This is a genomic window from Amycolatopsis sp. NPDC047767, from assembly GCF_040704195.1.
Taxonomy (GTDB): domain Bacteria; phylum Actinomycetota; class Actinomycetes; order Mycobacteriales; family Pseudonocardiaceae; genus Amycolatopsis.
Map to the genome: position 1 here is coordinate 1 of NZ_JBEYSJ010000041.1, position 57671 is coordinate 57671.

The 57671-nt window shown below is 70.0% G+C and carries 51 protein-coding genes (1 of these 51 running past the window's edge); 30 read left to right on the forward strand and 21 right to left on the reverse strand.

Annotated elements, in window-relative coordinates:
* Nucleotides 1–109 precede the first annotated feature (109 nt).
* From AB0878_RS42610 to AB0878_RS42625, 4 genes are all read right to left on the reverse strand, one after another.
* Nucleotides 110–1561, reverse strand: coding sequence for an SdrD B-like domain-containing protein (locus tag AB0878_RS42610; protein WP_366587679.1), 1452 nt, complete (start codon nt 1559–1561; stop codon nt 110–112).
* Between the two features lie 55 nt (nt 1562–1616).
* Complete coding sequence (locus tag AB0878_RS42615) at nt 1617–3716, reverse strand: PhoX family phosphatase (RefSeq protein ID WP_366587681.1); 2100 nt, start codon at nt 3714–3716, stop codon at nt 1617–1619.
* 92 nt (nt 3717–3808) lie between these two features.
* Nucleotides 3809–5029 (reverse strand): MFS transporter, encoded by a 1221-nt coding sequence (locus AB0878_RS42620; RefSeq protein ID WP_366587683.1) that lies wholly within the window; start codon nt 5027–5029, stop codon nt 3809–3811.
* Nucleotides 5019–5495, reverse strand: a complete 477-nt coding sequence (locus AB0878_RS42625; protein WP_366587685.1) for a MarR family transcriptional regulator — start codon at nt 5493–5495, stop codon at nt 5019–5021. Before AB0878_RS42625 ends, AB0878_RS42620 begins: the two co-directional genes overlap by 11 nt.
* Nucleotides 5496–5560: 65 nt before the next feature.
* Between AB0878_RS42625 and AB0878_RS42630 the strand changes: the two genes are divergently transcribed.
* Entirely contained in the window at nt 5561–6202 is a 642-nt protein-coding gene (locus AB0878_RS42630; RefSeq protein ID WP_366587687.1) for an HAD family phosphatase, read from the forward strand.
* 58 nt (nt 6203–6260) lie between these two features.
* Here the strand turns inward: AB0878_RS42630 and AB0878_RS42635 are convergent, their stop codons facing one another.
* Both AB0878_RS42635 and AB0878_RS42640 read right to left on the reverse strand, forming a co-directional pair.
* Nucleotides 6261–7349 (reverse strand): inositol-3-phosphate synthase, encoded by a 1089-nt coding sequence (locus AB0878_RS42635; protein WP_285971412.1) that lies wholly within the window; start codon nt 7347–7349, stop codon nt 6261–6263.
* A 72-nt stretch (nt 7350–7421) separates the two neighbouring features.
* Nucleotides 7422–7967 carry a PadR family transcriptional regulator gene (locus AB0878_RS42640; RefSeq protein ID WP_366587689.1) on the reverse strand — a complete coding sequence of 182 codons (546 nt, stop codon included), beginning with the start codon at nt 7965–7967 and terminating at the stop codon, nt 7422–7424.
* A 257-nt stretch (nt 7968–8224) separates the two neighbouring features.
* On the opposite strand from AB0878_RS42640, the gene AB0878_RS42645 reads away from it, so the two are divergent.
* The 3 genes from AB0878_RS42645 (at nt 8225) to AB0878_RS42655 (ending at nt 14675) form a co-directional block, all read left to right on the forward strand.
* The gene (locus tag AB0878_RS42645) at nt 8225–8626 is read left to right on the forward strand and encodes a DUF5318 domain-containing protein (RefSeq protein WP_285971410.1); all 402 of its coding nucleotides are present in this window, start codon (nt 8225–8227) and stop codon (nt 8624–8626) included.
* Nucleotides 8627–8741: 115 nt separating this feature from the next.
* Nucleotides 8742–11756 (forward strand): transglycosylase domain-containing protein, encoded by a 3015-nt coding sequence (locus AB0878_RS42650; RefSeq protein ID WP_366587692.1) that lies wholly within the window; start codon nt 8742–8744, stop codon nt 11754–11756.
* A 276-nt stretch (nt 11757–12032) separates the two neighbouring features.
* Complete coding sequence (locus AB0878_RS42655; protein ID WP_366587695.1) at nt 12033–14675, forward strand: transglycosylase domain-containing protein; 2643 nt, start codon at nt 12033–12035, stop codon at nt 14673–14675.
* Between the two features lie 210 nt (nt 14676–14885).
* Here AB0878_RS42655 and AB0878_RS42660 read toward each other — a convergent pair whose 3' ends face one another.
* Entirely contained in the window at nt 14886–15968 is a 1083-nt protein-coding gene (locus AB0878_RS42660; RefSeq protein ID WP_366587697.1) for a Gfo/Idh/MocA family oxidoreductase, read from the reverse strand.
* A gap of 57 nt (nt 15969–16025) precedes the next feature.
* Here AB0878_RS42660 and AB0878_RS42665 point away from each other — a divergent pair, with 57 nt between their 5' ends.
* Nucleotides 16026–17093, forward strand: a complete 1068-nt coding sequence (locus AB0878_RS42665) for an ROK family transcriptional regulator (RefSeq protein ID WP_366587699.1) — start codon at nt 16026–16028, stop codon at nt 17091–17093.
* 36 nt (nt 17094–17129) lie between these two features.
* Nucleotides 17130–18713, forward strand: coding sequence for a glycosyltransferase 87 family protein (locus AB0878_RS42670; protein WP_366587701.1), 1584 nt, complete (start codon nt 17130–17132; stop codon nt 18711–18713).
* Nucleotides 18714–18900: 187 nt separating this feature from the next.
* On the opposite strand, the gene AB0878_RS42675 is transcribed toward AB0878_RS42670, so the two are convergent.
* Nucleotides 18901–19629 (reverse strand): TetR/AcrR family transcriptional regulator, encoded by a 729-nt coding sequence (locus AB0878_RS42675; protein ID WP_366587703.1) that lies wholly within the window; start codon nt 19627–19629, stop codon nt 18901–18903.
* 88 nt (nt 19630–19717) lie between these two features.
* On the opposite strand from AB0878_RS42675, the gene AB0878_RS42680 reads away from it, so the two are divergent.
* A complete protein-coding gene (locus tag AB0878_RS42680; RefSeq protein ID WP_366587705.1) occupies nt 19718–20578 on the forward strand; it encodes an SDR family oxidoreductase in 861 nt (286 codons plus the stop codon).
* Nucleotides 20579–20675: 97 nt separating this feature from the next.
* Here the strand turns inward: AB0878_RS42680 and AB0878_RS42685 are convergent, their stop codons facing one another.
* The gene (locus tag AB0878_RS42685) at nt 20676–21449 is read right to left on the reverse strand and encodes a deoxyribonuclease IV (RefSeq protein ID WP_366587707.1); all 774 of its coding nucleotides are present in this window, start codon (nt 21447–21449) and stop codon (nt 20676–20678) included.
* Nucleotides 21450–21560: 111 nt separating this feature from the next.
* On the opposite strand from AB0878_RS42685, the gene AB0878_RS42690 reads away from it, so the two are divergent.
* The 13 genes from AB0878_RS42690 to dnaB all read left to right on the forward strand — a co-directional run bounded on the left by AB0878_RS42690 (nt 21561) and on the right by dnaB (nt 32376).
* Nucleotides 21561–22400: a hypothetical protein gene (locus tag AB0878_RS42690; protein WP_366587709.1), complete on the forward strand. Its 840-nt coding sequence runs from the start codon at nt 21561–21563 to the stop codon at nt 22398–22400.
* 143 nt (nt 22401–22543) lie between these two features.
* A complete protein-coding gene (locus AB0878_RS42695) occupies nt 22544–23473 on the forward strand; it encodes a hypothetical protein (protein ID WP_366587711.1) in 930 nt (309 codons plus the stop codon).
* Between the two features lie 85 nt (nt 23474–23558).
* Nucleotides 23559–24461, forward strand: a complete 903-nt coding sequence (locus AB0878_RS42700; protein ID WP_366587715.1) for a hypothetical protein — start codon at nt 23559–23561, stop codon at nt 24459–24461.
* A 92-nt stretch (nt 24462–24553) separates the two neighbouring features.
* Nucleotides 24554–24880 carry a 30S ribosomal protein S6 gene (rpsF, locus tag AB0878_RS42705; protein ID WP_220245346.1) on the forward strand — a complete coding sequence of 109 codons (327 nt, stop codon included), beginning with the start codon at nt 24554–24556 and terminating at the stop codon, nt 24878–24880.
* A gap of 17 nt (nt 24881–24897) precedes the next feature.
* Nucleotides 24898–25413 carry a single-stranded DNA-binding protein gene (locus AB0878_RS42710; protein ID WP_366587717.1) on the forward strand — a complete coding sequence of 172 codons (516 nt, stop codon included), beginning with the start codon at nt 24898–24900 and terminating at the stop codon, nt 25411–25413.
* A gap of 43 nt (nt 25414–25456) precedes the next feature.
* A complete protein-coding gene (gene rpsR / locus AB0878_RS42715; protein WP_003098744.1) occupies nt 25457–25705 on the forward strand; it encodes a 30S ribosomal protein S18 in 249 nt (82 codons plus the stop codon).
* Between the two features lie 11 nt (nt 25706–25716).
* Entirely contained in the window at nt 25717–26178 is a 462-nt protein-coding gene (gene rplI / locus AB0878_RS42720) for a 50S ribosomal protein L9 (protein WP_220245348.1), read from the forward strand.
* 147 nt (nt 26179–26325) lie between these two features.
* Nucleotides 26326–26907, forward strand: a complete 582-nt coding sequence (locus tag AB0878_RS42725; RefSeq protein ID WP_366587720.1) for a DUF3558 domain-containing protein — start codon at nt 26326–26328, stop codon at nt 26905–26907.
* 157 nt (nt 26908–27064) lie between these two features.
* Complete coding sequence (locus tag AB0878_RS42730) at nt 27065–27427, forward strand: hypothetical protein (RefSeq protein ID WP_366587722.1); 363 nt, start codon at nt 27065–27067, stop codon at nt 27425–27427.
* Between the two features lie 7 nt (nt 27428–27434).
* The gene (locus AB0878_RS42735) at nt 27435–28031 is read left to right on the forward strand and encodes a DUF3558 domain-containing protein (protein ID WP_366587724.1); all 597 of its coding nucleotides are present in this window, start codon (nt 27435–27437) and stop codon (nt 28029–28031) included.
* 42 nt (nt 28032–28073) lie between these two features.
* Nucleotides 28074–29456: a hypothetical protein gene (locus AB0878_RS42740; RefSeq protein WP_366587727.1), complete on the forward strand. Its 1383-nt coding sequence runs from the start codon at nt 28074–28076 to the stop codon at nt 29454–29456.
* Nucleotides 29453–30271 carry an ESX secretion-associated protein EspG gene (locus AB0878_RS42745; RefSeq protein WP_366587730.1) on the forward strand — a complete coding sequence of 273 codons (819 nt, stop codon included), beginning with the start codon at nt 29453–29455 and terminating at the stop codon, nt 30269–30271. The genes AB0878_RS42740 and AB0878_RS42745 overlap by 4 nt, the downstream gene beginning before the upstream one ends.
* 701 nt (nt 30272–30972) lie before the next feature.
* Nucleotides 30973–32376, forward strand: coding sequence for a replicative DNA helicase (gene dnaB / locus AB0878_RS42750; RefSeq protein WP_366587732.1), 1404 nt, complete (start codon nt 30973–30975; stop codon nt 32374–32376).
* 87 nt (nt 32377–32463) lie between these two features.
* On the opposite strand, the gene AB0878_RS42755 is transcribed toward dnaB, so the two are convergent.
* Nucleotides 32464–32775, reverse strand: coding sequence for a hypothetical protein (locus AB0878_RS42755; protein ID WP_366587734.1), 312 nt, complete (start codon nt 32773–32775; stop codon nt 32464–32466).
* Nucleotides 32776–33729: 954 nt separating this feature from the next.
* Here AB0878_RS42755 and AB0878_RS42760 point away from each other — a divergent pair.
* Nucleotides 33730–34497 carry a class III extradiol ring-cleavage dioxygenase gene (locus tag AB0878_RS42760; RefSeq protein WP_366587736.1) on the forward strand — a complete coding sequence of 256 codons (768 nt, stop codon included), beginning with the start codon at nt 33730–33732 and terminating at the stop codon, nt 34495–34497.
* 64 nt (nt 34498–34561) lie between these two features.
* Here the strand turns inward: AB0878_RS42760 and AB0878_RS42765 are convergent, their stop codons facing one another.
* Both AB0878_RS42765 and AB0878_RS42770 read right to left on the reverse strand, forming a co-directional pair.
* Nucleotides 34562–37735: a PE-PGRS family protein gene (locus tag AB0878_RS42765; protein WP_366587738.1), complete on the reverse strand. Its 3174-nt coding sequence runs from the start codon at nt 37733–37735 to the stop codon at nt 34562–34564.
* Nucleotides 37736–37955: 220 nt separating this feature from the next.
* Complete coding sequence (locus AB0878_RS42770) at nt 37956–39020, reverse strand: hypothetical protein (RefSeq protein WP_366587740.1); 1065 nt, start codon at nt 39018–39020, stop codon at nt 37956–37958.
* A 338-nt stretch (nt 39021–39358) separates the two neighbouring features.
* Between AB0878_RS42770 and AB0878_RS42775 the strand changes: the two genes are divergently transcribed.
* From AB0878_RS42775 to AB0878_RS42785, 3 genes are read left to right on the forward strand one after another with little or no spacing between them, the layout of a single operon-like run.
* The gene (locus tag AB0878_RS42775) at nt 39359–40570 is read left to right on the forward strand and encodes an AI-2E family transporter (protein ID WP_366587742.1); all 1212 of its coding nucleotides are present in this window, start codon (nt 39359–39361) and stop codon (nt 40568–40570) included.
* On the forward strand, nt 40567–41724 hold the full coding sequence (locus AB0878_RS42780) for a DUF5931 domain-containing protein (protein WP_366587744.1): 1158 nt from the start codon (nt 40567–40569) through the stop codon (nt 41722–41724). Before AB0878_RS42775 ends, AB0878_RS42780 begins: the two co-directional genes overlap by 4 nt.
* Entirely contained in the window at nt 41721–42371 is a 651-nt protein-coding gene (locus AB0878_RS42785; protein ID WP_366587746.1) for a response regulator transcription factor, read from the forward strand. The genes AB0878_RS42780 and AB0878_RS42785 overlap by 4 nt, the downstream gene beginning before the upstream one ends.
* 3 nt (nt 42372–42374) lie before the next feature.
* On the opposite strand, the gene AB0878_RS42790 is transcribed toward AB0878_RS42785, so the two are convergent.
* Nucleotides 42375–43358 (reverse strand): hypothetical protein, encoded by a 984-nt coding sequence (locus AB0878_RS42790; protein ID WP_366587748.1) that lies wholly within the window; start codon nt 43356–43358, stop codon nt 42375–42377.
* A gap of 141 nt (nt 43359–43499) precedes the next feature.
* Between AB0878_RS42790 and AB0878_RS42795 the strand changes: the two genes are divergently transcribed.
* Entirely contained in the window at nt 43500–44153 is a 654-nt protein-coding gene (locus AB0878_RS42795; RefSeq protein WP_366587750.1) for a DUF1707 domain-containing protein, read from the forward strand.
* Between the two features lie 59 nt (nt 44154–44212).
* Here the strand turns inward: AB0878_RS42795 and ptsP are convergent, their stop codons facing one another.
* The 3 genes from ptsP to AB0878_RS42810 form a co-directional block, all read right to left on the reverse strand.
* The gene (gene ptsP, locus AB0878_RS42800) at nt 44213–45859 is read right to left on the reverse strand and encodes a phosphoenolpyruvate--protein phosphotransferase (protein WP_366587752.1); all 1647 of its coding nucleotides are present in this window, start codon (nt 45857–45859) and stop codon (nt 44213–44215) included.
* A gap of 187 nt (nt 45860–46046) precedes the next feature.
* Nucleotides 46047–46919, reverse strand: coding sequence for a ribokinase (locus AB0878_RS42805; protein WP_366587754.1), 873 nt, complete (start codon nt 46917–46919; stop codon nt 46047–46049).
* 261 nt (nt 46920–47180) lie between these two features.
* Nucleotides 47181–48197 (reverse strand): hypothetical protein, encoded by a 1017-nt coding sequence (locus AB0878_RS42810; protein WP_366587757.1) that lies wholly within the window; start codon nt 48195–48197, stop codon nt 47181–47183.
* A gap of 98 nt (nt 48198–48295) precedes the next feature.
* Here AB0878_RS42810 and AB0878_RS42815 point away from each other — a divergent pair, with 98 nt between their 5' ends.
* The 4 genes from AB0878_RS42815 (at nt 48296) to AB0878_RS42830 (ending at nt 51263) form a co-directional block, all read left to right on the forward strand.
* Nucleotides 48296–48706: a hypothetical protein gene (locus AB0878_RS42815; protein ID WP_366587759.1), complete on the forward strand. Its 411-nt coding sequence runs from the start codon at nt 48296–48298 to the stop codon at nt 48704–48706.
* 9 nt (nt 48707–48715) lie between these two features.
* A complete protein-coding gene (locus AB0878_RS42820; RefSeq protein ID WP_366587762.1) occupies nt 48716–49453 on the forward strand; it encodes a TetR/AcrR family transcriptional regulator in 738 nt (245 codons plus the stop codon).
* Between the two features lie 155 nt (nt 49454–49608).
* Nucleotides 49609–50484 (forward strand): ATP-binding cassette domain-containing protein, encoded by an 876-nt coding sequence (locus AB0878_RS42825; protein ID WP_366587764.1) that lies wholly within the window; start codon nt 49609–49611, stop codon nt 50482–50484.
* Nucleotides 50481–51263, forward strand: a complete 783-nt coding sequence (locus AB0878_RS42830) for a hypothetical protein (RefSeq protein ID WP_366587766.1) — start codon at nt 50481–50483, stop codon at nt 51261–51263. The genes AB0878_RS42825 and AB0878_RS42830 overlap by 4 nt, the downstream gene beginning before the upstream one ends.
* Here the strand turns inward: AB0878_RS42830 and AB0878_RS42835 are convergent.
* From AB0878_RS42835 to AB0878_RS42845, 3 genes are all read right to left on the reverse strand, one after another.
* The gene (locus tag AB0878_RS42835) at nt 51260–51886 is read right to left on the reverse strand and encodes a hypothetical protein (RefSeq protein WP_366587768.1); all 627 of its coding nucleotides are present in this window, start codon (nt 51884–51886) and stop codon (nt 51260–51262) included. The two genes, AB0878_RS42830 and AB0878_RS42835, sit on opposite strands and share 4 nt — an antisense overlap.
* Before the next feature lie 76 nt (nt 51887–51962).
* Nucleotides 51963–54851: a leucine--tRNA ligase gene (gene leuS, locus AB0878_RS42840; RefSeq protein WP_366587770.1), complete on the reverse strand. Its 2889-nt coding sequence runs from the start codon at nt 54849–54851 to the stop codon at nt 51963–51965.
* Between the two features lie 261 nt (nt 54852–55112).
* Nucleotides 55113–56285: an esterase-like activity of phytase family protein gene (locus AB0878_RS42845; protein ID WP_366587772.1), complete on the reverse strand. Its 1173-nt coding sequence runs from the start codon at nt 56283–56285 to the stop codon at nt 55113–55115.
* 65 nt (nt 56286–56350) lie between these two features.
* Between AB0878_RS42845 and AB0878_RS42850 the strand changes: the two genes are divergently transcribed.
* On the forward strand, nt 56351–56770 hold the full coding sequence (locus tag AB0878_RS42850) for an SdpI family protein (RefSeq protein ID WP_366587774.1): 420 nt from the start codon (nt 56351–56353) through the stop codon (nt 56768–56770).
* On the opposite strand, the gene AB0878_RS42855 is transcribed toward AB0878_RS42850, so the two are convergent.
* Both AB0878_RS42855 and AB0878_RS42860 read right to left on the reverse strand, forming a co-directional pair.
* Nucleotides 56767–57348: a YqgE/AlgH family protein gene (locus tag AB0878_RS42855; protein WP_285974395.1), complete on the reverse strand. Its 582-nt coding sequence runs from the start codon at nt 57346–57348 to the stop codon at nt 56767–56769. The genes AB0878_RS42850 and AB0878_RS42855 overlap by 4 nt on opposite strands.
* Before the next feature lie 196 nt (nt 57349–57544).
* Nucleotides 57545–57671, reverse strand: the final stretch of a protein-coding gene (locus AB0878_RS42860; RefSeq protein ID WP_366587777.1) for a cyclopropane-fatty-acyl-phospholipid synthase family protein. 1166 nt of this gene lie beyond the right edge of the window; 127 of the gene's 1293 nt are visible here — the last part of the coding sequence; the start codon falls outside the window, past its right edge; the stop codon is at nt 57545–57547.

Here is a 57671-nt window from a genome sequence, read left to right on the forward strand (position 1 = left end):
GATCACCCTCTGCCCCAAACGCATCGGCACCATCGTCCAAGCAGCACTCGTCCTCACCCACCACGAACACCACGGCCGCTACTGAGAAAACCTCATTGGGGTGGTCGGGTCAGGCCGAAGGGGTCGGACTCGCCGAAGGGGGCTGGGTTTCCGTAGGTGCCGGGGTTTGAGAAGGCGGTGGCGGCGGAGCGCTCGACGTCGGGGCGGGCGCCGGAGGCGGCGGGGGTGGCGGGGCCAGGCCCAGGTCCGCGTTCAGGTTCTCGTGCGTCGCCCCGCCGAGGGTGAACGCCGCCGTGCAGCCCGTGGCCGGGTCGACATCGGAGTCGCGCGCCGCGTCGCCGGCCGCCCGCTTCGTCACGGTAAGCCCGTCCGGCAGGTGCGAGACGTCGAAGCAGACCTGGTACGTCCCGTCCTTGCGCTTGTCGAACAGGTACGAGCCGTCGGCCGCGGTTTTCGTGGTGGCGAGGGTGCCTCCCGCGCCGTCCTTGAGTGTCACGGGGATGTCGGCGACGCCGGGCTCGCCGTCGTCCTGCAGGCCGTTGCGGTCGGTGTCGCGCCACACGCGGTCGCCGATCTTGTCGATCAGCGGCAGCGGTGTCACGGTGATCGACGCCGTGGCCGACTGGTCGGTCAGCGCGCCGCTCGGCGAGGTGACGCCGGTGATCCGCATCTTGTTCACGTGGCCGGTGTCGTTCTCGGCCAGGTTCGGGTGGTCGCAGGGCACGGCGTTCGACCCGCCGGGCGCCAGGTCGAACGCGCCCGGCAGCGACGAGCACCACGAGTCCTTCAGCAGCACGCCGGTCAGCGGCTGCGAGCCCGAGTTCGTGACGGTCGTGCGGTAGTGCGCGGTCTCGCCAGCCGGGATCGTGGCCGACGGGCCCCACTCGCCGGTCGCGGGGTTCTGCACCTCCAGCTTCACCGTGTACGCGGCGAGCTGCAGGTTCACGCAGTCCCACATCACCCAGTTGCGGTTGGTGGTCGCGAAGAACACCACCGACGTGGTCCTGTCCGGCGCCGTCTGCGCGGGGAAGTCCTGGCGCGCGAGCTTGCCGTCGGACTGCACGTCGTGCGTGACGTTCTGCGACTTCTCCAGCAGCGTGCGGCCGGCGGAGTCGGTGAAGCGCAGGCCGGTCGACTGGGCGTTGGCGCGGTCGGCCAGCGCCGAGCCGACGGAACCCGTCGCCGCCGAGAGCGTGTAGATGCCGCCGGGCGCGGCGGGCAGGGTCTGGGTGGCGGAGCTGACGCGGCCGTCGGGCGTCTGGATCTGCGCGTTGAGCTTGCCGTCGGACGCGTGCGCGGTGTCGGTGACGAGCTTCGGCACCTTGTCCGGCGGCGTGCTGCGCGGCACGGGCGCGGCGGGCGTGAACACGTAGCCCGCCGGTGGTCCGCCGGGCGAATTCGCCTGCTCGACGCTCGGGTTGGGGGCCATTCCGCCGCACGCCGGGGTGTCGGCTGCCGGAGCGGAACCCGGAAGGACGACGACGAGCGCACCGGCCAGCACCAGGGTGCAGGCCGACGCGCCCGCCGAACGTCCGATCGCGACTTTTCCTGCCCGCCTCACCCACCGAAGCTATTACTCCGCACGGGTTCGGCGCAGCGGAAGCCACTCCAAAGAGTTACCGCACGCCGATGCGGCCGGCGAGCCCGAAGCGGCCCTTGCGCCACACCGAAACGATGGCCGGGCGCGGCTGCGCGGTGCCGCCGTCGGGCCAGTGCGACGACGGGTTCGCCGAGCTCGCCGCGTTCTCACCCGGGTGCTGCACAGCGACGAGCACCAGGTGGTCGGTGACGACCGGCCCGCACGTCTCCGCGCCCACCGGCACGGACAGGAACTGCTTCACGTGCCCGCGCTCCGGACCCGACACGGGCACGGAGAACAGGCCGTCGTTGGCGCCGAGCGTGTTGCCGTCGGTGGAGATCCACAGGTTGCCGTGGGGGTCGAACGCGACGTTGTCCGGGCACGAGATCGGGCTGACCTGGTTCTTCGGGAAGCCGCCGAAGTAGGTGTCGGCCGTGGCCGGGTCGCCGCAGACCAGCAGCAGGCGCCAGGCGAACCGCGTCGACGCCGAGTCGCCGCGCGCTTCTGCCCACTCGAGCACATGACCGTTCTTGTTGCCGTTGCGCGGGTTCGCCTCGTCGACGCCCGCCTTGCCGGCCGCGCCGCGGTCGGTGTTGTTGGTCAGGGCCGCGTAGATCCGGCCGTTGACGGGGTTGGGCTCGATGTCCTCCGGGCGGTCCATCTTGGTGGCGCCCGCCTTGTCGGCGGCCTGGCGCGTGAAGACGTACACCTCCTCGGCGGTGAATCCGTCCACAAAGGACTTGTTGCCACTGGCCAGGGGGATCCACTCGCCGGCGCCGTCGAACTCGCCGTCTTCCGGGAGCTTGCCGGCGCCGTCGATCTCCGCGGCGGGGCTGTCGCCGGTGAACTTCGCGACGTAGAGCGTGCCGTCGTCCAGCAGCGCCGAGTTGTGGCGGCGGGCCAGGGCGGACGTGCCCTTCTTGTACTTGCCCTTCGACACGAACTTGTAGATGTACTCGAAGCGCTCGTCGTCACCGGAGTACACCGCGACGCGGCCGTCGGCGGTGATCTTCACGTTCGCGGCCTCGTGCTTGAAGCGCCCGAGCGCGGTGTGCTTGACCGGCGTGGAGTGCGGGTCGTTCGGGTCGATCTCCACAACCCAGCCGAAGCGGTTGGGCTCGTTGGGCTCGCGCGGCACGTCCCAGCGCTTGTCGAACCGCTCCCACTTGCGCGTGCTCTCTCCGGTGCCGATCACGTACCGCTTGAGCCGTGCGGCCTGCGCCGGATCGGTCACCTGGTCGGCGTTGGCGAAGTACTGGTGGAAGTTCTCCTCGCCGGAAAGCACGGTGCCCCACGGCGTGACGCCACCGGAACAGTTGTTCTGCGTGCCGCGCACGCGCTTGCCCGACGGGTCGGCCGACGTCTTGAGGTACTTCGAACCGGCCGCCGGGCCGCGGACCTCGAAGATCGTGTCGAGCGTGATGCGCCGGTTGAGCGGGCTCGCCACGGTGCGCAGGCCGCCGCCGATCGGGCCGCGCAGCGTCTGGACCACGGACAGGCCGTGGGCCGCCCACGCGATCTTCACCTGCTCCTCGGTCGGGTTGGCCGGGTCGTACTGGTCGGCCGGGAACAGGTGCACCTCGGTGGTGTACTCGTGGTTGACCACGAGCAAATTGCGCAGCCCCAGCGAATCCTGCGGGATCAGGCTGACGAAGTCGTTGTTGTACCCGAACTGCTTGGCTTGCGCGGCCGCGGTCTGCCTGTGGAAGTCGAACTTCGGCGCCCCCGGCACCACGGCGTCGCCCCAGCGGATGACCACGTGCTGGTCGTAGCCCTCGGGGATGCTCACGCGGTCGAGCTTGTTGGGCGCCACGGCGTCGAAGTCGGTGCCGGGCACCGGATGCGGGCGGCCGCCGCCGCTGTGGCCGCCGGGGTGTCCGCCGTGGTGGGCGGGCGAAGCCGCGGCCGAGCCCGACAGGGCGGCGAACCCGCCGGCCGCCGCGGCCATCACGGCGCCGGCCTTGAACACGCCACGCCGGGACACGCCCTTCGCGACGTCGCCGAAGTACTCGTTGCCCGAGGGGTTCGGCGCCTCGTGCGAACAGGCGTTGCCGCAGCGGTATTCGCAGGTCAGGGGAGAACGGCCGCCAGGGTGAGTGGCGAACAGGGGCAGCAGTCGCCCGCGTTCCGTCGACACAGGGCCTCCAGGTCACTTCAGTAAGGGAACAAAGCGACCATATGCGGCAAAATCGGACCTTCAAGTGAACAACAGATGTATTCGGCTCGGCTTCAGAGTTCCTCTTCGCCCACCAGAGCGGCTTCCTTCGGCACGTCGTGCGGGTCGGCCTTCTTCTCGCGCAACGACAGCAGCACGGCGGCGATGAGGCACAACACGGCCGCGATCACGAACGGGCCCTGCTCCCAGCCGAGCCAGTCGGCGACGTGCCCCACGAGCGTGGCCGCGACGGCGCCGCCGAGCCACCGGCAGAAGTTGTAGCCCGCGCTGGCGACCGGGCGCGGGGCGGTGCTGATCGACATCGCGGTGCCGGTGAACAACGTGTTCAGCAGCCCCGAAACCAGGCCCGAGAGCACGATGCCGATCACCACGACCGTCTTGTTCGGCACGGCCAGCACCAGCATCAGCACGGTGTAGCCGAGAACGGCGAGCGCGGCCGCGTGCCGTTCGCCGAACCGCGCGGCGAGCTTCGGCGCCAGCGCGACGCCGGCCACCGCCACGCACAGGCCCCAGCCGCAGAAGATCAGCCCGACGGCGATCGCGCTCCAGCCCAGCACGAACGGCGACCACGCCAGCACCGCGAAGAACGCCGCCGTGTACAGCGCCGATGCGACCGAAGTGCGCAGCAGACCGGGGTGCTTCAACGCGCGGATCGGGTCGAGCAGCTTGATCGGCTCACGAAACTCATGCGAATCGCTCTTCAGGAACACCGAGCACAGCACGAGCGCGCCGGCCATCAGCACCGCCGTGCCCAGGAACGGGCCGCGCCACGAGATCGTGCCGAGCAGCGCGCCCAGCAGCGGGCCGACGGACAGCCCGACACCCAGCGCGGCCTCGTACAGCAGGATCGCGCCGGACTGCCCGCCCGTGGCGGCGCCGACGATCACCGACAGCGCGGTGGCGATGAAGAACGCGTTGCCGAGGCCCCACACCGCACGCAGGCCCACGAGCTGCTCGATCGAACCGGCCGCGGCGCACAACGCGGTCGCGGCGACGATCAGCGTCAGCCCGACCAGCACGGTGCGCTTCGCGCCGAAGCGCGCGGACATCGAACCGGTGAACAGCATCGCGATCACCTGCACGCCGAGGTACGACGTGAACAGCAGCGTGACCTGCGACGGCGACGCGTTCAGGCCCTTGGCGATCGACAGCAGGATTGGGTCGACCAGGCCGATGCCCATGAACGCGATGACCGCGGCGAACGCCGTGATCCACACCTGCTTGGGCTGGCCCTTGACCGCGTCCAGCAGGCTCGAGTGGTGCTCAGCGCTCATCGCTGATCAGTTCCTCCTCACTTTTCTTCCCGGGTACGACGTGGAAATCGCGGATCAGCTTGCCGAGCGCGGGCAGGGCGGCGTCGATCGCGGCGCGCTCCTCGTCGGTCAGCTCCAGCAGCCGATCGCGCATCTGCGCTTCGCGCGCCGCGACGAGCTCGGCGTAGAAGCCCTCGCCCGCCTCGGTGGCTTCGACCAGCACGGCCCGCCCGTCGTCGGGGTCGGGGCGCCGGACCACGAGCCCGAGCCGCTCCAGCCGCCCGACGACGTCGGTCATCGACGGCATGCGCACGCCTTCGAGCTGGGCCAGCCGGCTCATGCGGCTGGGCCCGACGCGCACCAGCTCGGACAGCACCGAGCCCTGAGTGGGCGTCAACGCCTGCGAAGTCTCGCGGCGCACCAGGTAGTAGAGCCGGAACACGACCGGCCACAGGCGGTGCGCGAGATCCACGATTCCGGAAGTCACTTAGCCAGGCTAACAAATTTAGTTAGGGTGGCGAAGTAATTCGCCTCACAGACTAGGCTGCAGGCATGGACGCGGTGATCTTCGACCTCGACGGCGTGCTGGTGGACTCGGAAAAGACGTGGGATGAGGTGCGCCGCGCCGTGGTCGCGGAGCACGGCGGTACCTGGTTACCCGAATCGACCAGGGAACAGCAAGGGATGAGCACGCCCGAGTGGGCGGCCTACCTGGTCAATACGCTCGGCGCACGGCTGACGCCCGACGAGATCGCGCAGACCGTGATCGACCGGATGGCGCAGCGCTACGCATCGGGCCCGCCCGTGATCGACGGCGCGCCCGACGTGGTCCGCGCGGTCGCCCGCCGCTACCCGGTGGCGATCGCGAGCTCGTCACCGCCGGTGCTGATCCAGGCGTTCCTGCAGGCCTGCGACCTCACGTCGCTGGTGCCCGTGGCGGTGTCGAGCGAGGAGGTCGGCGCCGGCAAACCCGCGCCCGACGTCTACCTGCGCGCGGCGAAGCTGCTGAACGTGCCGGCCGCGTCGTGCGCCGCCGTGGAGGACTCCACCAACGGGCTGAAGGCGGCACTGGCTGCGGAAATGGCCGTGTACGCGGTGCCGAACCCGCACTTCCCGCCGGACCCGGCCGTGCTGGAGCAGGCGACCGCCGTGCTGCGCGACATCAACGAGCTCCCGGCCGCGCTGGGCCTGTAAACGCCGAAAAGGGCTCCCCGGGCGAACCGGGGAGCCCTTCTACCGGCGAGGAAACGCGTCAGCGCTCCAGCTCACCGCGGATGAACTTGTCGACCGCGTCGCGCGCGGTGGAGTCGTCGTACTGCTCCGGCGGCGACTTCATGAAGTAGGACGACGCGGAGAGGATCGGGCCGCCGATGCCGCGGTCCTTCGCGATCTTCGCGGCGCGTACCGCGTCGATGATGATGCCCGCCGAGTTGGGGGAGTCCCACACCTCGAGCTTGTACTCCAGGTTCAGCGGCACGTCGCCGAACGCGCGGCCCTCGAGGCGCACGTAGGCCCACTTGCGGTCGTCGAGCCACTGCACGTAGTCCGACGGTCCGATGTGGACGTTGCCCTTGCCGAGCTCGCGGTCGACCTGCGAGGTCACCGACTGGGTCTTCGAGATCTTCTTCGACTCGAGGCGCTCGAGCTCCTTCATGTTCAGGAAGTCCATGTTCCCGCCCACGTTGAGCTGCATCGTGCGGTCGAGCTGCACGCCACGGTCTTCGAAGAGCTTCGCCAGCACGCGGTGCGTGATCGTGGCGCCGACCTGCGACTTGATGTCGTCACCGACGATCGGCACACCGGCGTCTTCGAACTTCTTGGCCCACACCGGGTCCGACGCGATGAACACCGGCAGCGCGTTCACGAACGCCACGTTCGCGTCGATCGCGGCCTGCGCGTAGAACTTGTCCGCCTCTTCCGAACCCACGGGGAGGTAGGAGACGAGCACGTCGACCTTCGCGTCGCGCAGCGCGCCGACGATGTCGACGGGCGCCTCGTCCGACTCCGAGATGGTCTCGCGGTAGAACCGCCCGAGCCCGTCGTAGGTGTGCCCGCGCTGCACCGGCACGCCGAGCGGCGGCACGTCGGCGATCTTGATCGTGTTGTTCTCGCTCGAGAAGATCGCCTCGGACAGGTCGTGGCCGACCTTCTTGGCGTCGACGTCGAACGCGGCGACGAAGTCGATGTCGCTGACGTGGTACTCGCCGAACTGGACGTGCATCAAACCGGGCACGCGCGTGCCGGGATCCGCGTCGCGGTAGTACTGCACACCCTGGACCAGCGAGGAGGCGCAGTTGCCGACGCCCACGATGGCCACCCGAACGCGGCGGTTCTCGCCCATGCCGGTTTCTCCTTCAATCCGTTACTTCATCTGCAGGTCTGGCCGCGACGTTGCGGCCCGAGCGGCGCGCCCTCACTCCTGCGGGTCACGCTGCTCGGCTTGTTCGTGCGCGATCAGCTCGTTGAGCCAGCGCACCTCCCGCTCACTCGACTCGAGTCCCAGCCGGTGCAGCTCGCGGGTGTAGCGGTCGATCCTCTCCTCGGCCCTGGCCAGCGCCTCGCGCAAACCCTCGCGACGCTCTTCCACGCGACGCCGCCGGCCCTCCAGGATTCGCATCCTGACGTCGGCCGGTGTCCGCGAGAAGAACGCCAGGTGGACTCCGAACCCCTCGTCGTCCCAGGTCTGCGGACCCGCGTCACCGAGCAGTTCGGCGAACCGCTCCTTGCCCTCGGCGGTGAGCTTGTAGACGCGGCGGCCGCGCCGGGACCAGGCCCGGTCGTCCGCCTCGTCGAGCTCCTCGACGAGGAATCCCGCCCGCAGCAACCGACGCAGGGTCGGGTACAGCGAGCCGTACGAGAACGCCCGGAACATCCCGAGCGTCTCGTGTAAACGCTTGCGCAGCACGTACCCGTGCATGGGTGCCTCGTGCAGCAACCCGAGGATCGCGAGTTCGAGCACACCGCACCCCCTCACGGGAACAAACCGCAGCGGCCGCCGTTGGCCCAGTGGTCACCGGGCCGGCCGCCTCCACGAACCTACTCGGCAACTATATCGCGCCGATACATCGAAGTGGCGGAAGTAACCCCCGGAAGTGGTCAGACCAGGGCGAACGTCACCAGAGAGTTATCGAATTTCCGGCGTGTCCGACCGGTCGCCCTGGGTGGCCTCCCGCAGGGGGCACTGCGCACACAGGAAGAGCCCGTACTCTGTTCCTCGTGCTTACCCAGCGGCAGGTCGTGGACTACGCCTTGCAGCGCCGTGCGCTGCTGGCCGGCGTCCGCTCCGGACGCGTCGGCGACCATGAGGTGTGCGACGCGAGCCCGTACCTGCTCCGAGCGGCGAAGTTCCACGGCAGGCCGGACGACCGCGCCTGCCCGATGTGCCGCCGGACGCCGTTGACCCTCGTGTCGTGGGTCTACGGCGACGAGCTGAAGCACGTCTCGGGATCGGCGCGGACACCCGACGAACTGGCCCGCATGGCGGGGCTGTTCGGCGAGTTCACCGTCTACGACGTAGAGGTGTGCCGGACGTGCCACTGGAATCACCTGGTCCTGTCCTACGTCCTCGGCACGGGCGAGCCCCAGCCCACCCGGCCGCGGAGGACAGCGGGCCAGTGACGAGTACCAAAACCGCTGCAGAGCACAGGGCTGCACGCTCCGGCTTTTCCCGAACGCCGGTGCCGGCATTGCCGGTACCGGCAGTGCCGGCAGTGCCGCCTTCGGAGGCCCATTCGTGAACGACGATCGCAACCGCTCCTGGCCCGGCCAGGAGCCAGATGCACCTCGCCGTGCCCAATGGCCGGAGGAAGAACCGGGTCCCGCCTGGCCGGGCGAGGACGCCCCTCGCCGCCCGCAGCGGCAGGCCCCACCGCGGCGCAGTCCCAACGGGGCCGCGCCGCGGCAGCCTCGTGGTGCCGCGCCCGCGTGGCCCAGCGGTGACGAGCCGCGTGGTGCGGACCGCCGTGGTCCAGACCCGCGTGGTGGTGCAGACCGCCGTGGTTCGAACCCGCGTGGTGCGGACCCGCGCGGTTCAGACCCTCAGTGGCCGGCTGACGAGCCCCCTCGCCGTCCGCAGCGGCCGCCGCAGCGCCCCCAGCAGTCCCAGCGCGTGCCGAACGCCAACGGCCAGGGCGGCATGCCGCCACGCCGGCAGGCTCCCCCGCCCCCGCCACCGCCCGGTGGCCGTCCACCCGGCCCGAACGGTCCCACCGCGAGCCCGCCGCAGGGATTCCGCCAGCCGGGCCCGCCCGGGCCCGGTGGTCCAGGCCGCACCGCGTCCGGTCCCGTCCGCCGTCCGCCGCAGGGCCGGCCGGAGCCGCCGGCCCCCGCGTACCCCGACCGCGAACCGGACCTGATCACCCACGCCGTCCACAACGGCACGGAGTTCGGCTACGACCCGTACGACGACCGTTACGACGATCGGTACGACAGCTCCGAACACCCCCAGTACTCGGACGAGGACGACTTCGAGGACGAGGGCCCCGAGCTCGACGAGAACGGCAAGCCGATCAAGCCGCCGCTCACGCCGAAGCAACGCAAGAAGCGCCGCTGGAAGATCATCCGGCGCATCGCGTACGCATGCGTGGGTCTGTTCATCGTGGTGCCGGCCGTCGCTTTCGTGATCACGTACTTCCTGGTGAAGGTTCCTTCCCCGCAGGACGTGAAGGCGTTGCAGAGCCAGCCCATCACGTTCTACTACGCCGACAACCAGGTGATGGGCCGCAGCGTCCCGCCGGGTGGCGACCGCGAGCTGCTGCAGCCGAACCAGATTCCCGACGTCGTGAAGCACGCCGTGTACTCGGCCGAGGACAAGACGTTCGAGACCAACTCGGGCTTCGACATCAAGGGCATCCTCGGCGCGGTCTACAACCAGGTCACCGGTGGTACCGGTGGTGGTTCGACCATCTCGCAGCAGTACATCAAGAAGGCCACCGAGAACGAAGCGCCGACGCTGACCCGTAAGTGGACCGAGCTCGCGAAGTCGTTCAAGCTCAACAACGAAGAGTCCAAATCGGACATCATCACGGGTTACCTGAACATCGTGTACTTCGGCCGCGGCGCCAACGGCATCGCGGCGGCCGCGAAGGCCTACTACGGCAAGGACGTGAGCCAGCTTTCCCCGTCGGAGTCGGCGCTGCTCGCCGGTCTGATCCAGCTGCCGAGCCGCTCGGAAGACCCGGCGTACACGCAGAGGCGCTGGAGCTACGTGATGGACCAGATGGTGGCCAACGGCTGGCTGTCGAAGGCCGACCGCGACGCCGCGACGTTCCCCAAGCTCGTGCCCAAGGGCTCGCAGGCGAAGGAGAACGCGGGCACGCTCGACTACTTCATCCAGCAACGGATCCTCGACGAGCTCGAAGCCAAGGGCTACGACCAGGACAAGCTCTACAGCACCGGCGCGAAGATCTACACGACGATCGACCCCGCGGCGCAACAGGCGGCGGTGCAAGCCGTGCAGGACAACATGAAGGGGCAAACCGACCCCGACATCCTGGGAGCTCTGGTCGCCGTCGACCCGAGAACGGGTGGGGTCGTCGCGTACTACGGCGGCCCGAACACGGTGAAGGACGACAGCGGCAAGGACAAGCTCGCCAACGACTGGGCCAACACCCCGCAGAACCCGGGCTCGTCGATGAAGCCGTACGACCTCACCGCGTTCCTCAAGATGGGCAAGGGCCTCGGCGAGACCTTCGACGGCACCAACAACCGCGAGCTCGGCGGCCGCATCGTGCGCAACGCGGGTGAGAGCGCCAGTTGTGGCCCGCAGTGCACGGTCAAGAAGGCCATGGAGGTCTCGGCCAACACCGTGTTCTACGACATGGTGCTGAACGTGACCAAACCCGCGCCCGTCGCCGAAGCCGCGAAGGAAGCCGGGGTCCAGCCGGCGCCGAAGGGCAAGGCCAAGCTCGGCACCAACGACGCCAACATCGCGCTTGGCGGTGGTGAGACGTCGTTGACGCCGGAAGACCAGGCCGCGGGTTACGCGACCTTCGCTTCGGGCGGCATCTACCGCCAGCAGCACTTCGTCTCGAAGCTCACCAACTCCCAGGACGAGGTGGAGTTCGACGAGACGACGCTGCAGGGCAAGCCGGCGTTCGACCCCGACGAGCAGAAGAGCCAGCAGATCGCGGGCAACGTCACCGACGCGCTCCAGCCGGTCATCAAGGAATCGCACCTGAAGTGCCCGACCGGCCACGAGTGCGCCGGCAAGACCGGTACGCAGCAGTTCGACCCGGGCAACCAGAAGAACCTGCCGAAGGGCTACGCGGACCGCAACGCCCAGACGTGGATGGTGGGCTACACCCCGTCGATCTCCGCGGCGGTGTGGATCGGCGGTGACGGCAACAAGCCGTTGCACGACAAGAACAACAAGCCGATCTTCGGTGCCACCATCGCCGGCCCGGCGTGGCAGGACTTCATGGACACCTACCTCAAGGGCAAGCCCACCGAGAAGTTCCCGAAGGTCGACCCGATCGGCAAGGACGCCGACACGGTCACGCCCACGACCCGCACGTCGAGCTCGGTGACCACCACGTCCAGCCCCACCACCACGCAGTCGACCCCGACCACGACGTCGAGTACCACGTCGAGCGAGACGACGACGTCGAGCACCACCACGACCAGCCGTCCCGGCGGCATCTTCGGCGGTGGCCCCGGCAACGGTGGCGGTCCCGGCCGAAACGGCGGTGGCGGCGACGGCGGCGGCGGGGTGGAGGTGACTCCGCCGCCGAGACAGCCAGGCGGATAACACGTGGCGAGGGGCTCCTCTCCGGTCAGGAGGGGAGCCCCTCGTCGTGTCCGGGCCGCCGCGACCCACGCCCGGAGTGCCCCTGCCGGAGTGACCCAGGCGACATCGCCCAGCCGCCACGCTGGGCGTAGTTTTGTCCGGTTCACGCCGCGCCGGGGCCGTTACCCAGAGATACGTCCCGCCGGTCGAGTGAACCGACCCCACCCGCGGTGCGTCCCCTTGTGGAGAGGGGATCTGCGCCCGCAGCACGCCCGCGTCCGAGAAGAGGATCCGCACGTGAACGACGACCGCAACCGCTCCTGGCCCGACCGGGATCCCGATCCGCGGCGTCAACCACCCCCCGCCGGACGGCAGGGGCCGCCGCCGTGGGCCCGCAACCAGCCGCCTGCGGGCGGCGCCCCTCGCACGCCCCCACCCGGCAACCCCGCGCAACCCGGTCAGCCGGGGCAGCCGCCGCGCGCGCCGCAGAACCGCCCCGGCACCCCGCCGCCCGGCTTCCGCCAGCCGCCGCCGGGCGCGCGCCGCCCGACCCCGCCGCCGCGTCGTGAGCCGGAGCTGATGACGCACCACGTGCACAACGGCACCGCCGACGACGGTTACGACGCCCGGTACGACTCCGGGGGACCGCTCGACCCCGACGACGTCTACCCGGACGAGCCGGAGCTCGACAAGAAGGGCCGGCCCGTCCTCACGGCCGCGCAGAAGAAAAAGCGGCGCTGGAAGATCATCCGGCGCAGCATCTACGCGTTCGTCGGCATCTTCATCGTGATCCCGGCGATCGCGTTCGTCATCACGTACTTCAGCGTCGACGTGCCTTCGCCGCAGAGCGTGGCGCAGAACCAGAACCAGGCCGTGACGTACCTGTATGCCGACGGCAGCCCGATGGGCAAAGACGTGCCCGCGGGCGGCAACCGGCAAATCCTCACGGCCGACCAGATCCCCGACATCATGAAGCACGCCGCGATCGCGACCGAGGACTCGTCGTTCGAGACCAACTCGGGCTTCGACGTCACCGGCATCCTGCGCGCCGTGTACAACCAGGTCACCGGCGGCACCGGCGGTGGCTCGACGATTTCCCAGCAGTACATCAAAAAGGCCACCGACAACGACGCGCCCACGCTCACCCGCAAGTGGACCGAGCTGGCGAAGTCGTTCAAGATGAACCAGACGTACTCGAAGCAGGACATCATCACCGCGTACCTGAACATCATCTACTTCGGGCGTGGTGCGTACGGCGTCGGCGCGGCGTCACAGGCCTTCTTCCACAAGGACGTCAAGGACCTCAGCTTCTCCGAAGCCGCGCTGCTCGCCGGGCTCATCCAGCAGCCGGGCCGGTCGGAGAACTCGAAGGTGGCGCACGACCGCTGGAACACCGCGCTCGACCGCATGGTGGAGAACCACTACATCACCGCGGCCGACCGCAAGGCGGCGGTGTTCCCCACGCCGATTCCGCTGTCGGAGGACCAGGACGACTCGACCGCGCCGTACCGCTTCATCTCCGACCAGGTGAAGGCCGAGCTCGCGGCCCACGGCATCTCGGACGACCAGTACTACTCCGGCGGCTACACGATCCAGACGACGATCGACAAGAAGGCGCAGGACCTCGCAATGCAAGCGGGTGCCGACGCGCTGGCGAACCAGTCGGACAAGCGGCTGCTCGACGCGCTCGTGGCCGTCGACCCGAAAACCGGCGGCGTGCTCGCGTACTACGGCGGGCCGACGACCGTCGACGTGAACGGCCAGAAGCAGAAGGCGCGCGACTGGGCCGATACGCCGCAGAACCCCGGTTCGTCGATGAAGCCGTACGACCTCACGGCGTTCCTCAAGATGGGCAAGGGGATCAACTCGACCTTCGACGGTCGCAACAACCGGGAGTTCGACGGGCGCATCGTCCGCAACGCCGGTGACAGCGACAGCTGCTCGGAACAGTGCACCGTGGCCGAGGCCATGAAGATCTCGGCGAACACGGTGTTCTACGACATGGTCCTCAACGTCACCAAGCAGGGCCCGGTCGAGCAGGCCGCCGAGGAAGCCGGCGTGAAGACCAAGGACAACGGCGGCGGCAACTCGCAGATCGACATCTCGAACAACAACATCTCCCTCGGCGGTGGCGACACCAAGATCACGCCGGCCGACCAGGCCTCGGCGTATGCCACCTTCGCGGGCGACGGCCAGCAGCGCGACCGCCACTTCGTGCTGAAGGTGACGAACTCGCAGAACGAGGTGGCCTACGAAGCCCAGGCCCAGCCCGCGAAATCGGCGTTCGCCGACGGCGACTCCGAGCTGAGCAAGCAGATCGCGGGCAACGTGACCAAGGCTCTGCAGCCCGTGATCGGCTTTTCGAAGCTGAAGTGCCCCTCAGGCCACGAATGCGCCGGCAAGACGGGGACGCAGCAGCACACGAAGCGCGCGGGTGAGCCGGCTTCGGCTGCGAACGCCAACGCGCAGACGTGGATGGTCGGCTACACGCCGTCGGTCTCCGTGGCGGTCTGGGTCGGCGGCGACGGCGACCTGGCCCTGCACGGCAAGGGCAACACGCCGATCTTCGGGTCCACCATCGCCGGTCCGCTGTGGCAGAAGTTCATGACGAACTACCTCGCGGGCAAGCCGGCCGAGCGCTTCTCGCAGGTGGACCTGATCGGCGACGCCGCGCCTCCGTCGGACCAGCCGAGCGACACGAACATCCCGCAGGGCGACATCACGCCGACCGACAACCCCAACGACCCGAACAACCCGGGTAACGGCAACGGCGGCAACCCGGTGAACCCCGGCGACCCGAACGGTCCCGGCGGCCCGGTCGGCCCGGGCGGCAACTTCCCGTCGTTCCCGACCCATACGCCGAAACCGCCGAAGAACACGCCCACGGGTGGTCCCACCGATACCGGCGACCCCGGAGGCACCGGCGATCCCAGCCAATAACCAGGGAGTCGCAAGAGAAAGGATCCCCCCATCCGGGTTTCCGGACGGGGGGAGCCTTTTTTCGCGCCCGCAAAGGAAAGCGGGAGGCCGCGAGCTCGGCACTGGGGGTTGCCGAGGTCGCGGCGAGTACTGTGCCGATAATTACCAATCCGACCACAGTCACGGCCGAATGGCTCCGCAGCAACGGTTACCTGCCGCGTGGGGGTCGGCCTACTGTTGGCCGGATTGGTAATCGAGCATGATGACGCGGCCCTCGGTGCCGGAGCGGTGAGCGGCCTCGATCACCCGCAGCGCGGCCACGGAACCGGCCGGGTCCACGGGGAACGCCGCTTCGCCGCGCAACGCGTCGCGCACCTGGGCGTAGAAGTCCTCGTAGCGGCCGACCTCGGTGGGCACGGTTTCGGTGTGGTCCGTGCCGTCGTCGACGCCGAGGGTGCCGGCGTCGGCCTCGGGCTCGACGCCCCAGCCCTCGTCGCCGGGGCGCAGGCCGTCCTTGATCTGGGGTTCCTGCACGTCGAGGCCGTACTTGGTGAAGGCGGCGCGGTCGCCGAGCACGCGGAAGCGCGGGTTGCGCGTGGCCGCCAGGGCGGAGGCCCACAGGTGCGAGCGGACGCCGTTGGCGTGGTGCAGCGCGACGAACACGTCGTCGTCCACCTGCACGCCGGCGCGGCGGCGGTCGACCTCCGCGTAGACCTGCGTGACCGGGCCGAACAGCTGCAGCGCCTGGTCGACAATGTGCGCGCCGAGGTCGTAGAGCAGGCCGCCGGCCTCGGCGGGGTCGCCGAACTCGCGCCAGTTGTCCTTGATCTTCGGCACCCAGCGGTCGTAGCGGGACTCGAAGCGGAACACGTCGCCGAGGCGGCCGGACTCGATCACCTTGCGCACGGTGAGGAAGTCGGAGTCCCAGCGGCGGTTCTGGAAGACGGTGAGGCCGACGCCCTTGGCCTTCGCCGCCGCCACGACCTGCTCGGCCTCGGCCGCGGTCGGCGCGAAGGGCTTGTCCACGACCACGGGCAGGCCGAGCTCGATGGCGCGCAGCGCGAGCGGCACGTGGGTACGGTTCGGAGTGCTCACCACGACGAGGTCGAGGTCACCCGCCCGGGCGAACAACGCGTCGGCGTCGGGCACGATCTCGGCGCCGGGGTACTCCGCACGGGCCTGACCGGCGCGTTCCGGGTTCGCCGTCACGATCGCCGACGGCACCAGGCCCGGCGTCGAAGCCACCAGCGGCGCGTGGAAGACGCGGCCGCCGATGCCGTAACCGAGGATGCCGACTCGCAAGTCATCAGCCATGCCACCCATTAAACAACACTGTTGCGTAACTAGCCAGTTCTTCGGGAGGATCTCCGGATGGCGGAAACCGGGGTCAACCTGCGCGGGCTGCGCCGCTACAACAGAGCGCTGCTCCTCGGTCACATCCTGCGCGCGGGCGGGCTCAGCCGCGTGGAGCTGGCCGAACGCACGGGGCTGACGCAGCAGGCCGTTTCGAAGATCGTCGCCGAGCTGCTCGAGACGCAGCTGCTCGACGTCGAGCGGCAGGCCGCAGCCGGCGTCGGCAAGCCGCGCACGCAGCTGCGGATCCGGCCGTCGGCGAAGTGCGCCCTCGGCGCGCAGCTGGACCGCGACGGGTTTCTCGTGCTGCGCACGGGCCTTTCGGGCGAGGTCGAGGACACCGTCGAAGGTCCGCTGCCGGTCGGGTTCACGCCCGAGCAGGCCGTGACCGCCGTGGTGGACGCGACGCGCAAGCTGCTCGCCGACGTCGATCCGGCGCGGGTGCTGGGCCTCGGCGTCGGCGCGGTGGGACCGCTCGACCGCCGCGAAGGCCGCGTCCGCGACGCCACGAACATGCCGGGCTGGCACGACGTGCCCCTTCGCGACCTGCTCGCCGAGCGCACGGGACTGTCCGTGACGCTCGACAAGAACACCAACTCCGCCGCGGTCGCCCACACGTGGCCCGACACGCCGGAGACCGCCACCGCCGTGGTGCTCGTCGGCACCGGCGTCGGCGTCGGGCTGCTGGTCGACGGGAACGTCTACCGCGGTCCGCGCACCAACGCCGGTGAGTTCGGCCACACCACGATCGCCTACGACGGCCCGCGGTGCGCCTGCGGACGGCGCGGCTGCGTCGAGATCATGCACCGCTCGGCGGCCACGCCCGTCGAGGCCGCGAAGCTGCTGGGGATCGGGCTCGCCGACCTCGTGCAGGTCCTGGACCTGGAGCGGATCGTGTTGTTCGGCCGCACGATCCGCGCGGCGCCCGAGGTCTACCGCGACACGGTCTCGGCGCAGCTGCGCGAGCTGCTGCCGGTGCCGCACTGGCAGCGCATAGACGTGGAGCTGAGCGACCTCGGCGAGGAAGCCGTGGCCCTCGGTGGGGCGTTCGAGGTACTTGCCCGGTTCTACGAAGACCCTAAATGACAGGCGCCTGACCTGGGGGCAGATAGCATCCGCGACGTGCCCGACCAAGCCACCGCCGAAGAGCCGGACGCGGCTCCCCGCACGCTGACGCCAGCGGAGCGGATCGTGCCGAGCTGGAACGACCCGCTCGTCGCCGCGTCGACCAGACCGATCGGCGGGCCGCTGGGCGAACACGCCGCCGTGGGCCGGCACTGGTTCTGGTCCCCGCAGCGCGTAGGACTGGGGCTGGCGATCCTCGCGCTGGTGCTGTGCTGGTTCGGCAAGGCGTCCTGCATCCAGCAGTACCAGGACTCCACCGGCGCCAGCCAGCTCGACTGGCGCGCGGGCCGCCCGTTCGTCGCGATGTGCTACTCGGACATCGTGCCGCTCTACAGCTCCGAGCGGCTCAACGATCCGAAGACCTTCCCGTACGTCTCGTCCTGGCAGGAGGACACGCAAACGGCGGAGAACCAGACCCGCTACATGGAATACCCCGTGCTCACGGGCCTGTTCCAGTGGGTCAACGCGAAGCTCGCGGCGGGCTGGCTCTCGGTCGCGAACTCCGGCTGGCTGCCGAGCGCGCTGCCGGTGGCGATCTACTTCAACATCTCCGCGTTCTGGCTCTCGCTCGCGTGGCTGATCACGGTGTGGGCGACCGGGCGCACGATGAAACGCCGGCCGTGGGACGCGGTGCTGGTGGCGATCTCGCCGCTGGTGCTGGTGCAGGCGTTCACGAACTTCGACGCCATCGCCACGGCTTGCACGGCGGCGGGGATCCTCGCGTGGTCGCGAAAACGGCCGGAGATCGCCGGCGTGCTGCTGGGGCTCGGTGCCGCGGCGAAGCTGTACCCGTTGCTGTTGCTCGGGGTGCTGTTCGTGCTGTGCCTGCGCGCCGGGAAGCTGCGCGCGTGGGGCAGAACGGCGGGGGTCACCGTGCTGACCTGGCTGATCGTGAACGTGCCGTTCATCCTCGTGGCCACGCGCGGGTGGTGGGAGTTCTTCCGGCTCAACACGTTGCGCCCGATGGACCCGGACTCGCTGTACAACGTCATCTCGTACACCACGGGCTGGACGGGCTTCGACGGCGTGCTCCAAAAAGGACAGACGCCGGCGATCCTCAACACCGTGATCGCCGTGCTGTTCCTGCTCTGCTGCGCCGGCATCGCCTACGTCGCCCTCACCGCGCCGCGGCGGCCGCGCTTCGGCCAGCTCGCATTCCTCGTGGTGGCGGCGTTCCTGCTGACCAACAAGGTGTGGAGCCCGCAGTACTCGCTGTGGCTCGTGCCTCTGGCGGTGCTCGCGATCCCGCGCTGGCGGCTGCTTCTGAGCTGGATGGTGATCGACGCGCTGGTGTGGGCGCCGCGGATGTTCTACTACCTCGGCATCGACCACAAGGGACTGCCCGAGGGCTGGTTCCTCGGCACGGTCGTGGTGCGCGATCTCGCCGTGGTGGGCCTCTGCGTGCTGGTGATCCGCGAGATCTACCGGCCGCGCACGGACCTCATCCGGCTCGCCGGCGACGACGACCCGGCCGGCGGCGTGCTGGAACGGGCGCGTGACCGCGTGACGTTCCCCGGCTTCGGGAAGCATCGCCGGCCTTCGCCGACAGCGCCCCCCGTGCCTCCCGTTCCCCAATCCTAGGTGCATTGACCACGGGTGTTGTCAACCGTGGGCGGTGGCGCCGTGGTCAAAGTCGGCGGCGCGTTGTGGACAAGGGCAATGCCGGCCTGAGCCGTGCGGCCGCCCTTGATCCTTCTCGATGGACGCCGCTTCATCGAACGATCTCTCCTCGGGAGGTCTGACCGGCACGAGGGATCCTGACGCGCGATCAGGCGTGCGGAGCGCCACCGTCCGCTGCCAGGCGGGTGAGCCACTCGCGCAGCAGTTGCTGCTCGGCGTCGCTCAAGACATCGGCGTCGTCGGGGAGAGCGGCGCGCAGCGCGCGGGCTGCCGCGGCGGTGCCGGTCTCCGCGGCGGGGACCGTCGGTTCGGCGCGGGTGATGGCGCCGATCATGGCCTCGCGGAGGATGGTCAGCAGCGCCGGATTGCGGCGTTCGGCCGGGGTGGAGTGCCAGGTGGTGACCGCGCCTCGGCCGGTGGCCTGGATGATCTGGGCGGCCAGCTCCTCGTCGACCCGCAGCCACCCGCCGGCCGCCAGGCGGCGCACCCGGCCGTGGAGGATTTCCAGGCCCGCGCGGTGTGCTATGTCCACCCCCCGGCCGGTGGCCCTGCTCATCACCGCGAACAGCTCGGGGCGGGAGATCCCGAACTCCACCACCAGGTCCCAGCCGCAGCGCAGGTCCTCCACCACGTCCTGCGGGTCAGGGTCGAGCTGCGCACGCTTGCTCTCCAGGAACTGCGCGTAGCCGTGCTCGGCGACGGCCTCGAGGAGCCCCTCCTTGTCGCCGAAGAGGCGGTAGATCGCCGGCGGCTGCATCCCGGCCGCGGCGGCGACCGCGCGGGTGCTCACCGCGTCTGGACCGCCGCTCTCCAGGAGCTCGACGGTTGCCTCGACAATGCGGTGACGAGGGCCGGCGGTGGTTTCGCGCGTAGCCATGAACCGATGATATCGAAGATCTGGTTCCAGTGATATTCCAGTGTTACCATCAAAATGATTCCACTGGAAACAGCGTCGGGAGAACCTCATGATCATCGTGACCGGAGCCACGGGAAACCTCGGCCGCCGCGTCGTCGAACGCCTCCTGGAGCGCGTCCCCGCCGACCACGTCGGCGTCAGTGTGCGCGATCCCCGCAAGGCCCAAGACCTCGCTGACCGCGGCGTTCGTGTCCGGCAGGGCAGCTTTGACGACCCGGGCTCGCTCGCGCATGCCTTCGAGGGGGCTGAGCAGCTGCTCCTCGTCTCCCTCGACCGCACGGGCGAGGCGTGCGTCACCGGCCATCGCACCGCTGTCGACGCCGCCGTGAAGGTCGGCGTCGGCCGCATCCTCTACACCAGCCAGATGGGTGCCGCGCACGACTCCCGTTTCCAGGCATGCCGCGACCACGCCCAAACCGAGGACCTGTTGCGCGCCACGGGCCGGCCCTGGACGGCGCTGCGCAACGGCTTCTACGCGGCCAGCGCCTTGCAGTTCCTGGAGTCCGCCCGCCACACCGGCGACGTCGCCCTGCCCGCCGACGGCCCCGTCGCCTGGACCGGCCACGACGACCTCGCCGAGGCCACCGCGGCGATCCTCACCGAGGAGGGCCGCTTCGAGGGGCCCACCCCACCACTCACCGGCTCGGCGGCGCTCGACTTCAGCACCATCGCCGAGATCGCGTCCCAGGCCGGCGGACGGCGCTTCACCCGTACCGTCGTCTTCGACGACGCGTTCCGGGAGCAGTCACTGGCGCACGGCGCCCCGGCACCGATCGCCGACCTGATGCTGAGCATCTTCGCGGCAGCGCGGAACGGCGAGTTCACCGCCGTCGACTCGACGCTGGCCAAGCTCATCGGGCGAGAGCCCGCCACCTTCGACACCCTGCTGGAGCGTGCCTGGGCCGAATAGACCCTGCGGGGCGCGCAGAAGGCGTGGGCCCGCAGGGACGCACCCGGCAACGCGCGGTGATCACCCTGTGAAACACGCGCCCCGCGGGTCACTACACCTAGGCGGTCTGCTTGCGCAGGTAGGCGATGTCGGCCGCCTGGCCCTCGCTCGGCGTCTCCACGACGACGGGGGCGCCGGCCTTGCGGACGACGTCGGCCAGCAGCTCGGGGTCGATCGTCCCGTCGCCGCCGACGACGTTGGCGTGGCGGTCGCGGTTGGAGCCGAACTCGTCGCGCGAGTTGTTGAGGTGCACCAGGTCGATGCGGCCGGTGATGGCCTTGACCTTCTCGACGGCGTCGGCCAGCTCCCAGCCCGCGGCGTAGGCGTGGCAGGTGTCGAGGCAGAACCCGGCGCCGAACTCGCCGACCTCGTCCCACAGGCGCGCGATCACGTCGAGCTCGCGGGTCATCGCGTTCTCGCCGCCCGCGGTGTTCTCGATGAGGATCGGCACGGCGAAGCCGCCCTTGTCCGCTTCGCGCTCGAAGAGCTTGCGCCAGTTGGCCAGGCCCTCGGCCACGTCGTCGCCGGCGCCCACGTGGCCGCCGTGCACGATGAGTCCCTTCGCGCCGATCGCGGCGGCGCCGGTGGCGTGCTGCGCGACGTTCTTGCGCGAGGGGATGCGGATGCGGTTGTTCAGCGACGCGACGTTGATCAGGTACGGCGCGTGGATGAACACCTCGACCGGCGACTCCTTGATCGCGTCCCCGAACGGGTGCGGTTTCGGAGCCTTCCACCCCTGCGGGTCGGACAGGAAGAACTGGACGACGTCGGCTTCTCGCTCGGCGACGGCGGCCAGCGGATCGTCGTCGCGGACATGGGCGCCAATCTGCATGCAAGCACGCTACCCCCGGGTGAATCCGCACCTGACGCCCCAGTTGGTGACGCTCGTGGAGTACCGTGAGCGCGTTCCGTGATCCAGTTCGGGCCGACGGAGGGGTTTTGCATGGGGAAGCACGCCGCCCGGATCGCCACGTTGGGGGTCGCCGTCGCGCTGCCGGTGCTCTCGGCCGCGCTCGCGCTCCCCGCCACGGCTTCCGCGGACCCGAGCCCCACGCTCGACGGCGACTGCTCGGCCACGCTGCAGAACGGCAAGTCCGGCAACGGCCTGTCGCTCGACGCGGGCGCGCCGCTCAACGCCCCCAACCAGCTCACCGTCGGCCTCGATTCGAAGGCGAAGCAGTCGGACGGGAGCAACCCGCTCTTCACGCTCCCGGTGGGTGATGTCGTGCGCGGCCTCGGTGTCGGCGAGGTGCCGGTGGTCGGTGACGCCGCGACGAACGCCGTGTGCCCGCTCGCGCAGAACACGGCCAACGGCGTCGGCAACGCCACGCAGAGCCTGGTCGGTGGCGTGACCGCGCCGATCGTGCCGCCCACCGGCAACCCGCCGGGCGGCAACCCGCCCGGAACTCCTCCCGGCACCCCGCCCGGCGGGCCGGGTGGCCCTGGTGGACCCGGGCAGCCCGGCGCTCCCGGCAGCAGCCTCGACCCGGTGATCACCGGCTCGGGCGACCTGTCCGGCCTCGACTCCATCGCGGGCATCTTCACCAACGCCGCCATGCTGCCGTCCGGGCTCGTGCAGGCGCCGCCGGTGATCACGCAGGTCATCCCAGGCCAGCTGCCCGCGGACCAGGTGCCGACCGTCGACGCGAAGAAGTCGGGCACCGCGCAGGCTCTGCCGGCCGTGACGCCGCCGGCCAAGCTGCCGATGCTCATCGCGGTGCTCGCGCTGGCCATCGTCGCGGCGGCGCTCGTGCGGGCGTGGCTGCGCCGCAAGACCGCCTGACCTCCCGCCTTCTGATTGACACGGGCCGTGACGCCCGCTTCCACCCGAATGCCTGACATCGGTGGCTGAGCGGGCGTCACCCGTTCCCGTTACCGTCGTTGTCCAGGGGAGACAGGTTCGGACCGGACTCGGCGGAGGGCTCGATGGCCAGGCAGCACCGCACACGCAGGGCCACCGCGGTGGGAGCCGCCGCCTTCGTGCTGGCCGGCTCGGCCGCGCTCGCGGCGCCGACGACGGCATCCGCCTCGGAGACGCTGACCACGCCGTGCGGCTCCACGATCACCGCGAAACCGGGTGACAAGGTCAAGGCGACCACGCCGTTGCTGGGGATCCCGCTCGACCTCGGGGTGGTCGGCCAGGTGTCCGGCGTGCTGACCGGGACCGTGAACGCGCTGCTCGGCACCGTCTGCAAGGTCACCGTGAACGTGGTCGACACCGTCGTCGCGCCGGTGCCCGTGGTCGGCGCACCGGCCGCGGGAGCCCTGAACAAGACCGTCTCGGGGACCACGAACACCCTTCAACAGGGCGTCGACTCCACGCAGCGCGCGCTGACGGGCGGGGCGCCCGCGCAGCAGAACCCCGGCAGCCCGCAGCAGCCGCCGGCGACCGGTCCCGGCGCGCCGCAGGGCGGCACACCCGCCGGCCAGACGCCGATCCCGCCGCCGAACAGCCCGTTGCTGCCGCTCTCGGGCGGTGGCGGCGGTCTCGCGTCGCTGTTCCCGGGCTTCGCGAACTTCTCGAACCTGCCGTTCAGCACCGGGTACGCGCCGATGCGCGACTACAGCGACATCCCGATGGCGATGGCCGGGCTGTTCTCGCCGTCGCCCGCGCTGCGCTACGGCAGCCAGATCCCGGGGTACGCGCCGCAGTACGGCCTCTCGAACCCGGGCCAGCCGTCGGCCGGCAACGCGAGCGTCCAGAACGCGGGCGAGGCGCAGGCGTTACCGCCCACCGGGGACAACCACACGAACGGGTTGGACTGGCCCGTACTGGTGGCAGTTCTTGCACTCTCCGGAGTCAGCGCGGGGCTGGTTCGCACCTGGGTGCTCCGCCGAATGGCCGCTGCGAGTTAGGCCGACTCACCAGTATCTTTTCGGGGTCTCCTTCGTTTTATCCGTTGCGATGGTCGACGCCCATAGACCCTGGAGGACTGCGCTCGTGCCGAAGAACCCCACCTGGCTGAGAACCCGGCGTGCACTGAGCGTCACCGCGCTGGCCGCCCTGGTGACCGGCGGCGCGTTCCTCGGTTCGGGCACCGCTTCGGCGGCCACGACCCTGGCCAACCAGTGCACGGGCTCGGTCAGCGGCAGCATGGGCGACACGGTCGCGTTGCCGGGCTCCTCCGTCAGCGCGCTGGCGAAGCAGGCTGCCGCGTCGAAATCCCAGACGCTGCTCGGACTCATCTCGTGGAACGGCGTGAACCCCGATGGCGTGGCCAACGCGCTATCCGCGAAGACACTCACCGTCGGCACCGTGCCCAGCTCGTCGGGCGGCACCATCGACGGTAAGAGCATCGGCAACGCCGTCGGGCAGGCGCTGCAGGGCAACGCCGCACTTGGTTACAGCGCCGACACGAAGAAGCAGGTCCTCGACGCGATCACCACCTCCGTCGCGTCGAACTGCGGCCTGACCACGCTGGCCACGAACTACACGCCGCCGACCTCTTCGTCGACGCCGCCGAGCAGCAGCTCGCCGTCGACCTCGCCCTCGACCTCGCCGGGCTCGGACGGCGGCCCGCTCGCGAACCTGATCCCCGGGTCCACGGGCACCGCCCCGCAGCGCGACTACAACGGCATCCCGACCGCGACGCCCGGCACCGCCATCGCCCCCGGCATCCGCTACCCGGCCAACGGCACGCTGCCCGGCTCGGCCGCGCCCGTGACCGGCGGCCAGGACACGCAGAGCCAGGGCCCGGACGTGCGCAACGCCGGCAACGCCGAAGCTCTGGCGACGTCGGGCGGCGCGTCCGACATCCAGCTGCCGATGCTGCTCGCGGTGATCGTGCTGGCGGGCGTGACGGCCGGGCTGGTGCGCACCTGGGCGCTGCGCCGGGCCTCCTGACGGGACTGTCGGTACCCCCAGGTACTCTTACCTGGACAAACCCTCCTGCCACGGACAGTCCGTGGCCGCGAGCCCATAGGAGGTGAGTGGTTGTGTCACGCCATTACGAGGTAATGGTCATCCTGGACCCCACGCTCGACGAGCGCACGGTCGCCCCCACGCTGGACAACTTCCTCAACGTGATCCGCACTTCGGGCGGAAGCGTCGAGAAGGTCGACGTCTGGGGCCGCCGTCGCCTGGCGTACGAGATCAAGAAGCACGCCGAGGGCATCTACGCGCTGCTCGACCTGAACTCCGACTCCGACGCGGTCAAGGAACTCGACCGTCAGCTGTCGCTGCAGGAGACCGTGCTGCGCACCAAGGTCATGCGCCGCGAGGTCAAGCGCGCCGCGGCCAAGCCCGTCGCCGCCAAGGCCTGAGCCGAAGGGACGTCCCCGTGGCTGGAGACACCGTCATCACGGTGATCGGAAACCTGACCTCCGACCCGGAACTGCGTTTCACCCCGTCCGGCGCGGCGGTCGCGAACTTCACGGTCGCGTCCACCCCGCGCACCCTCGACCGCCAGTCGGGCGAGTGGAAGGACGGCGAGGCGCTGTTCCTGCGCTGCAACATCTGGCGCCAGGCGGCGGAGAACGTCGCCGAGTCGCTCACCCGCGGCGCCCGTGTGGTCGTGCAGGGCCGGCTCAAGCAGCGGTCCTTCGAGACCAAGGAAGGCGAGAAGCGCACCGTCGTCGAGCTCGAGGTCGACGAGATCGGGCCCTCGCTGCGGTACGCCACGGCGAAGGTCAACAAGGTCAGCCGCGGTGGCGGCGGCGGTGACTTCGGCGGCGGCGGTGGCGGTGGCAACCGCGGAGGCGGCGGTGGCGGCGGCATGCCGGCCGACGACCCGTGGGGCTCCGCCCCGCCCGCGGGCGGAGGCGGCGGCGGTTTCGCCGACGAACCCCCGTTCTGATCTCGCACTTTTACACCTCAAGATTTGAATCCAGGAGAACACAGTGGCCAAGCCACCCATCCGTAAGCCCAAGAAGAAGGTCTGCGTTTTCTGCAAGGCCGAGAAGAAGGGCCGCCCGGAACTGATCGACTACAAGGACACCAACCTGCTGCGGAAGTACATCTCCGACCGCGGCAAGATCCGTGCCCGTCGCGTCACCGGCAACTGCAGCCAGCACCAGCGTGACATCGCCATCGCGGTGAAGAACTCGCGCGAGATGGCGCTGCTGCCCTACACCTCGACCGCTCGCTGAGGAGGCTCGTCATGGCGAAGATCATTCTCACCACCGACGTGGCGAACCTCGGTGGCCCCGGCGACATCGTCGAGGTCAAGGACGGTTACGCCCGCAACTACCTGCTGCCCCGCGGCTACGCCATCGTGGCCAGCAAGGGCGCCGAGAAGAACGTGCGCACCATCCAGCGCGCGCAGGAGTCCCGGCGCATCCGCGACCTCGACCACGCCAAGGAAATCAAGGCGACCCTCGAGGGCCTCGGCGCCATCCAGCTGACGGGCAAGGCGGCGGAGGGCTCGAAGAAGCTCTTCGGCTCCATCACCGCCGGCGAGATCGTCGACGCGATCAAGGCCCAGGGCGGCCCGCTCCTCGACAAGCGCGTCCTGGACCTCCGCGACCACATCAAGACGGTCGGCAAGCACTCCGTCAACGCCCGCCTCCACCCCGACGTGAAGGTCGACGTCCGCCTCGAAGTCAAGGCGACTTCGGTCTGACGGTTTGGTTCTGACGAAGCGCCCCTCGGGTCCCAACCCGAGGGGCGCTTCTCTTTTGGGTGACTGACGCTGCGCACCGCGACAGGTTGATCTCTCTGCATTAGCCTCGCCGCTGATCTTGGTCCGTGGCACAGGGGAGATCCACGCATGCCGCACCGCGCCATCCGCGTCGTCGCCGTCGGCGCCGCGCTCAGCCTCCTCACCGCGTGCGGGGCGGAAGCCGCGAAACCCACGCCGCCGCAGAGCTCGAGTCCGCCGAGTACCGCCTCGAGCCCGAAGGTCCCCGCACCCCTGCCGACGACGGACCTGCTCAACGATCCCTGCAACGTCCTCAACGCTGCCGAAACCGCGCAGATCGGCCTCGCCTACCCGGGCCGCACCGTGCAGGAGACGCTGCGCAGCTGCGCATGGACCTCGTCGGGGAGCAAACAGAACTTCGTCCACATCACGGCTCTTCCGCAGAACGATCACGGAATCAGCGACATCTATGACATGAAGGCGCAGCAAGCCTATTTCGAACCGACTTCGATAGAGGGTTACCCAGCGGTATTCGCGGACACTCAGGACGGCCGTTCCTCCGGCACCTGCACGTTGTGGGTCGGCGTCACCAATCAGCTCGCCGCGTCGGTCATCCCGCAGATCGGCACGGGCCGAAACAAGACCAACCCGTGCGGCGTCGCCCAGCAGGTCGCGACGGTGATGATCAAGCACCTCAAAGCGCCGGCGTAACCCGCCTGGAACCGCTGGTCCAGGCCACCACAAGATCGATTTCGACCGGCTCCCGAACTCGCCTGAACCCGAGCGGGAACCAACGGCCGTGCGTTACCATCCAACCTGCTGATCTCGCCGTTTGGGGAGCGAGAGGTAGCCCAAGGGGGTAACGCCGATGTCCGAGATTCCACCGACTCCTCCGATCAAGGTGGGCAGTTACGGGGCTGCCGGCGGATATCAGTTCGACGAGGACGAGATCGACTCGGTCATCAAGCAGTGGCAGGACCTGCACGATCACCTGGGAGACGACCTCGTCGAGGCGCAGAAAATCGCCTACGTCAAGCCTCCGGCCGACGAGTTCGCCAGCCACGACTTCGTCGACAAGGGTGCGAACCCCTCCGGATACACGCTGCTCGACCAGCACCAGCGCATGGTCGACTACGTTGCTGCTTTCATCACCGCGCTGACCGCCGCGAAGAACAAGATCACGGTCCACGAACAGCAACAACGCGACAATCTCGACAAGACTGGAGCCTGAGCCCCGCATGCTGCCCCGCACCATTCGCCTCACCGCTGCAACGATCGTCGCGCTCGGCCTGCTGACCGCTTGCAGCGGGGAAACCAGCGGCTCTGCAGATCCCTCCGCGTCTCCGAGCTCAAGTGGCGCGTCGAGCGGCGGGGCGGGTCCCAAGGTTCCCGCCCCGCTGCCCACCGATGACCTGCTGAACAACCCCTGCAATGTCCTGAACGCGGACGAGGCAGCCAAGGAAGGCTTCATTTATCCGGGGCGAACGGTCAATGAGTCTTCCGTCAGTTGCTCGTTCAAATCCACGGGCAACCCGTTGAACTCCGTCAGCATCGGTGCGCTGCCCCAGAACAAGAACGGGATCAGCGACATCTACGACCAGAAGGCGCAATCCGCGTACTTCGAACCGGTGACAGTGAACGGCTATCCCGGCGTGCTCGCCGATGCTCACGACGGCAGGCCGTCCGGCAACTGCCAGCTTTGGCTCGGTGTCACCGACCAGCTCGCCGTTTCGATCGTCCCGCAGATTTCAGCGGGCCAACACAAGGCCGACCCGTGCGGTTTCGCACAAGAGGTCGCCGGCGTGGTGGTCGACCATCTCAAGGCGGCGGCGTGATCACCACGCCGCCAGTATTTGGCTCGGAAGGAGTGGCTCATCATGGGGAATGACGCCAACACCATGGGCAAGGAAGTCAAGGGGATGGCGATCGGCGCCGGATACGGCGCCGTGATCGGTTCCGTCGTGCCCGGGGTCGGCACAGCCGTCGGTGCCGGCGTCGGGGCGGTCGTCGGTGGCCTGGTCGGCATCTTCAGTGGCGGGCCCGAAGCTCAGCAGCAGTCGGCCAACGTGGGCGGCAGGTCGATCGACGCATACACGATCTACCAGAGGATCCACGCAGGCGACCCGACCTCGCTCAACACCGGTGTCAGTGGCGCTGTAAACCTTCAGAAGATTCACAGCGGCCGAGTCACCGAAATCGACAACCTGAACAACAAGATGGACGCCGCCTGGCAGGGCGGCGGTGCGACGGCCGCTCAAGCCGGAGCGCACCCGCTCGGTCTCTGGTTGCAGGATTCGGTCAACAACCTCGGCAAGAGCCACACATACCTCAACACGCAGGTCGAATGCTTCGGCACCGTCAAGTCGAAGGTGCAGGACATCCCGAAGGACCCACCGTCGGCTGGCTTCCTCGACGGTGTCAACCCATTCAGCGACAAAGACGACGAGATCAACTCGTACAACAACAACGCGAAAGCGAACGTCGACGCGTACAACAGCTACTACAGCGCGTCAGGGGCGAACGCACAGGGCTTGCCGCAGTACAGCGCTTGGCAGGGCAACAACCTGTCGAACCCTGGAGGCCCGAACGTGCCGGGCGGCCCCGGTGGTGGCGGCAAGATCCCGAGCATGAGCGGCGGCCCCGGCGGGGGTGGCACCAGCAGCTTCAACCCCGCGAACATGCCCAAGTTCGACGCGAAGCCGACCGACTTCTCGACCAGCCACAGCGGCATCAACGACCCGAACAACCCCAACAACACCGGCATCCCGACCGGGACCTACAACCCCACGGGCTCGGACAGCACCACGGCACAGGGCTTTACACCGTCGTCGTTCGATTCGAGCGGGTTCGGGCCGGGCGGTGCCGGGGGCGGGTTCGGGCCGGGAGGTGGTTTCGGCGCAGGCGCAGGCGCCGGCGGTGGCAGCGGGTTCGGTGGTGGCGGCGCCGGTTCGGGTGCCGTCGCCGGGTTCGGACCCGGTGCGTTCGGCGGCGGCTTCGGCCCCGGGGGCGCGGCCTCCGGGGCGGCGGCCGGGCTCGGCGCTGGTGAAGGCGCGGCCGGCGCAGGCATGCGTGGCGGTGCCATGGGAGGCGCGGCCGGGAAGGCCGGCGCGTCCGGGATGGGCGGCATGGGTGCGGGCGGCGCCAAGGGCGGCAAGGGCACCGAGGACGAGGAGCACCAGACCAAGTACCTCGTCGAAGAAGATGCCAACGAGCTGTTCGGCACCGACGAGCTGACCGCGCCACCCGTGATCGGTGAATGAGGCCCAACGACGTGATCACCCTTGATCAACCGAACAAGTTCACCCTCCCGACGCTGTTCAACCTGATCAAGCGCCGGGGCGGTGAGCCGCACCAGGTCATCGCGGACATGCCGGTCTTCCTGGACCCGGACGCCGAGCGGACGATCGACCAGGACGTGAACAAGGTCCTGACCGAGATCGGGCTGATGGGTCCGCGAGGGATGGACCGTGACCTGCTGGCGCTCATCGAGTCGATCTGCCACCCGCAGCTCGAGTACTACGGGTGGTTCGACGGGCAGTTCGAAGACGGCAGCCCCTCGAACTACGCCGTGCTCGTCGGGAGCGGGAACGGCGGGGGCTTCGCGCTGCTCCGGGTCATCGGCGATCAGACGGTGACCGTGGTGCGCCAGCGGCCCGATCTGTTGCTCCCGACGTTCCTGGACCTCATGCCGGCCGGCCAGGGCGCGCAGGGGCAGCCGCTGGTGACCAGTAAGTCCGAGTTCGAGAGTGGCCACGCGGCGGGGTCGGAGGACGTGTCGCAGCGTTCGATCATGCAGACGGGGCCCGGGCGGAACGAGGCGCTCGCGCCGCTGAAGGAGATTCAGCGGATTCTCAAGGCGCCGCGGACCGGGGCGGGGTCGTTGTACGTCGCGGCGCGGTCGAGTGGGGGGCGGCGCCGGCGGATTCCGAAGCCGATCAACTTCGTGGACACCGCCGAGGGGCGGTGGCTGATGGAGGAGCGGCCCGGGCGGGACGACTCGCTGGTCGTGTTCACGCCGGGGACGCCGAAGGCGATCGGGGATCGGTTGCGGACCGCACAGAGCGCGTTGGGCTGACCCGTTAGAGCGCTACTCCGGGTGGGGTTTCGAGCGCGGCACGTTCAGGTTGCCGCCAGGTGAACCCCACCCGGTTTTTGTATTGCGGGCGGCCTACCAGCGTGTTCTCACTCAGCGGTTACTCAGAGCACCGAATTCCCGGTACGCGACCGGTGTGGCCACTCGTTCAGCCCACCGGGTCACGCCTCTACGCTCCGTAGCATTCATCCACAGGCAGGTGTGCACGCGCCCGGACGACACGCCGAACGACGCGCCGCGCGCGACACGCCGGACGAGTTTCGACAAAGTTCTCCACAGTCTCTACACAGGCCTTGACCTGGGGATTTCGTGAAGGTGATCAGGACTGTCCCCAACTTGTCCACAGCGTGGCGGCTACCTGTGACTGGTTACCTCCAGTCGTCCACAAGTTATCCACAGGACGGTCAACACCCGGAATTGCGCTCGTCCGTCCGGGGGATCTAGCGTCCCCTCTCGGCCAGCACTCACGGTGGCGCCCGGCGTGGTAGATCATCGGCGAGGGGGACGCCGGTCCATCATCAAGGAGGGCCCGGCGGTTGGGCTGGGAAAGTCGGAGAAGATCCGGCATAATCGAACAGGTGTTCGCACGAGGAGGGCTCGCGCGGCGCCGTTCGACACAAGACGTGACGAGTGTCAGGGGATGACCGCGGCTTTGCCCGCCGGTCGAGGAGGTGTCCGGGGCGGTGGCGCTCACCGACGACCGCGGTCCGATGTACGACTCGGACTCCGATCCGGGCCCGAGTGACCCGGGGCCCGGGTTCGACCGGCAGCCGCCGCAGGACATGGCGGCGGAGCAGTCGGTGCTGGGCGGCATGCTGCTGTCGAAGGACGCGATCGCCGACGTGATCGAGGCGCTCGGGCCCGGCGACTTCTACCGGCCCGCGCACCAGGCCGTGTACGACTGCATCCTCGATCTCTACGGCCGCGGCGAACCCGCAGACCCGATCACGGTGTCGGCGGAGCTGGAGCGCCGCGGCGAGCTCGGCCGCGTCGGCGGGGCGCCGTACCTGCACACGCTCATCGCGACCGTCCCCACCGCGGCCAACGCCGGCTACTACGCCGAGATCGTCGCCGAGAAGGCGGTGCTGCGCCGGCTCGTGGAGGCGGGCACGCGCATCGTACAGTACGGCTACGGCGCGGCGGCCGCCGACGGCGCGAACATCGACGAGGTCGTCGACCGCGCGCAGGCCGCGATCTACGACGTCACCGAGCGCCGCACCAGCGAGGACTACGTCGCGCTCGAAGACCTCCTGCAGCCGACCATGGACGAGATCGACGCCATCGCGTCGCGCGGCGGCCAGTCGCAGGGCATCCCGACCGGGTTCGCCGACTTCGACGAGCTCACCAACGGCCTGCACCCCGGCCAGATGATCATCGTCGCCGCCCGCCCCGGTGTCGGTAAGTCGACACTGGGCCTGGACTTCGTGCGGTCAGCGTCGATCCGCCACGGCCTGACCAGCGTCATCTTCTCGCTGGAAATGAGCCGCACCGAGATCGTGATGCGCATGCTCTCGGCCGAGGCCAAGATCCGCCTCGCCGACATGCGCGGTGGCAAGATGTCCGACGACGACTGGACCCGCCTGGCCCGCCGCATGAGCGAGGTCTCCGAGGCACCGCTGTTCGTCGACGACTCGCCGAACATGACGATGATGGAGATCCGCGCGAAGGCCCGCCGGCTCAAGCAGCGCCACGACCTCAAGCTCGTGGTCGTCGACTACCTCCAGCTGATGACCTCGGGCAAGCGCGTCGAGTCGCGGCAGCAGGAAGTCTCGGAGTTCTCGCGGCAGCTCAAGCTGCTCGCGAAGGAGATCGAAGTGCCGGTCATCGCGATCTCGCAGCTCAACCGTGGTCCGGAACAGCGCACCGACAAGAAGCCGATGCTGTCCGACCTCCGTGAGTCGGGCTCCCTGGAGCAGGACGCCGACATCGTCATCCTCATCAACCGCCCCGATGCCTGGGAACGCGACGACCCCCGCGCCGGCGAAGCCGACCTGATCCTGGCGAAGCACCGCGCCGGCCCGACGAGCACGATCGTCGTCGCGCACCAGCTGCACTACAGCCGCTTCGCCGACCTCGCCCACGACTAGCCGGGGCGCCAGGCGGCCATCGCGGCGTACTCGGCCCGCAGCACCGGCGGCAGAGTCGCCGCGGCGGCTTGTTCGGACGCGGGCAGGTTAGGTGAACGTCTCCACGAAGCCGACCGCGATGGCGTTCTCGACCTGGGGATCGGCCTTGAACTCGGCGTCCAGCACGGCCGCGACGGCGCCGGCCTGCGCGAACTGCTCGGGGTCGACGTCGCGGCGACGCCAGGCGGCGAGGTACCAGACGCCGAGAGCGTCGAAGTACATGGTCGGCAGCAGTTCGTCGTGGTCGCCGAGCTGCTGGTCCATCAGGGCCGCCGCGTGCGGCGCCGCCGCGGCGACGACCTGGGCCACGCGGATCAGCTCGGAGGACGCGAAGGCGCCCGCGGGGCCGGAGTCGTCCATGTCGATCATCTTGCCACTTGTGGTCGGTGACCGATGGCTTCGTAGTTCGTGATGAAGCTCGTCAACAGGCGAGCGAACGTCTCCCGATCCTCAGCACTCCACTCCGACATCGCCTCCGCGAAGGCAGTCCGGCGGAACGTGCACAGCGCATCCAGCCGGGCACGCCCACCTGTCCTGCCCGCCCGACCGCGCCCCGAACAGACCCCCGCCCTCCTCGGGGGGACGGCCCCGCTCCAGTTTATCGAGGTCAGGCGCCTGAAAACGACCCGCGGGAAATCTGTGGACAACTGGCGCCACGGGGGACCAGCTGTGGACAACCCGACGGACGACGGATCAGCTTCCGACAACCGGTGAATGAAGCACCGATCGTGGACAACCGGTGCGACAGGGATCGGTGGCGGCCAGCCAGCGAGCGAACCGGTCATGGACAACCGGTGCGACAGGGACCGGTCGCACAACCGGCGAGCCAACGAACCGGTGATGGAGAACTGGCGAGACGGGGGACCTGTCGCGGACAACCGGTGCGACAGAGAACCAGTCGTGGACAACCGGCGAGCCAACGAGCCGGTCATGGACAACCGGTGAGGCAATGCACCGGTCCTCGACAACCGGCGAGCCAACGAGCCGGTCATGGACAACCGGCGCGACATCGACCGGTCACGGACAACCGGCGAGGCACCGAACAGGTCTGCGGACAACTGGTGAAGCAAAACACCAGTCCTCGACAACCGGCGAGACAAGGGACCAGCCGTGGATGAATCCGGCCGGCCGAACGCGCAGCTTGCCGCGCCAGCAGGAAGGTTCCCGCAACACACGCCGCTAACCAAACGCCCGCCGCGTCGCAGGGTGGGGAGGGTGCGGGACCGATGAAAACCCCACGCAACCGGAAATATCGCCGACCCTCGCAGCGTCGAGTACTCTAGTAGTTGAAGTTTCAAACACTTGGAGGCACGCATGTCCCGCACCCCGGTTCTCTACCTCAGCCACGGTGCGCCGCCGCTGGCGGATGACGCGCGGTGGACGCGGCAGCTCGCCGGTTGGTCCGCGGACCTGCCGAAGCCCCAGGCGATCCTCGTCGTCTCGGCGCACTGGGAGGAGGCGCCGCTGACGCTCGGGGCGACCGAGACCGTGCCCCTCGTGTACGACTTCTGGGGGTTCCCCGACCGCTTCTACCAGGTGAAATACGCCGCACCCGGCGCGCCGGAGCTGGCGGCGAAGGTGCGGAAGCTGCTGAAGTCCACCACCCCCGTGCACGACGCGCCGGACCGCGGACTCGACCACGGCGCGTACGTGCCGCTCGTCGAGATGTACCCCGACGCCGACGTCCCCGTGCTGCAGGTCTCCATGCCGTCGCTCGACCCGCAGGAGCTGTTCGACCTGGGCCGCAAGCTCGCGCCGCTGCGGGACGAAGGCGTGCTGATCATCGGCAGCGGCTTCTTCACCCACAACCTCAGCGCCATGCGCGAGACCGACGGCACCGACGGCACGCCGCCGCGGTGGTCCACCGAGTTCGACCACTGGGGCGACGAGGTCATCAACCGGGGCGACGTCGACGCGCTGCTCGACTTCCAGCACAAGGCCCCGGCCGCCGCCGTCGCGCACCCGCGCATCGAGCACTTCGCGCCGCTGTTCGTCACGCTCGGCGCGAGCGAGACGACCGGCCGCACCGTGATCGACGGGTTCTGGCACGGCCTCGCTAAGCGTTCGCTCGAATTTTCCTGACGCACCAACAAAACGGGCCCGGAAGCTGGCTGCTTCCGGGCCCGTTTCGGGTTCAGCTACATGCTCACTTCTTGAAGAAGCCGGTCACCTTCGCGGCCAGCTGCTGGATCATCGCCAGGGGCGAGGAGTCCATGCCCGACAGCGCCGGGACCTGAGCCACGGGCAGCGCCGGGACGGCGGGCAGCGCGGGCAGAGCCGGCAGACCCGCGGTCGGCAGCGCCGGGACACCCGACGTCGGCAGCGTGGCGGGCACGCCCGGCAGAGCCGGCAGCGCCGTCACGGCGGGGAGCTGCTGCAGCGTCGGCAGGTTCGCCTTCACCGGGAGCTGGGCGGGCAGCGCCGGCAGAGCCGGAGCGTCCGCGCGCTCGCCACCGAAGGGCAGACCCGGCAGGTGCACACCGTTGCCCAGGCCCGACACGGTCGGCAGGGAGGTGGCGCCCTTGAGCTGGCCCAGCTCGTTCAGGGCCGAGAGCCCGCTGACCGGCAGGTCGGCGCGCTCGGCACCCGGCAGCATCGCCATGGCGGGCAGACCCGGGAGAGCACCGGCGTCCGGCAGGGCCGGCAGCGCGCCGGCGTCCGGCAGGGCGGGCAGACCCGGCAGCGCGGGCAGGCCCGGCGTGGCGCCGGAGGTCGGGAGCGACGCCAGAGCCGGCAGCGCCGGCAGCTGAGCGGCACCGAGCTCGTTGCCGAGCGGGGTGTCGATCGACGGCTCGGACACGACGGTGTTGTCGGTGCCCTCCGCGGTCGCGGTGCCCAGCAGCTCCAGCGGGACGCCGAAGACCGGGACGTTGACCGGCAGGTGGTGGTAGAAGTTGTAGCCCGAGAGCGCACTTCCGTCACCGTCGGTGGTGGGGTTGCCGCCGTTGGTCGCGGTGATGTTGTTGTCACCGGTCGCGTGGGCGACACCGGCCGCGGAAACGGCGTTGGTCACCACGTGCGGGACCGCGCTGACGGGGATGTCGAGGATGTTGCCCGAAACCGAGCCCTCGAGACCCGACGTGGTGTCGTCACCGGCAGCGGTCACGTCCTGCGTGTTCATGCTGTCGGCCGAGGACACGCCCGCCGCGGACACCGAGTCCGCCACGACCGGGACGGCCGCCAGCGGGTCGGCACCGATGACGTTGCCCGCCACCGCGCCCGCGTTGCCGTTGGTCAGCGAGGAGCCGCCCGCGGTCGACGCGACGTCGTTCGAACCGGCCGCGTGGCCCAGCGCCGCACCCGCGACACCGGTGCCCGACGGGTTCACCGCACCGGCGATCGGCGCCTTGATGATGTTGCCGGCGATGCCGCCGCCCTTGCCGTCGGTGAGCGCGTTGCCACCGGCGGTCGAGTCCGTCAGGTTGTCGGCCTGCGCGGTGCCGATGCCGGCCACCGCGCCGCCGATCCCGTGGCCCTGGACGGGCAGCGAGACCGGGGCTTCGATGATGTTGCCCGCGCCAGCACCGCCGGTGCCCTTCGCGTGCGTGTCCCAGCCGGCACCCGAGGTGGTGTCGCCGGACGCGTTGCCGTGGCCCTGGCCCACGAACGCGGCGCCGATGCCGAAGACCTGCACCGGGGCCGACACCGGGGCGGTGCCGAGGTTCGAGCTCAGGAAGCCGTTGTCGTCGTCGGTGTTGCCACCGCCGCCGCCCTGGACGACCTTGGTCTCGTGCGCGTCGGCCGAGCCCTGGCCGATGAACGAGCCGCCCACGCCGAAGACCTCGGCGGGCACGCCCACCGGGACCTGGACGACGTTGCCCGAGCCCGAGGAGTCGTTGCCCTGGCTGCCGTCGTAGCCACCGGCCGTGACGGTCTTGGTCTCGTTCGACGTGCCGGAGGCGTTGCCGATGTGGCTGCCGCCGATGCCGTGCACCTCGGGAGCGCCCGCCACCTGGCTGTTGACGACGTTGCCGCCCAGCACGGTGTCGTTGCCGCGGGTGTAGCTGCCGTTGCCGGCGTTGGCGTCGGTGGTGTTGTCGCACGCGGCGTGCGCGTTGCCGATGTAGGTGCCGCCGACACCGCACACCTCGACGGGGAGGGCCACGGCCGGGTCGACCACGTTGCCCGCGCCCGCGGCCTGCTGGCCCGAGGTCTTGACGAAGCCGCCGGAGTCGACGGTGCTCGAGTGCGAGCTGCCGACCGAACGCTCGGGCGACATGCCCGTGGTCGCGTTGCCGATCCACGAACCCGCCACGCTCGCGACGTTCGCGATCGGGCTGAGCTGCGCAGCCACGGCGTTGCCGCCGAGGAACGACTTGTCACCGTCGGTCTCGAGGTAGGTCGGCGTGCCGGCCAGGCTGCCCGGCCGCTTGTCGCCCGCCTTCGCGTCGGCCGAGGAGGAGGACGACGCGTCGGCGTCCGAGCCCCACACGCCACCGGCGTTGCCGTTGAACTTCACCGGCAGGGCGATGGGCGCGCCCACCACGTTGCCGGTGCCCGCGCCGCCCTTGCCGTCGGTCAGCGCGGAGCCGCCCGAGGTGGCCGTGGTGTCGGCGGTGTACTGGCTGTAGCCGTTGCCCAGGATCCAGGACGCGGCGTTGCCGGTCACCTGCACCGGGGTGGCGAACTGGCCGGCGACGACGTTGCCGGACAGGCCGGAGCCCTTGCCGGTGGTGTCGATGTTGCCGGTCTCGGTGGTGCTCTGGCTGGCCGAGCCGCCGTGCACCGCGCCGGAGCCGCCCGCGAGGCCGACGCCGTTGCCGGCCAGCTGCACGGGGAGCGCCCAGTCGAGGGCGACGACGTTGCCCGCGAGCCCGGAGTTCTTGCCGGAGGTCGCGATGTCCTGGTTGTGCGAGTAGGTCTGCTCGTGCGACTTGCCGTCGACGTTCGCGTCACCCAGCACACCGACGGCGTTGTCGACGATCTGGATCGGCACGACGAGGTCGCCGGAGACCTTGTTGCCCTTGAGGGCGTCGTGGGTCGGCGTCAGCTGCCGCGGCGCGTCGGCCTTCGGCAGGCTGTCCGTCAGGTTGCTCGCCGCACCGCCGGGGCTCTTCGCCGAAGCGAGAGCGTCCTTCACGGCGGAGGTGACGGGCTTGGTGCTGACCTCACCCTGGTAACCAGGAACGTCCACCTGACCCAGCGGGGTGCCGATGGCGTTGTTGTCGACGTCGACCGGAACGGTGACGTTGAGGTCGAGCGGGGAGGCCGGGGTGTCAGGGTTGACGTTTTCGTCGGCCGAGGCGATGCCGGTGCCCAGCATCAACAACCCACCCGTGACCAACGCGGTCTGGAGTCCGCGCTTTGCCCAGGTCTGCATGGGGTTTTTCTCCTTCATTTCGGGTTCCCTTGCGGGCTTGTGGAGGTGCGCTTTTCGCCGTGATCAATTGAGGGAAAGCGCACCAGAGGGGTGGTGCGGTGCGAGCGCGGAAAAGGGCGCATCGCGAGAAAACCCGCGGGGTTCAGTCGGTGACGCGAAGCCGGCACGACGAAGGTGCCCGAGCTTCAGGACGCGTCAGCGACCCCGCGGGTGAGGTGAATCAGTCAGGAGTGACGCCGGGCTGCTCGCCCGGGCTGAGCGGCGTGTGCCGCACACCGGCGCGGGTCGAACCCGCCACGGCGTTGTCGACGGCAGCGGTGACCCACGAGGGGACGCCGAAGTTGAGGCCGTCGAGGTGACCACCGGGGGCGGTGTTGTTCCCGCCGCCGGGGACAGTCGGGATGGAGGGGGGCGCCATCGGGAGCTGCGCCGGGGAGAACGGGTCGGGCAGGTTGCGGTGGTCGCCACGCGAAGACGTGTCGACGCTGTCGCCTGCTGCCGCGAGGTCCTCGTGCGCGGAGCGGGAGAAGATCGCCCGCAGCGCGTCGGAGGTGGAAACCGCTGCGGCGCCGAGGTTCTGCGCCGTGTCACCGGTGGTGCCGGTGGCGGCCGAGACGGGAGCGGCCGGCTCGACGGGCGAACCCGGGAGCTCGGGGAGGTCGACCAGCGACCCGGTGTGGCTCGGGTCGAGCAGGTCCCACACCTTGCGGCCGAAGTCCTGCGCCTCGGGCGACGGGGCCGTGGCCTCGTCGATCACGCGGCGGGTGTCCTCGGGCTTGCGGGCGATGTGCTCGATCGCGCCGAGCGTGCGCGCCGCGGGGTGCAGCACGGCGTCTTCACCGAGGTCGGTCACGGCGTCGCTGACGCGCCCGGACACCTCGTGGTCGGCCGTGGTGCGCACCTGGTCGCGGTGCGGGCCACCGATGTGGTCGCGCGGGTCGAGCGAGCAGATCGGCCGGTCGTGGCCCGGCTCGGACCACGTGGTGGCGTCCTGCTCGCACGCGGAGACGTTCTGCACGGCGCCTGCGGCGGTACCGGCGACGTTGCCGGCGAACTGCGAGACGCCGCGCGTGACGTCGCCGAGATTGGCGACGGTCGCGTCGGTCACCGGCGTGACGCTGGCGCCGACCTCACCGGCCTGGATGGTGTCGGCCGAGGCAGCGGAGGAGGAGACGGCCCACGCGGCGGCGGTCGCGGCGACCGCGCCACCGAGGACGAACAGCGCACGCGACGCGAGACGGCCGACGCGCTTCGCGTCCCGCCCCTCGTTCGCCGCGTTCGTCACTCGTGCTTCTCCTCAACTCGAAACGTCTGGCTCGGGAAAAACTTTCGGGCTTTTGAGGTTCCCGCCGGCTTTCTCGGAATCGCGGAAATTGCGTTCCTCGTCGCCGGGTGTGCGACCGAGAAAACCAGGAGTCACACCCGTCACGCATCCTTGACACGACTTGATGCCACCATCGTGTGAACAACACAGAGTGTGGTCCGATCTCACGTTCGGTGATCACCACTGGCGGAGCGCGGTTACTCCACAGTCGGCTGTCAAGCGCCACTTCGGGCGAACCGACGGACGCCCCGCCGCGATTGCGCCCGGAAATGACGGGGTAGACCGATACGGTGGGCACCGTGAGCCAGTCACCAAGCGGACGGCGCGAGCAACCGTTCCTGCCCGAGAACAACGACGTCACCGGTCTAGTCCCGCGCGGACTCCGGGTGGCCGCTGCCCTGAGCTGGCGGTTCATCGTCGTGATCGCCGCGCTGTACGCGGTGATCTGGCTGATGGGGTACCTGTCGGCGGTGGTCATCCCGGTGTCGATCGCGCTGCTGCTTTCGGCGCTGCTCGCACCCGCCGTGGAGAAGCTCGTGCACGTCCGGTTCCCGCGGGGGCTGGCGACGGCGATCGTGCTGATCGCCGGGCTGGCCGTGCTGGGCGGGCTGCTCACGTTCGTGATCACGCAGTTCTCCAGCGGCCTGCCGCAGTTGCAGCAGCAGCTGAACAACAGCCTCACGCAGATCAAGGACTGGCTCACCAACGGGCCGATCCACCTGCGCCAGGAGCAGATCCAGGATTTCCTGAGCAACGCGATCGGCTTCATCCAGAACAACCAGGCCTCGCTCACGAACACCGCGCTGACCACGGCAGGCACCGTCGGCGAGATCCTCACCGGCTTCGTGCTCACGCTGTTCGTCACGATCTTCTTCCTGGCCGGCGGCAACCAGATCTGGTCGTTCCTCGTGCGCGGCGTCCCGGCTCGCGTACGCAAGCGCGTGGACGTGGCCGGCCGCCGCGGGTTCGCGTCGCTCGTCAGCTACATCCGCGCGACGGCCGCGGTGGCGGTGGTCGACGCCGTGGGCATCGGCATCGGGCTGTGGATCGTCGGCGTGCCCCTGGTGATCCCGCTGGCGACGCTGGTGTTCCTCGGCGCGTTCATCCCGATCATCGGTGCCGTGATCGCCGGCAGCGTCGCGGTGCTGATCGCCTTGGTCACCAAGGGATTCATCGGCGCGATCATCGTGCTGGCGATCGTGATCGGCGTGATGCAGCTGGAAAGCCACGTGCTGCAGCCGCTGCTGCTCGGGCGCGCGGTGCGGCTGCACCCGCTGGCCGTGGTGCTCGCGATCGCCACCGGCCTCGTCGCCGCGGGCATCGCCGGCGCGCTGCTGGCCGTGCCGCTGCTGGCCGTGCTCAACGCGGGCATCCGGTCGCTGCTCCACGAACACAATCCCGATCCCGAAGCCGTCGACGTGCTCCACGACCAGGCGGCACAACCCAACGACGCCGAACCGGGCTCCGACGAAGCCGAAGTGCCGACTCGGGGCGACGACGAGGAGAAGTGAGCACGCCGGTCACCCGCGACCCGGCGACGCCGCTGTGGCGTGGGGTCGTGCTGCTGCGGGTGGTCACCTGGGCGTTCGCGCTCGGCGTGGTGATCGCGCACCGCGGTGAGTTCCAGCGCGCGTGGCTGGCGTGGGCCGTCGTCGCGGCGATGGGCGTGTGGACGCTGGTGTCGGGCTTCGCGTACCTGCACGAAGGCGGCCGGCCGCGGTGGCTGGTGGTGCTCGACGTCGTGCTGACGACGGGGCTGATGTTGTTGTCGCCCTTCATCTTGTCGCCGACGCAGTACGCCGAGGCCGCGCCGCTGATCACCACCGTGTGGGCCGCGGTGGGACCGATCGCGGCGGCGACGCGTTTCGGCGCGGGCGGCGGGGTGCTGGCGGGACTCGTGGTCGCCGTCGGCACCGGCGTCGCGCGCGAACGGCTGGACCTCGATGTCTTCCGCGACGGCGTGCTGCTGTGCGCGAGCAGCATGCTGATCGGCATGGCGGCCACCACGGCACGGCGCTCGGCGGAGGCGCTCGCGCTGGCGTTGCGCACGGAAGCCGCGACGGCCGAACGGGAACGGCTCGCGCGCTCGATCCACGACAGCGTGCTGCAGGTCCTCGCTCGGGTGCGCCGGCGTGGCATGGAGGTGGGCGGCGAAGCAGCCGACCTGGCGCGGCTGGCGGGTGAGCAGGAGGTCGCGTTGCGCGCCTTGGTGACCACCGAGCCGTCGTGGGCGATCGCGAGCAACGGCACCGCGGACCTGCGTTCGGCGTTGCAGCTGCTGGCCACGCCGACGGTGCAAGTGGCGACGCCCGCGGGCACGGTCGACCTGCCCGCGCACCTGACTTCGGAACTGGTGGCCGTCACCCGCGAGGCACTGTCCAATGTGGAGAAGCACGCGGGTCCGGACGCCCGCGCGTGGGTGCTGCTGGAGGACCTGGGCGGCGAGGTCGTGGTGAGCATCCGCGACGACGGCCCGGGCATTCCCGAAGGCCGGCTGGCGCGCGCGGAGGCCGACGGGCACCTGGGTGTGGTGGAGTCCATCAGAGGCCGGGTGCGTGATCTCGGCGGCACCGCGGCCCTGGACAGCGCTCCGGGCCGCGGCACGGAGTGGGAGGTGCGCGTGCCGACCAAGGGCGGGCCCGACAAAACGAGGGGCGGACGATGACGATTTCCGTGATGGTGGTCGACGACCACCCGATCTGGCGCGACGGCGTCGCCCGCGATCTGGGTGAGAACGGCTTCGACGTCCGGGCCACGGCGCCCGACGCCCCCGCCGCCGTCCGCATCGCGCGCACGGTCCGCCCGGACGTCGTCCTCATGGACCTCAACCTCGACGGCACCTCCGGCGTCGACGCGACCCGCGAGATCACGACGGAACTGCCGGACACACGGGTGCTCGTGCTGTCGGCTTCCGGCGAGCACTCCGACGTGCTGGAGGCGGTGAAAGCCGGCGCCTCGGGTTACCTCGTGAAGTCGGCGTCCGTGACGGAGCTCGTGGACGCCGTCCGCCGCACGGCCGAGGGCGATCCCGTCTTCACCGCCGGTCTCGCCGGTCTGGTGCTGGGGGAGTACCGGCGGATGGCCGACGCGCCCCCCTCCGCCGAGCCGGCGCCGCCGCGGCTGACCGAACGCGAGACGGACGTGCTGCGGCTGGTCGCGAAGGGGCTGACCGCGCGCCAGATCGCGGAACGGCTGGTCCTTTCCCACCGGACGGTGGAGAACCACGTGCAGTCGACCCTGCGGAAGCTGCAGTTGCACAACCGCGTGGAGCTGGCGCGGTACGCGATCGAACACGGCCTCGACGAGGACTGATCGCTAGGAAGCGCTGACCGCGGCCGTCTGCAGGGCGCCGGTCAGCTTGGCCTTCCCGAGCCGCCACGCGGGTTCGCCGGGGTGCCAGGCGGCGACGACCCCGTCGTCGATGACCAGGTCGTCGTCATCGGTCCAGTCCAGCGACGACTGCTTGAGGTTGGGCGTGGTGTACGGCATCGACGGGGTCTGCAGCCAGGTGAGGTCGTTGAGGTCGAGCAGCCACAGGTCGCGCGTCTGGGCGCCGGTGCCGTGCCACGAGGGCGTGCCGAAGTCGACGGCGGCGACCGCGCCGTCGCGGCTGGGCACGATCAGGGGGCTGGCCTGGACCGCCGGCGGGCGCACGGCTTTGCGGGTGCCGTCGCGCAGGTCGACGACGGTGAGCTCCGTGAGGCCGCCGAGGATCAGCCGGTCGCCGGCCGCGGCGAGGATGCGCGGGGCCTGCTGCACGGTGCGGCCGGTGTCGGGGTCGATGAGGACGTCGACGGTTTCGGCGGTGCCGTTGTTCACGGTGATCAGCAGGCCTCGGGAGGTCTCCTGCCGCAGGATCGTGGTGCAGCTCGCCGTGTTGCCGCCGCCCAGCGCCGTGCCGGCGAGCGACACGTGCTCGAGCCGGCAGTTGTCCGGGCCGTCCTGGCGGATGACCCACACGCTCTTGGCGTCGGCGCCCGGCGCGACGCTCACCGCCTGGCCGAGCGGCGTGGCCACGCCCGCGTAGGCGTAGACGTCGAACGGCTGGCAGATCTGCTGGCACCGGGGCGAGGTGAGGATCACCGGGGTGTGGCCGACGCGCTGCACGGCGACGAGCCGGTCGCCGCCCGGCACGCCGGGCACCGTGCCTTTCGCACCGGTGTCGGCGTCGAACAGGGTCGGCGGCGAGGTGGCGAGCAGCAGCTCCACGCCGATGCCGCCCGTCGTCAGCGAGCCCGTGATTCCCGTCGGGGGCGGTCCGGTGGGTTCGACGGGTTCCGCGCGCTCGGTCGTCGGCACGGGGGCCGGGGTGGGGATCCCGCCCGTACACGCGGCCAGCAGCAAGCTCGTCGCAACGAGGGCGACGCCGGCGCGAAATACGGGTCTGTTCAGGGTTTTTCCCCGATCTGACGAGGGAAATACGGTTCTACCATCGTTTGCATGGCCGAGGAAGAGACGACCGGCGCGGAGACCGCGACCGAGACGAAGGCGTTGACCGCGCGCGACATCCGGGTGTCGGACGACGAGCGCGAACACGTCGTCGCCGTCCTGCAGAAGGCGATCGGGCTGGGAATGCTCAACCTCGACGAGTTCACGGAGCGCACCGACAAGGCGCTGGCGTCGCGTACGCGCGGCGAACTGAACGCCGTGCTCACCGATCTGCCGGGGCTGCTGCACCCGGCGGCCGCGCCGAGCTACCCGGCTTATCAGGCGCCGACCAGCACTTATGCGCCCGGTCAGCGGCTGGAGCTCAACGCGAAGTACTCGTCACTGCAGCGCGGCGGCCCGTGGCTGGTGCCGCCGGCGATGGTCGTGCGCAACAAGTACGGCAGCACGAAGCTGGACTTCACCGAGGCCCAGGTGTCGACGCCGGTCGTCGAGATCGAGCTGGACTCCAAGTGGGGTTCGGTCGAGATCATCATCCCGCCGCAGGCCGCGGTGGACTACAACTCGATCACCGAGATCAAGTTCGGCTCACTCGACGACAAGACCGGCAGCAACGGCCGCGCCGGCAACCCGCGCTACGTCATCACGGGCCGTATCCACGGAGGCTCGCTGGTCATCCGCAACCCTCGGCGGGGCTTTTTCGGCTGACCAGTGAAGCGGTGCCGGACCCGGTTTTCCATCCGTCGGCCGGGTCCGGCTCCGTCTTTTCAGTTCGCCGCCGCGCGCGCCGCGACCGGATCGACGCTGGCCAGGGCGTTGGTTGCTTTCACTTCCGCCTCGGCCAGCGTGACCGTGGCCAGCGACGCGCCGACGGCCCGCACGGCCGCCGCGTTCATCGACAGGCTCGTGAGGCCCAGGCCCGCGAGCACCACGGCGAGCCGCGGGTCTGCCGCCGCTTCGCCGCAGACGCCGGCGGGCTTGCCCGTCGCCTTCGCCGCGTCGCCGATCAGCTTGAGCAGCCGCAGCAACGCGGGCTGCCACGGATCGTTCAGCTTCGCGACGGCGCCGAGCTGGCGGTCGGCCGCGAACGTGTACTGGGCGAGGTCGTTCGTGCCCACCGAGACGAAGTCGACGACGTCCAGGATCTCCCGCGCGGACAGCGCCGCAGCCGGGATCTCGATCATCACGCCCGCGCGCTCGATGCCCGCCGCGCGCACGCGCTCGGCGAACCAGGCGGCTTCCTCGGCCGTCGCGACCATCGGGGCCATCACGGAGACGATGGCGCCCGAATCCTGGGCCGCGCCCGCGATGGCCTCGAGCTGGCGGTCGAGCACGTCGGGCCGGTCGAACGCCACGCGCAGGCCGCGCACGCCGAGGGCGGGGTTGGGCTCGTCGTCGGGGTTGAGGAAGGCGAGTGGCTTGTCGGCGCCGGCGTCGAGGGTCCGCACGATCACCGGCTTGCCGCCGAACGGCGCCAGCACCGCCGCGTACGCCTTGCGCTGCTCGTCGACGGACGGCTCCGCCGGGGCGTCGAGGAAGCTGAACTCGGTGCGGAACAGGCCGACGCCCTCCGCACCCGCGTCCGCGGCCGCCTGCGCGTCGGCCGGCGAGCCGACGTTGCCGTAGACCTTGACGACGTGCCCGTCCGCGGTCGCGCCCGTGCCGTTCCACTCGGCCGGCCCCTGCGCGACGGCGGCGACGACGGGCGCGTTCGGGTCGGCCGGTTGGACGAGGCCCGTGTCGCCGTCGACGGCCAGCGCCTCCGCGCCGAGGTCGAGGATCCCCCTCACGGCCACCACGGCCGGAATCCCGAGGGCGCGAGCGAGGATCGCCGTGTGACTCGTGGGCCCGCCCTCCTCGGTGACCAGGGCGAGCACCTTCGCCGGATCCAGCCCGGCGGTGTCGGCGGGCGCCAGGTCGCGGGCGACCAGCACGCTGGGCGCCGCCAACTCCGGCACCCCCGGCGGCGCGACGCCGAGCAACTCGGCCACCAGCCGGTCGCGCACGTCCCGCACGTCGCGCACCCGCTCGGCCATGTAGCCGCCGGCCGCGGCCAAGGCCTCGGCGAACCCCTCGGCGGCCTGGTAGACGGCGCGCGCCGCGGGCAGGTTCTGCGCCGTCACCAGCTGCCGCGCCTGCGTGGCCAACGCCGGGTCGGCCGCCATCGCGGCAGTCGTGATGAGGATCGTCGCCGCCTCACCCGTCGCACTCTCGGCCTGCGCCTCCAACCGCGCGGCAACCGCCTGCGCCGCAGGCTCGATCCGGGCGGCCTCCACGGCCGCATCAGCCGGCGCCGGCGTGCTCGCGGGCTCCCCCAACGGCTCGGCAACACGCACCACAGGACCGCTCGCACGCCCCGGACTCACCGCGACACCGCTCAGGGTCATGCCGGTGGCGGACTGGCTCTCAGACATGGTCTAGACCATAGCTCAGATGGCCGTGGATGGCTCGCGGCGTCGGCCTTGGCGTTGGCCACACTTGCCGGCGCTCCTGGCTCTGCTGCACCTTCGCCACCTCCTCACCTCGCTTCATCCCTGCGACGGTCGTCCCCTCACTCGCGCAAGGCAACCCCCGTCCTCCGGTTGTCAGCCCGCCCCTGGGTCATTCCAGATCGTCGAGCGTCGGGTAGGAGGGCTGTGCACCCGCGCGAGTCACGCTGAGTGCGGCCACGCGCGCGGCGCGGCGGGCGGCGTCGGGGAGGGTGGTGCCCTCGGCCAGGGAGGCGGCGAGGGCGCCGGCGAAGGCGTCGCCCGCGCCAGTGGTGTCGACGGCGGTGACGGGCGGCGAAGGGACTTCCGTGACGCCGTCAGGGGTCACCACAACGGCGCCCTTCGCGCCCAGGGTGACGACGGCGGCGCGCGGGCCCAGGTCGAGCAGCTTGCGGGGATCGGCGTCGGTCGAGCCGAGGAGGTAGGCGGCTTCGTGTTCGTTGACCAGCAGGACGTCGACCGCGGCCAGGGTCGAAGGGGACAACCGGGCGGCGGGTGAGAGGTTGAGCAGCACCTTCGCGCCGGCGTCGGACGCGCGTCGGACGGCGTGCTCCACGGTCGGCAGCGGGACTTCCAGCGACAGGACCACCACGGCGGCCCCGGCGAGAGCCTCGGGCGTGATGTCCGCGGGCGTCAACGCCGAGTTCGCGCCCGGTGAGACCAGGATCGAGTTCTCCCCGTCCGGGGTGACGGTGATGTACGCGATCCCGGTCGGGCGGTCGACGACGCGCAGAAACGCCGTCGAGACTCCCGCGCCCGCCAGGGAATCCCGCAACAACGCGCCGTACGGGTCCGATCCCACGGCGCCCAGCAGAGCCACATCCGCACCCAGCCGGCCCGCCGCGACGGCCGTGTTCGCGCCCTTGCCGCCCGGCGACAGGACGGTGTCGCCGCCCAGAACGGTCTCGCCGCCGGCCGGGCGGCGGTCGACGGGGACGACGAGGTCGGCGTTGGCGGAACCCACCACCAGCACGGCTGCGCACATGGTCGACACCTTGCCACGGGTGCGCCCGGGCACAGGTCACCCACCGTCCGTGCGCAAAAGTGAAGGTTTTTGTAACTTATCCGGCGCCCAGTGCGACAATCAGGCGAGCAGCGGCTGCCCGTCACTCGATCGGGGGATCCATGTCCCCCAGGCGTCACTTCTGACACGGGTTCCGCTCTTGTGGAGCGTCACTGTCCTTGAGCCAGTGGCGTTGCCCCGACCGGAAGCGCACCGGAGAGGGCATCGGGTCGCCGGCGCCGATCACGTAGCCCCCCGAGTGATCGGCGTCGGCGGCGCCCCGACCAGCGCGGCCACGGTCCGCGCGGCCGGCATCGAAACGTCCGAAGCGAGCACGAAGTCGTTGCCGTCGCGCGACAGCACGCGCACGACGCCGCCCGCCTCGGCCGTCAGGGCGGAAATCTCTTCGCGTCGCACCACGACCCCGTTGGCGTGCCGAGGTATCCACGTGACGCCAAGGCCGTCCACAGTGAACACGCCCCGCGTGCCGCGGTGGCGGGTCCAGACCAGCGCGCCGGCGCACACCGCGACCGCGATCAGCCCGGGCACCGTGACCGGCAGCCACAGCCGCACGACGAGCACCGCCACGAACAACGCCACCGTGCCCCCGATCGCCGCTTGCCGCGCGCCCGAAGCCTTGCTCGCACGCACCTTCACGCTCTCGCCGGCCTCCGGCACCGGCTTCACCGAAGACCACCGCACCACGGTCGTCGCCACGCGCTGCGGGCCGAACCCGCCGCGCCGCACCTCCAGCGACGGCCACCGCACCAGCCCCGGCCGCACCGTCTCGACCGCGGCCGCCAGCCGGTGCGCCTCGCCGGGTTCGAACCGCGTCGACAGGACGAAGCCGTGGGGTCCGCGGCGGCTGAAGCGCTTGACCAGCCGATCCTCGGCAGCGGGAGCCGGCGCCAGGTACACCTCGACCCGGTTGTGCTTCTCGACCAGCACGACCGCGCTGAAGTCCTCCCACGGCAGCACGAGCCGCGCGTCGCGGACGGGCAACCGCAGACCGCGCGGGGCGACCTCGACGCTCAGCCGCTCCTTGCGCATGCCGCGCCGCCCGATGGGGATGCAGCCCAGCAACACGAGTCCGACCAGGGCGATCACGGAACCCACGTACAGGCCGCCGCGGCTCGCCGCCATGAGGAGGCCGCCGAAGCCCGCGATCAGGAGCCCGGGAACCAGGAGCAGCAACGTCGCCAGCCGCACCTCATCCGGCGGGACGGGCGCGGGGTAAGTGACCGTCGTGATTTCGTCCATCTCGGACGAAGTGTGACAGAACGCGGTCGGGGTTTCCCTACCCCGTTCGGCGGACGGCCGGGTGTTTTCGCAGCTCAACGGTCCCTAGCGTCGATCGCATGAAAATCTCGGACTGGAAACGGGTGCTCTACGCCCTCCTCGCCCTGCCCGCGTGCTTCGGCGGCAGACGCACCCGGCAGCTGCTCGCCGAACGGCTCCTCGACGTCCCGCCGCGCGAAGGGACCCCTCGCTACCTGGCCGCCACCGGGGTGAGCGTGGTGGCCATCCCGTTTTCCCTGCTCATCGGGTTTCTGGTGTGGCGGATCGCGACTTACGGCCTGTTCTGGGACCCCGCGACCGCCTACGAATCGTGGGGCGGGCCGTCGCTCGTGGGGGCCTGGCTCGTGCACTTCTGGTGCGCGCTGGGCATGGTCGTGGTGGCCATGTGGGTGCTGCGTCCGCTCACCGATCTGCAGGCCCGGCTGCTCTCCGGCCGCGTTGTTACGGGAACAACGGTGCCGACCACCTAGAATGTCCGGATGAGCAGCCCCACGCGAAGGGGCCGCGCGCGAGCGGCTACCGAGCAGGACATCCGCCGGACCGCCCGGAGACTGCTGGTCGAACAGGGTCCGGACGCCGTGACGCTCCGGGCGATCGCCCGGGAGCTGGGCATCACCGCGCCGGCCCTGTACCGCTACTACGAATCGCGCGACGACCTGGTCGAGAACCTGCGTCTCGACGTGATCGCCGACCTCGCCGCCGAGTTGGCCGAGGACGTCGCCGTGCTGCCCGAAGACGGCATGGCGCAGCTGTTCGCCATCTGCAAAGGCTTCCGCCGCTGGGCGCTCACGCACACCAAGGAGTTCACGCTGGTGTTCGCGTCGCCCACGGGCGGCGTCGGCACCACCGCGGGCAGCGCGCTGCACCGCCTCGACGAGCCGTTCGGCCGCATCTTCCTCGCCGCCGCCGGCCAGGTCCTCGCCACGCACGACCTGGTGATGCCGCCGAATGACGTCGTCCCGCCCGAACTGCGCGACGACCTCACCGCGTTCCAGAGCGAGCTGCTCGCCGTGCTCGGCGAGTCGGGCCGCGCGATCGCGCCCGAGAAGCTGGACCTCGGGCTGACGTACCTGATGATCCAGTTCTGGGCCCGCCTCTACGGCCACGTGACGCTTGAGGTGTTCGGCAACTACCCGATCCCCGTGTCGAAGCCGGACATCCTCTTCGAGGCCATCCTCACCGACCTGGCCCGTGACGTGGGGTTGTACGCCGGCTAGGCCGCGCGGCCGCCGTCGACCGACAGTGACCACGCGCCCGCCCTCACCGAGGTGCTCCGCCGTTCGTCGCCGAACCCCGCAAGTTCGGTTTCGTGCACGGACGGACACGGGTTGTGACAAACTCACCTTCGGATCTTGAAGGGGAGGGCCGGGGGTTGCTGCACGTCCAGGGGCTGGTGAAGGACTACGACGGGCGCCGGGTGGTGGAGAACGTGTCGTTCGCGTTGCAGCCCGGCACCGTCACCGCGTTCCTCGGGCCGAACGGCGCCGGGAAGTCGACCACGCTGCGCATGATCTGCGGCCTGACGCGCCCCACCGCGGGCACGGCGACGATCGCCGGGCGGCGGTTCGGGGACTGGCCCAACCCGGGACACGTCGCGGGCGTGCTGCTCGACGCGGCCGCCGTGCACCCCGGCCGCACGGGACGCCACCACCTCGTGAACGGCGCCAAACTCATGCGGCTGCCCAGTTCACGCGCCGACCAGGTGCTCGCGCAGGTCGGGCTCAGCGACGCGGCGAACCGGCGCATCGGCAAGTACAGCCTCGGCATGCGCCAGCGCCTCGGGCTCGCGCACGCGCTGCTGGCCGACCCGCCCGTGCTCATCCTCGACGAGCCCATCAACGGCCTCGACCCCGAAGGAATCCGCTCCACACGACAGCTTCTGCGCGGCTACGCCCAGCGCGGCGGCACCGTGCTGCTGTCCAGCCACGTACTGTCCGAAGTGGACCAGACGGCCGACCGCATCGTGATGATCGGCCACGGCCGCGTCGTCGCCGACGGTCCGCTCACCAGCTTCGCCGGCCCCGCGCGGACGGTCGTGCGCACCAACGACGTGCCCAAACTCGGCACTGCCCTGCAACGCGCTGGCCTCGACGTCCGCCAGACCGGCCCCGACGCGCTGTCCGTCGCCGCCCAGACGGAGCGCGTCTCGGAGATCGCGTTCGGCGCGCAGGTGCGGGTGCTCGGGCTGGCCGAGGAACAGCAGAACCTGGAAGAGCTCTTCTTCCGCCTCACGGGAGGTCCGCGATGATCCCGATGCAGACGGCTACACAGCAGCAGCCGGCGTGGGCCACCGGTGCTGCGAAGCGAGCTTCATTCGGCACGGTGGTGGGTGTCGAGCTGCGGAAGATGAGCGCGACAGTGGCGGACAAGATCCTGCTCATCGCCGCCCCCATCGGGCTGGTGGTGCTCTCGATCATGTTCATGGTCGACTCGTCGCGCCCCAACACGCTCACGCGGCAGCTCGGCCCGGTGTTCCTCACGGTGCGGCTCGCCGCGGTTCTGGTCGACCTCACGCTGGTGAAGCTGATCGCGGCCGAGTGGCACTACCGGAGCTCGCAGCCGACGCTGCTGGTGCAGCCTTCGCGGATGCGGTACGTGTTCGCACAGGCCACCATCGCCGTGGGTGCGTGGCTGCTGATCAGCGGTGTCCACGTCCTGATGACGTTCACGTTCTACTCCGGCCGTCTCGACGCGCGCGACATCCAAAACCTGCTCGTCTTCCGGCCCGGCATGGTCGTCGCGGCGTGTTTCATCGGCGCGCTCTGCATGACCCTGCTCGCGGTGACGGTCGGCTGGCTCATCCCCAACACCGCCGGTGCGATCACCACCTACGTGCTGGTGTCGCTGCTGTTCACGATCCTGCAGGGCAACATCGACTTCGCGGGGTGGGTCGACCCGATCGAGCCCGCGCGGCAGCTGTCCGGCGTGTCACAGCACGGGGTGATCGCGCTGGTCACCTCGCTGATCCTGTGGCTCGGGCTGGCCGCGGTCGCCATCTTCCGCGCCGGCACACGGGAAGCCGCTTAACGGGCGAGCGAGCCGCCGCCGGGATCGACGATCTTGAGGTACGTCTCGGCGAGGCGTTCGGTCTCCGGGCAGGACTTCGCGGCGATCCGCCGGTCGGCGTCGACGCTGTCTCCCGCCAGCTCGCCACCGCTCTCGTTGAACTGGAGGGAGACTTCAAGGACCTGCTTCGCGCCCGTGTTGACCGAAACCGTGCACCCGTTCACGTCGAGGCTGTCGACCGCGTAGTAGCGATTTTCCTGCAGCAATGTTCGCCGGAAGTGGTGCAGCGTGTATGAGTAGGCGCCCCAGGTACCCACCCAAGGATCCGGAACCCGGTCGTTCGGATCGAGTGCGCCCACGAAGGCGGTCGGGCCGCTGGCGCGGGTCAGCGAGCACAAATTCTGGTACCCGTTGAACTGCATCTTCTCGACCTCGAACGCGGCCCGGAGCTGCGCGTTCTGTTCGAACTGCGCGCACGTGCCCGGAAAGAGCGGCGCGCGGCTGGTGATCACCGGCAGCTGGTCGTAGGCGACCGACTCGGCGGGCAACGTCGGGGCCGGCTTGCCCGGAGCGGGAGCGGGCGCGACAGCGCACCCGGCGAGGGTCAGCGCCAGCAGCAGAACGGTGAGCGATCGACTACGCACGGCGAGCACGTTACCGGCCCGGGCACGAGACCCGGGCCGGAACGCACGAATTCACACGCTGATTCAAGCCGCCGGTTCACAGCACGATGTTGACCAGCCGCCCCGGGACCACGATCACCTTGCGGGGCGTCTTGTCGCCCACCAAGGCGGCGACCTTCTCCTCAGCCAGGGCCGCGGCCTGCACGGCCTCGGAAGCGGCGTCGGCCGGCACGGTCACGCGGGCGCGGACCTTGCCGTTGACCTGGATCGGGTACTCCACCGAGTCCTCGACCAGGTACTTCTCGTCGACGACCGGGAAGGGGCCGTGGACCAGGGAGTCGACGTGGCCCATGCGGTGCCACAGCTCCTCGGCGACGTGCGGGGCCAGCGGGGCCAGCAGCAGCACCAGCGGCTCCGCCACCTCGCGCGGCGTGCCCGCGGCCGAGCCGTACACCTTGGTCAGGTGGTTGTTCAGCTCGATCAGCTTCGCGCCCGCGGTGTTGAAGCGCATCTCCGCGTAGTCCTCGCGGACGCCGGCGATGGTGCGGTGCAGCAGCTTGCGGTCGGTCTCCGACGGGTCGTCGGCGGTCACGCGCAGCTCGCCGGTCTGCTCGTCGATCAGCAGGCGCCACAGGCGCTGCAGGAAGCGGTGCGCGCCGACGACGTCCTTGGTCGCCCAGGGACGCGACATGTCCAGCGGGCCCATGGACATCTCGTACACGCGGAAGGTGTCGGCGCCGTAGGTGTCCGACATCTCGTCGGGCGTCACGGCGTTCTTCAGGCTCTTGCCCATCTTCCCGTACTCCTGGGTGACCTCCTCGTCACCCAGGAAGAACTTGCCGTCGCGCTCCACGACCTCGTCGGCCGGCACGTGCACGCCGCGCTTGTCCGTGTAGGCGTACGCCTCGATGTAGCCCTGGTTGAACAGGCGCCGGTACGGCTCCTTCGACGACACGTGGCCCAGGTCGTACAGCACCTTGTGCCAGAAGCGCGAGTACAGCAGGTGCAGCACCGCGTGCTCGACGCCGCCGACGTACAGGTCGACGCCGCCCGGGTCGTCGACGCCGTGCTCGGCCGGGCGCGGGCCCATCCAGTAGGCCTCGTTCTCCGGCGCGCAGAACACGTCGGGGCTGTCCGGGTCGACGTAACGCAGCTGGTACCAGCACGAACCCGCCCACTGCGGCATCACGTTGGTGTCGCGGCGGTACTTCTTCGGCCCGTCGCCCAGGTCCAGGGTGACCTCGACCCAGTCGGTCGCGCGCGACAGCGGCGGCGACGGCTCGGAGTCGGCGTCGTCCGGTTCGAAGGTCTTCGGCGAGTAGTCGTCGACCTCCGGCAGCACCACGGGCAGCTGGTCCTCGGGCAGCGCGATCGGCAGCCCGCTCTCGTCGTAGACGATCGGGAACGGCTCACCCCAGTAGCGCTGGCGGGCGAACAGCCAGTCGCGCAGCTTGTACTGCACGGTGCCCTCGCCGTGGCCGTTCTCCTCCAGCCACGCGATGATCGTCTTCTTCGCGTCGGCCACGCCCATGCCGTCCAGCGAGACGGTGTCGTTGGCCGAGTTGATCGCCGCGCCCTCGCCGGTGAACGCCTCGCCGTCGAAACCCTCGCCCGGGTCGACCGTGCGGATGATCTCCAGCTCGAACTTCTTCGCGAAGTCGTAGTCGCGCTGGTCCTGCGCCGGCACGGCCATGATCGCGCCGGTGCCGTAGCCCATCAGCACGTAGTCGCCGATGAAAACCGGGATTTCCTTGCCGTTGACCGGGTTCACGGCATACGCGCCGGTGAAGACGCCGGTCTTCTCCTTGTTCTCCTGCCGGTCCAGATCGGACTTGCGCGACGTCGCCAGGCGGTACTCCGCGACGGCGTCGGCCGGGGTCTTCGCGCCGCCGGTCCACGCCTGCGGGTGCTCGCCGGGCCACTCGGCCGGCGTCAGCTTGTCGACCAGCGGGTGCTCGGGCGCCAGCACCATGTAGGTGGCGCCGAACAGCGTGTCGGGCCGGGTCGTGAAGACCTCGATCTTCTCGTCGCCGGCCTTGAACGCGACCCGCGCGCCCTGCGAGCGCCCGACCCAGTTGCGCTGCATGGACTTGACCTTCTCGGGCCAGTCCAGCAGGTCCAGGTCGTCGACCAGGCGATCGGAGTACGCGGTGATCCGCATCATCCACTGGCGCAGGTTCTTGCGGAACACGGGGAAGTTGCCCCGGTCGCTGCGCCCGTCGGCGGTCACCTCTTCGTTGGCGACGACCGTGCCCAGGCCCGGCGCCCAGTTCACCGGCGCCTCGGAGATGTAGACCAGGCGGTGGTCGTCGATGACCTTGCGGCGCTCGACGTCGCTCAGCTCGCTCCACGCGCGCCCGTCCGGCGTCGCGCGCTCACCCGAGGCGTACGCCTTCTCCAGGTGCTCGATCGGGCGCGCCTTGCCCGCCTCGTCGTCGTAGTAGGAGTTGAAGATCTGCAGGAAGATCCACTGGGTCCACTTGTAGTAGGCCGGGTCGATCGTCTCGATCGACCGGCGCTCGTCGTGGCCCAGGCCCAGGCGCTTCAGCTGGCTGCGCATCGTGGCGATGTTCGCCTCGGTGGTCGTGCGCGGGTGCGTGCCGGTCTGCACCGCATACTGCTCGGCCGGCAGGCCGAACGCGTCGTACCCCAGCGTGTGCAGCACGTTGCGGCCGATCATGCGGTGGTAGCGCGCGTACACGTCCGTGCCGATGTAGCCCAGCGGGTGCCCGACGTGCAGGCCCGAGCCGGACGGGTACGGGAACATGTCCTGCACGAACAGCTTGTCCGACGGCACCTGCTCGCCCTCGACCGCCAGCGCGCCCGTCGGGTTCGGCGCGTGGTAGGTGCCGTGGTCGGACCAGTAGTCCTGCCAGCGGCGCTCGATCTGCCCCGCGAGCTCCGCGGTGTAGCGGTGCGGCGGGGTGTTCTCGGCGCCGGGAGCGCCGTCACCCGTGGTCGGGGTGGGCGCCGTGGACTCTGTCATCGCCGTCTTCCTCCGTGATCGGACCACTCCAGAAACAACTCGACCCCTCAAGCCCGAAGGCATGAGGGGTCGCCGCGCCGGCCGGGCCAAGGGTTGGCCGAGTCAGCGCGGCAGGCCAAGGAGCAGCCGAGCCGTGTTCATGAGGTCATGTTACCAATCCGGCCAAAAGCAGGCGGACACCGACCGGACGTGACCTCGTAAGTAACGGTTTCCGCCGTGACTGTGGCCGGATTGGTAACCATCAGCAACAGCACGTGGTGGTCAAAGCTGTTCTGAAGGGACCGCCAAAGCGATGACCTGCGTCACCTGGCTCGCGGAGAAGTTGTTGTCGCTGACGAGCACGAGGCTGCGTTCGCCGTTCGGCAGCGTCGGGCCCCAGGTCATGCCTTCGATGTTGTCCACCGTGGACAGCTTGAAGTCGGCGACGTCCAGCAGCAGCTTCTTCTTCACCGGCTTCACGTGCTTCGCGTCGGCGAGCGACTTCACGTTCAGGACGTTCGTCGCACCCTTCGTGTCGATCTCGTAGATGCGCACCTTGTTACCCACGCCGGGTACGAACGCGCGCTCCATCATCAGGTAGCGCGTCGGGTCGACCGAGTTGACGGCGAGCATCGAGGACACCCCGTTGCTGCCGAGCGCGGTGGGCGGCACGGACTGCGCGAACACCGGCTCCTGTGGGTACGCGTACTGCGCGAACACCGGGCCGAAACGCGACTGCAGCGTGATCCGCGAAAGCCCGCCCGCCTCCGGGGTCGGCAGGGGACCGTCCTGCAGCAGCGGGCTTTCGACCTCGCTGGCGACGACGGAGCCGAGGCCCGCGTAGGTGAGGCCTTCGAGCACCAGGTTCTGGCGCGGCCCGGCGTCGGGCGTCATCTTCTCGTCGGCCGGGATCGGCAGGTCACGCACGTACTTGCCGGTGCGGCTCGCCTCCCGGATCGACGGGTCGATCAGCGTCGTGGCGGTGCGCTCGCCTTCCTGCGACCACAGGTAGTCCCCGGTCCACGGGTCCACGCGCAGCTCTTCGGGGTCGATCGTCTGCTCGTTCTGCGGCGCTGTCGGGTTGTTCTGCGCGAGCGGCGGGTACGGCGTGCCGTCGGGACGCAGCAGCGGCTTCGTGCCGGTGAAGGTCACCGGGCCGAGGTGGTGCGCGTCGAGGGAGAACTTCGCTGTGTAGAAGCGGGCGGGGTTGATCGCGGAGCGGTCGTCGCAGATGAACGCGTAACCGCCGGTGCGCGGGTCGAAGTCGATCGACGACAGGCCGCCGACGGTGGTGCCCTGGAACTGAAGGGCGTTGGGCACGATCTGTTCGCCGATGAGGCGGATGGGGCGGGCGTGACTCTCCGCAGCGTTCGCCGCCGGGGCGGCGAGCAAGGACAGGGGCAGTGCCCCGATCAGGGCAGCGGTGAGCATGCGGCGTCGCTTGGACGAAGACATGGCGTGTAGCACAACGGACGAGGGTATCCACCACGTTGCCGCGAGGTCACGCTTATCCTCAGGGGGTGTTCGCTATCGCGCTCGTCCCGATCGTGCTGGGTCTCGTCGTCGGCTGGGGTGGCTTCCTCGGCTTCCGCGAACGGCTGACCCGCGAAAGCGGTACCGGTGTCCGCACGGCGGCTTCGCTGCGCAGTGACGCCGCCTTCAAACTGGCCAACCGCGTGGCGAGCGTGCCGACGCTCGCGGGCGGCGCCGTCGGCGTGATCGCCGGGCTGGCCGGCATCGCCACCGGCACCACGGCCGGGATCATCGCCGCAGCTTTCGTTGGTGTGCTGGGCATGCTGGTGCTGGTCGTGGGTGGCGGGGTGCTCGGCGCCCGCGCCGCGCTGACCGTGCCCGCCCCGGCTCCGGCCGCCCCTGCGGGCTGCGCCGGCTGCGCGTGCGGCTCGGGTGGCTGCGGCGTGTTCCAGAAGGCCGACAGCTAGTTCCGCTGCAGGTCGCCCGGGTGGGTGGCCAGCAACGCGATCGGCACGCCCTGGCGGCGCAGCACCTGACCCCAGAGGTCGCGGTTGGGCGACGCCAGGATGTCGCTCGGCAACGCGGGCACGATGACCCAGTCGTCGCGCTCGATCTCACCCGCCAGCTGTCCGGAGTCCCAGCCCGCGTAGCCGGCGAAGACGCGTACGCCGCGCACCTTCGGCACGAGCGCTTCGGGATCCGTGTCGAGATCCACGAGCGCCACCGGTCCGCGCACGGCGATCACGCCGGGCACGCTCGCCGCCGTCTCGCCCGTGCGCAGCGCGGCCAGGCACAGAGCCGTTTTCTTCTCCACCGGACCGCCGACGAACACCGACTGCGGCTCCGCCACGTGGCCACCCCAGTTGGGCAGAACGTCGTGAACAGGGACGTCGCTCGGGCGGTTCAGGACCACGCCGAGCGTGCCCTCGTCGCGGTGGTCGATGACGAAGACCACGGTCCGCTTGAAGTTCGGGTCGAACATCGTGGGTGCGGCGACCAGGAGCGTTCCCGGTTCAACCTCGGCGTCCGCTGGCACGCCGCCAATCCTCCCACTTCCCGCCGCGAGAATTTCCGTCGGCACGGGAACACCAACCACTCGTGCCCCGTTGGGAACAGTAGGCCGGCGCACTCCGTGTCCCCCGGGCTCACTGAAGAACAGCCTTTGTGGAATACCAGTTCGGCTGGAGCCACACTGCGCCAAGCCGCCGAGAGGCGACCAAGTGCGCCGGCCGCCAGCTTTTTCAGCCGTGCCACGTCCGCGGGCGCAGCGGCAGACCCGACGAGCCCTCGTCCGGCGTCCGCACCGCCAGGACCTGGTTCACGCCGATGCGGTTGCCCTCGAACGCGAGCGCCGAAGCCGCCATGTAC

Bases quoted from the DNA above. Each gene is read 5' to 3' on its own strand.
- AB0878_RS42620 (WP_366587683.1), bottom strand. From the start codon at position 5,029: ATGAGCGCTGAGCACCACTCGAGCCTGCTGGACGCGGTCAAGGGCCAG.
- AB0878_RS42630 (WP_366587687.1), top strand. From the start codon at position 5,561: ATGGACGCGGTGATCTTCGACCTCGACGGCGTGCTGGTGGACTCGGAA.
- AB0878_RS42635 (WP_285971412.1), bottom strand. From the start codon at position 7,349: ATGGGCGAGAACCGCCGCGTTCGGGTGGCCATCGTGGGCGTCGGCAAC.
- AB0878_RS42660 (WP_366587697.1), bottom strand. From the start codon at position 15,968: ATGGCTGATGACTTGCGAGTCGGCATCCTCGGTTACGGCATCGGCGGC.
- AB0878_RS42665 (WP_366587699.1), top strand. From the start codon at position 16,026: ATGGCGGAAACCGGGGTCAACCTGCGCGGGCTGCGCCGCTACAACAGA.
- AB0878_RS42675 (WP_366587703.1), bottom strand. From the start codon at position 19,629: ATGGCTACGCGCGAAACCACCGCCGGCCCTCGTCACCGCATTGTCGAG.
- AB0878_RS42680 (WP_366587705.1), top strand. From the start codon at position 19,718: ATGATCATCGTGACCGGAGCCACGGGAAACCTCGGCCGCCGCGTCGTC.
- AB0878_RS42685 (WP_366587707.1), bottom strand. From the start codon at position 21,449: ATGCAGATTGGCGCCCATGTCCGCGACGACGATCCGCTGGCCGCCGTC.
- AB0878_RS42690 (WP_366587709.1), top strand. From the start codon at position 21,561: ATGGGGAAGCACGCCGCCCGGATCGCCACGTTGGGGGTCGCCGTCGCG.
- AB0878_RS42695 (WP_366587711.1), top strand. From the start codon at position 22,544: ATGGCCAGGCAGCACCGCACACGCAGGGCCACCGCGGTGGGAGCCGCC.
- rplI (WP_220245348.1), top strand. From the start codon at position 25,717: ATGGCGAAGATCATTCTCACCACCGACGTGGCGAACCTCGGTGGCCCC.
- AB0878_RS42725 (WP_366587720.1), top strand. From the start codon at position 26,326: ATGCCGCACCGCGCCATCCGCGTCGTCGCCGTCGGCGCCGCGCTCAGC.
- AB0878_RS42730 (WP_366587722.1), top strand. From the start codon at position 27,065: ATGTCCGAGATTCCACCGACTCCTCCGATCAAGGTGGGCAGTTACGGG.
- AB0878_RS42735 (WP_366587724.1), top strand. From the start codon at position 27,435: ATGCTGCCCCGCACCATTCGCCTCACCGCTGCAACGATCGTCGCGCTC.
- AB0878_RS42740 (WP_366587727.1), top strand. From the start codon at position 28,074: ATGGGGAATGACGCCAACACCATGGGCAAGGAAGTCAAGGGGATGGCG.
- AB0878_RS42745 (WP_366587730.1), top strand. From the start codon at position 29,453: ATGAGGCCCAACGACGTGATCACCCTTGATCAACCGAACAAGTTCACC.
- AB0878_RS42755 (WP_366587734.1), bottom strand. From the start codon at position 32,775: ATGGACGACTCCGGCCCCGCGGGCGCCTTCGCGTCCTCCGAGCTGATC.
- AB0878_RS42760 (WP_366587736.1), top strand. From the start codon at position 33,730: ATGTCCCGCACCCCGGTTCTCTACCTCAGCCACGGTGCGCCGCCGCTG.
- AB0878_RS42765 (WP_366587738.1), bottom strand. From the start codon at position 37,735: ATGCAGACCTGGGCAAAGCGCGGACTCCAGACCGCGTTGGTCACGGGT.
- AB0878_RS42785 (WP_366587746.1), top strand. From the start codon at position 41,721: ATGACGATTTCCGTGATGGTGGTCGACGACCACCCGATCTGGCGCGAC.
- AB0878_RS42795 (WP_366587750.1), top strand. From the start codon at position 43,500: ATGGCCGAGGAAGAGACGACCGGCGCGGAGACCGCGACCGAGACGAAG.
- ptsP (WP_366587752.1), bottom strand. From the start codon at position 45,859: ATGTCTGAGAGCCAGTCCGCCACCGGCATGACCCTGAGCGGTGTCGCG.
- AB0878_RS42805 (WP_366587754.1), bottom strand. From the start codon at position 46,919: ATGTGCGCAGCCGTGCTGGTGGTGGGTTCCGCCAACGCCGACCTCGTC.
- AB0878_RS42810 (WP_366587757.1), bottom strand. From the start codon at position 48,197: ATGGACGAAATCACGACGGTCACTTACCCCGCGCCCGTCCCGCCGGAT.
- AB0878_RS42815 (WP_366587759.1), top strand. From the start codon at position 48,296: ATGAAAATCTCGGACTGGAAACGGGTGCTCTACGCCCTCCTCGCCCTG.
- AB0878_RS42820 (WP_366587762.1), top strand. From the start codon at position 48,716: ATGAGCAGCCCCACGCGAAGGGGCCGCGCGCGAGCGGCTACCGAGCAG.
- AB0878_RS42830 (WP_366587766.1), top strand. From the start codon at position 50,481: ATGATCCCGATGCAGACGGCTACACAGCAGCAGCCGGCGTGGGCCACC.
- leuS (WP_366587770.1), bottom strand. From the start codon at position 54,851: ATGACAGAGTCCACGGCGCCCACCCCGACCACGGGTGACGGCGCTCCC.
- AB0878_RS42845 (WP_366587772.1), bottom strand. From the start codon at position 56,285: ATGTCTTCGTCCAAGCGACGCCGCATGCTCACCGCTGCCCTGATCGGG.